The organism is Cryobacterium sp. N19, from assembly GCF_002929595.1.
In the GTDB taxonomy this organism is placed as follows: Bacteria; Actinomycetota; Actinomycetes; order Actinomycetales; family Microbacteriaceae; genus Cryobacterium; species Cryobacterium flavum.
Map to the genome: position 1 here is coordinate 1 of NZ_PJJR01000041.1, position 57671 is coordinate 57671.

Below are 57671 nucleotides of genomic sequence, written 5' to 3' on the forward strand. Positions count from 1 at the left end.
GCGCCGCAGCGGGTGCCGAACGGTGCGGGGCCGCCCGGTGCCCGCCGGCGGGTGCGACGCGGGGCGGCACCGGGCGGGGCGGCAGGCCGGGCCGGGCCGGGGCATCCGCTGTGACGTCGGGCAGCGTGTCGGCGGCGGGGGCGTCTCCCGGCGGAATGTCGGTCACATCGGTGACCGCCCGCGGGGAGGCCTGCGCGAGGGTGGCTGGATCGTCGACGTGGTCGCCGACGGGAGTTGCAGTGCTGCCGTCGTCAGACCCGCCGCTCTCGATCAGCTCCTGCAGATTGCCGGCAAACAATCCCATCATCTGCTCGGTGACGCTGCTGATGACGCCTTTACCCATGGCCGCAGCCTTGCCCGACAGGGACAAGTCAGCACTGACCGTGCCCTGGGTCACGCCGTCGGTTTCGACCAGCACGAGCGTGACCGTGGCCTGGGCCGTGCCCTGCCCGCGAGTTTCCTGAGCCTTGCCCGAGAAGACGGCGCGGTGCGTGTCAGCGTCGCGCTCGTCGACATTCATCTGGCCGCGGTACTGCATGGTCACTGGGCCGAGTTTGACCTTCATACCCACCTGGTAGTTGTCATCGGAGAGCTTGTTCAGAATCTGCGCTCCCGGCACACAGCCGGCGACACGCTCGAAGTCCATCAGGGTGTTCCACACCGTGTCGACGGGGGCGGCGACGGTGAAGGTGGTGTCGATTTGCATCAGGGTGTCCTCTGCTGAGTCATGACGATTGGGTGGGAAGTTGGTCGGCGAGCGGATGCCAGCGGGTTGTTCTCCGATAGGTCGCCGCGAATTGCGGCCGCCACCTCGGCAAGGGCGACGTAACTGTGCCCGCTGACGAAGGCGTCGCAGTAGGGCAGGGCGGCGGCCATGCCCCCGACCAGTGGCCGGTAGTCCACGGCGGCCTTGCGCGGATTCACCCAGACGATGCGGTGCGCGAGACGGCGGAGCCTCGCCATCTGAGCGTCGACGTCGCCCGGGTCGTCCTGCGCCCAGCCATCGGAGAACACCACGACCACCGCTCCCCGGGCCAGGCCGCGGCGTCCGAAGTCGTCGATGAACCGACGGATGCTGGTCGCCAGCCTGGTGCCGCCGGCCCAGTCGGTCGCGGTGGCGGCCGCCTGCGCGAGCGCCTGGTCCGTGTCGCGCAGCGCGAGCTGCCGGGTCAGGCGGGTGAGGTGGGTCGAGAACACGAAGGCTTCGGCGCGGGCGCCGGAGGCAGCGCCCTGCAACAGCGAGAGGAACACCCGGGTATACGGCTCCATCGAACCGGACACGTCGCAGAGCAGTACGAGCCGTCGCGGTTTCGGGCGGCGCCGAGTGAAGTGCAGGGCGATCGGGTCGCCGCCTGTGCGCTGCGCGGCCCGAACAGTGCGGGCCAGATCGAGCCGGTCACGGCTGTGTGGCGTCGGATGCGCGCGCCGACTGATCCGGGTCGGCGTCGACAACACGATGCGGGCCACGAGCTGGCGCAACCGGGCCAGCTCCTCGGGCGCGAGATCGGCGAAGGCCATCTCGTGCAGGTGCTCGTCACGGGACGCCATGGCGAGAATGGCATCGCGCTCGGGGCCGTCGCTGTCGTCGCTCGAGTCCGCGCCGGGCAGCGGCGCGGGTGGGCTGGCCTCGGATTGAGGCTCGGGAGCGCCGGCCGGTCGGTTGGTCGGCGGGGCGGCCTTCGTGCGGGTTTCGGAGCCGATCGCCGGGGGAGCGTTGGGGTCGCCGCGGCTTTCGGCCGGGTCGAGCCGGCCGTCGAACACGGCGCTGAACACCGCGTCGAAGCGGTTGAGGTGCTGCTGCCGGGAGACGAACACGATGCGGCAGGCCCAGTACAGGGCGGCCCGGTCGGTCGGGGGGATGAGTCGAAGCGCCTCGGCCAGCCGGGCGGCCCGGTCGGGCGAGACCGGAAGCCCCGCCCGGTGCAGGGCGGTGCTGAAGCCGGCGGCGAGAGCCGCCGCTTCGACCGGTGGGTGCCGCACGCGGTCAGGCACCGGCAGCCTCGGCGACCCACGCGGAGCCGCGGGACGCTACCAGGTCGAGATCGTCCCGGTTCTTCAGCACGGAACCCCAGGTCTGCTCGACCGCGCGGGCGCTGAGCTGTTCGATTCCGAGCACGCCGAGGGCGCTCACCCAGTCGATGGCCTCGGCGATTCCGGGCGGTTTGACCAGGTCGAGCGAGCGCAACCGGGTGATCGCGGCCGCGGCATCCGTCGCGATGGCCTGCGAGCTGCTGGGCACCCGACGCCGCACGATCTGCGCGATCCGCTCCGGACCGGGGTAGTCGATCCAGTGGTACAGGCAGCGCCGGGTGAGGGCATCGTGCAGGTCGCGGGTGCGGTTGCTGGTGAGAATCACGATCGGCGGGTGGGTGGCCTCGACGGTTCCGAGCTCGGGAATGGTCACGGCCGCCTCGGCAAGCAGCTCGAAGGTGAAGGCTTCGAACTCGGCGTCGGCGCGGTCGATTTCGTCGAGCAGCAGCACGGCCGGGCGCGGGCCGGCATGCTCGATCGCCCGCAATAGCGGGCGGCGAAGCAGGTAGTCCCGCCCGAACAATTCCGTTTCGGCCAGTTCAACGCCGCGCGCCTCCGCCAAACGGATACCGAGCAGCTGCCGCGGGTAGTTCCACTCGTAGAGGGCTTCTCCGGCGCTGATTCCCTCGTAGCACTGAAGCCGAAACAGTTCGGTGTCGAGCAGCCGGGCCAGCGCCTTGGCAATCTCGGTCTTGCCGACCCCGGGTTCGCCCTCGAGCAGCAGCGGCTGCCGCATGCGCACGGCCAGAAACACCGCCGTTGCGAGGCCCTCATCGGCCAGATAGTCCTCGGCGTCGAGGGCGTTCTGCAGCGCGGCGACGGAGGGGACCAGTTCGGCCACGGAATCCGCGCTCATTGCTCGCACCATTGGCGACAAGGCAGGGCTCTAGCGCGCGGTCGCATACCGCTCCGGATTCGCCAGAAACGCTGTGCGGCATCCCGCCGCACAGAAATACACGGTCTCGCCGCCATGCTCCACCTGCAATGACGAGGGCAGCGCGGCCACCGTCATGCCGCAGACCGGGTCGATCGCGTTGCCAGCCGGTTCAGCGGCGCTCGCCGCGTCAACTGCAGCAGCATGAGACGGATGCCCGCGCCCGGCCCGTTCCTGCACCAGCTGCGCGAAAATGGACACCGCGATCTCGCCGGGCGTGCGCGCCCCGAGGTCGAGCCCGGCCGGACTGAACACCCGCGCGCGCTGTTCGGGCGACACGTCGAGCGAGGCGAGTACCGCCGCGCCCCGCTTCGGACTGGCCACGAGCGCGATATAGGGCACCCCGGCAGCCAGGGCGGCGAGCAGCGGCGGCTCTTCGTCGCGGCCGTGGGACGCGACGATGAGGGCGGCGTCGCCGGCCTGCGGGGCGGCGGTCGCGCCATCCGCTTGCACGAGGTCGAAACCCACGAGCGGTGCCAGGGCGGCGAGTGCGTCGGCGTCGGGGGTCGACCCGACGACGACGAGGCTCGGCAGCGGAATGCGCGGTTCGAGAAAGATCTCGATCGCGCCGCCGCTCACGCAGGGGTTGGAGACCTCGACGGCGCCGTCTTCCACAATGCTCGACGGCGCACCCGCCACGACTTTGAGCAGCAGCGGCTGGCGGCTTTCGAGTACCTGCAGACTGTACAGGCGAACGGATGCCTCCACGCACGTTCCCCCGACGAACCCGTCAATCTCGCCGGTCGCGCGCACAAGCGCCGTGTCCCCGGCGTGCGCGCTCGTGGGGCGCTGGGCGCGCACGACCGTCGCGTGTACGAAGGCCTCACGGCGTGCAACGAGCTCCCGCTCCAGGGTTGCCTGGCCCACGGTTTACACCGGAGGTCTCGTGCGGCCTTGCATGGCCTCCCACACCCGGGCGGGCGTGCAGGGCATGTCCATGTGCACGACGCCAAACGGGGCGAGGGCGTCGACGACGGCGTTGACGACGGCCGGGGGAGAACCGACCGTGGCCGATTCGCCGACGCCCTTGGCGCCGATCGGGTGGTGCGGCGACGGAGTCACGGTGAAGCCGGTCTCCCAGTCGGGCACCTCCATGGCGGTGGGAATGAGGTAGTCCATGAACGAGCCGCCGAGGCAGTTGCCCTCGGCGTCGAATTCGATGAATTCCATCAGCGCCATTCCGACGCCGTCGGTGAGGCCGCCGTGAATCTGCCCCTCGATGATCATCGGGTTGATGCGGGTGCCGCAGTCGTCGACGGCGATGAACCGGCGTACCTTGACGTGACCGGTGCCCGGATCGACGTCGACGACGCAGATGTAGGCGCCGAACGGAAAGGTGAGGTTGGGTGGATCGTAGGTGACTTCGGCGTCGAGGTTGCCGTCGATGCCCTCTGGCAGTGCGACCGTGCCGTGGGCGCCCATCGCGATCTCGGCGATGGTTTTGCCCACGCTCGGGTCGCCCTTGACGAACCAGCGGCCCTTCTCCCATTCGAGGTCTTCCGGGCGGGTTTCGAGCATGGCCGCGGCGATGAACCGGGCCTTCTCCCGCACCTTGCGGGCCACGAGGGCCACGGCGGCGCCACTGACCGGGGTGGACCGGCTGCCGTAGGTGCCGAGGCCGAACGGGGTCTGGTCGGTGTCGCCGTGCACGACGTCGATGTCCTCCGGCGGAATGCCGATTTCCTCCGCCACGATCTGCGCGAACGTCGTTTCGTGGCCCTGACCCTGGCTCTGCACCGAGATGCGCACGACCGCCTTGCCGGTGGGGTGGATGCGCAGTTCGGCGCCGTCGGCCATGCCGAGGCCGAGAATGTCCATGTCCTTGCGGGGGCCGGCACCGACCGTTTCGGTGAAGAAGGAGATGCCGATGCCCATCAGTTCGCCGCGTTCGCGTTTTTCCTTCTGTTCGCGGCGCAGTTCGTCGTAGCCGGCCATCTTCATCGACAGCCGCATGGTGGGTTCGTAGTCGCCGGAGTCGTACTCCCAGCCGGTCTTGTTCGGGTAGGGAAATTGCTCGGGTTTGATGAAATTCTTCAGCCGCAACTCGGCGGGATCCATCTCGAGTTTGCGGGCCAGGATGTCGACCATCCGCTCGACCAGATAGACCGCTTCGGTGACCCGGAACGAACAGGCGTAGGCCACGCCGCCGGGTGCCTTGTTGGTGTACACGCCGGTGACGGTGCAGTGCGCAGCGGCAAGATCGTAGCTGCCGGTGAAGATGTGAAAGAAGCCGGCCGGATACTTGGTGGGCTGGGCGGTGGCGTTGAAGGCACCGTGGTCGGCGAGCACGTTGGTGCGCAGGCCTAAGATCTTGCCGTCCTTGGTCGCCGCGATCTCGCCCTGCATGATGTAGTCGCGGGCGAACGAGGTGCTCATCAGGTTTTCGGAGCGGTCCTCGACCCATTTCACCGGTTTGCCGGTGACGATCGAGCCGACCACGGCGAGAATATAACCCGGGTAGATGCCGACCTTGTTGCCGAATCCGCCGCCGATATCGGGGGAGACCACGCGAATCTTATGCTCCGGAATGCCGGAGACCATCGCGAACAGGGTGCGGTGGGCGTGCGGGGCCTGCGTGGTTTCGTACAGGGTGAGGCGGCCGTCGATGGGGTCGAAGTCGGCGACGGCGCCGCAGGTTTCCATCGGCGCCGGGTGCACGCGCGGGTAGACGATCTCCTGCGTGACCACGACGTCGGCGCTGGCGAAGACGGCATCCGTTTCGGCCTTGTTGCCGGCTTCCCAGTCGAAGATGTGGTTGTCGGTGCGGCCTTCGAGGTCGTCGCGAATGACCGGAGCGCCCGGATCCATGGCCTTGCGGGCGTCGACGACCGGCGGCAGTACGTCGTACTCGACCTGGATCAGTTCGAGGGCGTCGCGGGCCGCATAGCGATCTTCGGCGACGACGAACGCCACCTCCTGGCCCTGAAAGCGCACCTTGTCGGTGACGAGAACGGCCTGAACGTCCATCGACAAGGTCGGCGCCCAGGCCAGGCCGAGTGCCTGCAGGTCGCTGCCGGTGATCACGGCGAGCACCTTGGGGTGCGCGAGGGCCTCGGTCGTGTCGATCGAGACCAGCCGGGCGTGGGCGACGGGAGCGCGCAGAATGGCACCGTGCAGCATGCCGGGCAGCACGATGTCGTCGACGTAGTGGCCCTTGCCGCGCACGAAGCGCGGGTCTTCCTTGCGCTGCATGCGGCCGTGGCCGACGGGCCGATCGTGGTCGCCGGCGGCCGGGTTCGACGGGCGGTCCTCAAGGATGGTCATGCGTGCACCTCTTCATCAGTTGTTTCAGCGGTGGCCCCGACCGGATGCTCGGCCGCCCACTGAATGGACCGCACGATGGTGGCGTAGCCGGTGCAGCGGCAGATCTGGCCGGAGATGGCTTCGCGAATCTCCAGTGGTTCGGGATGCGGGTTGTGGTCGAGCAGCGCGCGGGCGGTGAGCATCATGCCGGGAGTGCAGAAACCGCACTGCAGTCCGTGCTCCTCCATGAAGCCCTGCTGCACCGGGTCGAGGGTGGCGCCGTTGGCGAGTCCCTCCACGGTCGTGATCGCATGCCCGTCGGCCATGGCCGCCAGTACCGTGCAGGATTTCACCGGCTGGCCGTCCATCAGCACCACGCAGGTGCCGCAGTTGGTGGTGTCGCAGCCCCAGTGCGTTCCGGTGAGTCGCAGGTCGTCGCGAATGAAGTGCACGAGCAACACCCGCGGTTCGATCTCGCGAGTGACGTCGGTTCCATTGATGGTCATGCTGATCTGCATTGGGCTCAACTCCTAAATCGTAATCTCGGAAACGGATGCCGCGGCGCGACGACAGGCCGCCCGCAAGACCCGACGGGTCAGTTCGTCGGCGAGGTGCCGCTTGTAGTCGATCGGGCCGCGCTGGTCGGCGAGGGGATCGCAGGCGAGGGATGCGAGGCGCCCGGCCTCGGTGAAGAGTTCCTCGGTGGGAGCCTGGCCGACCAGCACCGCTTCGACCTCGGTGACATTGCGGTCAAGTCCGACGGCGGTGAGTCCGACGGCCACCTGGCTGATCGCGCCGGCGGAGTCGAGGCTGACCGAAGCGCCAGCCGCGGCGACGGCCCAGTCGCCGACGCGGCGCTCGACCTTTTCGTAGGCACTGTTCGAGTCGGAGCGAATGGGTATGCGCACCTCGATCAGCAGTTCGTTCTGGGCAACGGCCGTCTCGTAGGGGCCGCGGTGGAAGTCGGCCATGGACAGCATCCGCTCACCGGCCGGACCGCGAACGACGGCCACCGCTTCGAGAACGTGACAGACCGTGGAGAGATCTTCGGCCGGGTCGGCCTGGCAGAGCGAACCGCCGATGGTGCCGCGGTTGCGCACGATCGGATCGGCGATGACCCGTTCGGCGTCGGTGATGATGGGAAACAGGCGCTTGACGTCGTCGGATTCCAGCAGGGTCGTGTGTCGGGTCATCGCGCCGATACGCAGCACGTCCTTATCGACGAGCAGGTAGTCGAGCTCGAACAGGTCGTTGATGTCGATCAGCCAGTCGGGGCGGGCGAGGCGCAGCTTCATCATGGGGAGCAGGCTGTGGCCGCCGGCGACGACCCGGGATTCGGCCCCGTGACGGTCGAGCAGGGCGAGAGCGTTGTCGACCGAACTGGCGCGAACATAGTCGAACGGAGCCGGAATCTGCACGGGCTTCTCCTCACTGAGAAGTTTCCATGGCACCGCGCATCGTTGCGCGACACCGTTGTGTGCCACAGCTTGCTCCCCGCTGCCGAGACTGTCAATATCGACCTAAGGGAAAGGTTATGAGCTGTGGCAATGACGCTGAATCAGCTGCGGGCCTTTGCCCTGGTGGCCCGACTCGGGTCGCTGCGTGCGGCCGCGGCCGCCCTGAACATCAGCGAACCGGCGGTGTCGTCGTCGCTCGCCGCGCTGCGCCTCGACCTCGGTGACGCCCTGTTTGTGCGTGCCGGCGCCGGCATCGCCCTGACCGCCGGCGGGCGGGCGCTCGCCGACCACGCCCAGGAGATCGTGGGCCTGGCCGACCAGGTTCGCTGGGAGGTGTCGCACGCCGAGGAATCCACCGCGAACCTTCGGGTCGTCGCCACGGCCGGGTTCGCCGAGCACGCGGCCGGTCGGCTGCTCGACGCGTTCACCCATCGGGTGCCCGGTCATTCTGGCGGCATCGATGTGGTGGTCGAGTCCGCCGATGACGTGGGGTCGCTGCTGCAGGACCACGCCTACGACGTGGCGCTCGGAGCGAGGCCGCCGCAGGGAAACCAGCTGGAAGTGGTGCCCTTTCTGCGCTACCAGCGGGTGCTGGTGGCCGCGCCGGAGCATCCGCTCACCCGGCTGCCGGCGTCGCTCACCGCACTCCTGAAAGAACTGTGGTTCAGCGGTCCGGCCGGGGTGGAGGAGTTCACCGCCGAGAGCCGCTGGCTGGCGGCATCGTTTCTCGCCTCAGCGCTCGGAGTGCCAGAGATCGTGCCGCTCAGCAGCGAAACGGATGCCCTCGCCGCGGTTCGCGACGGCGAGGGCATCATGCTCGCGTTCATGCACATCGTGCGGGCCGAGGTGGCGGCCGGATCGCTCGTGGTGCTGCCGATGCCGAACACGCCGATTGCCGGGTTGTGGTGTGCGAGCACCCTCGATCACGGTCGGGCACCGGCCGCAGCGCGCACCCTGCAGCGGTTCGTGACGACCGCCGAGGCCACCGCAGCGATGCTCGCTCCTGGCGGTTCCCGCGGCGTCGCGCGTCGCGGCAGCAAGGTGCACGTGGCCCTCTGGAGCTGAGTCTGAGTAGACTGGGGTGTATGGCAAACTCACAGCTTCGTGACAATTCAGCGTCCGCGTCCTCCCTCACCGGGTTCGTAGGCGGGGGACTGCTGCTCGCCTCGGTCGTCGTCACGGTGATCTCGCAGCCCGCACTGTTCGCCTATATCGGACTGATCGGCCCGGCTCTGTTCGCCGCGGCCCTACTGGTGTTCGCCTTCGGGGTGCGGGGCGTGGGCAGCGTCACAGCGCGCCGTCCGGTGGGCACGACAGCTCTGGTTCTGCTGGCGTTCTGGCTGTTTCTCGGGTCGGTGCAGAGCGTCGTCATCAGCGACTTCTTCTCGAACGATCCCGCTCCGACCCTGCTGATGGCCTTCTCCTACGCGGACTCGTACGTGCAATTCGCCCTCGCGCTGGTGGCCGTCATGCAGATCGCCCGGATCGGCGCCGTGCCGTCCCCGTTCAACTGGGTGCCGGCCTGGGCGGTAGGCGCGGCCACCGCAACCTGGCTGCTCTCCCAACTGCTGGGCGCGGGCCTGGCCACCTTGACCGGACCGAATCTGGTGGTCTGGGTTCTGATCGGACTGGACGGCCTGGTGCGGATCGGCGGCATGATCCTGCTCGGCGTCATCGCCATCGTTCTCGCCGATCGGGTCAATCGCAGCACCGTTGCCGCCCCGCCCCTGATCGGGGCCGACCAGGTCTGATCCAGCGCCTGACAGCGTCAGGGGCGCCGCGACCATGCTTTCCAGAAGCGGGCTTGGGCGCTTGAAGCCTGCTCCTGCTCCTTCGCGTGCAGCCGGCCATAGCTGAAGGTGTTCTCCCCGCGCAGGTAGGCTTCGACCCCGCCGCGCTTGAGCAGGCGATCACGGGCGATGACGCTGTCGTGCTGTTCGCCCAGGATGGTCTGCAGCTTCTGGGCGAAGCGGCTCACTCGGGCCGAGCGCTTGGGGCTGAGCGGATGCGCCGTCTCGGCCGCGTAGCGCAGCCGCTTGGCGCGCTTACGAGCGGTGTGCAGGGCGAGATCCCGTTCCGATCCAGGCACGGTCTTGGCGGCCAGGCGCACGGCTCGGCGCAATTTCTTCCACTCCTTGGTGACCAGGGCCGGTACGACGACCCGGGCGTCCTGGTCGGCCGCGGCGGTGAACGGCGGAGTGGCGACGAGGGAATCGAGGGCGTCGAGCAGTCGAAAGTAGCGGTGGCTGTCGAGGGCGGTGACGAGCGTGAGTTGCGCGGAGTGGGCATCCGTTTCGGAGCGGCTTTCGAGGCGTTCGCGAATCGGGCCGAGGAGCAGCGCGGGGGATTCGCGATCGAGCAGGCCGACCAGGTGCCGCTGCAGTACCTCTTCGTCGCGAGAGCCGCCGAGCACGGCGGCGAGCCAGCCGAGTTCGGTGCGGAGATGCTGCACGACCCCGGGATCAACGAGCGAACGATAGGTGGCCAGCACCGAGCGTAGCCGACGGGTGGCCACGCGCATCGCGTGCACAGAGCCGGCAGCGTGCTGGCGAACCTGCGGGTCGTGCCGGCGGATGACACCGATCTGCTCGGTCAGGCTGGCCAGCAGAACGTTGCCGGCCGGGCCGTTCGGGGTGGGACGGCGCTGCTTTGTGGTGCTCTCTGCCGGGAACCGGTCGCCGAGGGCGCGGGCGAGCTTGGAGGCGTGCTGTGACACGAGGATGCCGCCGCTCGCGAGCACAGACTGGCCAGCATCGAGCAGGTCCTCCGGTCCGTCGACGAGTTCGATCTCCCATTCACGCCAGGCGGCCGAGGCGGGTTCGTGAAGGAGCCGTTGGGCCTCGACCCGGTCGTCGCAGAGCACGGCGAGGGTTTCGCCGCCGGCGCCGATCAGGGCGTGCACGACGCGGGTGGTGCCGAGGTGCACCACGGGAACGAGCGGGGAGTCGCGGGTGTAGACCCGCACGAGCTGGGCGAGCGACCCGGGTACGGCATCCGCTTCGTCCTGCAGGTGTTTGCCGATGGGAGCGTGTACTTCGCGTCGGCGTCCGACGCCCTGCGGCAGTTTGAGGTGCCAGCCCGCGTCGTCGCCGCCGGTGCGGCGGCGCAGGGTGATGTGCGCACGCGCCAGCACGAGGTCGTTCGTGTCGAAGTAGACGGCCGCGAGGTCATGGGTTACCGGTTCGGCGACGGCCTGCACGCCGGGCAGATCGTTCAAGCGCGGCAGCAGGGCCAGCTCGTCGACGTCAAACTTAAGTTCTATCTCGATACCACCATTAGCGTCCACGGTTCAAACCTAGCGCGGTCGCGCCAGGCTTGAACCGTGCGGTGGGTCAGGCGTTGGCGAGCCACAGGTCGGGGCCGAAGATTTCATAGTGGATGCGATCGGCTGGCACGCCGGATTCCAGCGCCTGGGAGCGCAGGCTGCGCATGAACGGGAGCGGTCCGCACAGGTAGATCGAGGCATCCGCCGGGATGGTCACGTTCGCGAGGGACATGAAGCCCTCGTGGTGGCCAGCGCTCGGGATCTCCAGCCAGAGCTCGAGTTCGGCCGCCTCGAGCAGGGCGACGTCTTCGTTCATCTGGTCTCGCAGCGCCCAGCGCTCGAGGGTACTCTCGGCGTGCAGCACGAGCACCTCGCGCTTGGAGCCGGTGTCCACCAGGGAGCGCAGGATGGAAGCGCTGGGCGTGCAGCCGATTCCGGCCGAGGCCAGGATCAGCGGTCCGGTGCCGTGGTCGAGGGTGATGTCGCCGCACGGAACGGAGAGGATGAGGGTATCGCCGACCTGCACGTCGCGGTGCAGCACGGGGGAGACCTCACCGTCGGCATCGAGCTTGGTGGTGAAGACGCGGGTCGTGGCCGTGCCGGCCGAGAGGGAATACTGACGCACCTGACGGATGCCGTCGGGCATGACCGCGGTGACGCTGACGTACTGGCCTGGCAGGGCGGGCGTCACGGGGGTATCGTCGGCGGGTTCGAGGGTGAACGTTATGGCGTCGGTTCCGGCCGCTTCCTTCTTTACGACGATCCACGGGGCGAGCGGCTTATCGCTGGCGAGGCCGGAGTAGAGGCCCTTCTCCATCTTGATCAGGGCGTGGGCCATCAGCCAGTACACCTCGGTCCAGGCGGCGGCGATCTCGGCGGTGATGACGTCGCTGAGTTCGTCGGCGATGCCCTCGAAGAGGTACTTGTAGACGATGTCGTACTGCTCGGGCTGAATATCGAGCGAGACGTGCTTGTGGGCGATGCGGGAGAGCATGGCCTCTGGCGTGGTGTCGGGGTTCTGCAGCAGGTGGGTCGCGAAGACGGCGATGCTGCCGGCCAGCGCCTGCTGCTGCGAGCCATTCTTCTGGTTGGACCGGCTGAACAGCCCGTCGAACAGTTCGGGGTGGGCCGTGAGCATGCGGTGGTAGAAGTTTTTCGCGATCTCGGGCATCCGCTCACCGACCAGCGGCAGGGTCGCTTCGATGAGTGGTTGGGACTGGGGCGAAAGCATGAATACTCCTTCTGCGTGTCGGCACCCGTTTGTGGGGGCCTTCATTAAAAGTAGCATTTGATATACCAATTAAACGGGTGTTTTCTACAAGTCGTAGAAATTAGGGACTTTAGTCCTACCGCACCAAACCCAGTTCGACCAGCACTGGACCGTTCGCTTTTCCGTGCGGGAGGCTGGAGATAACGAGGTCATCCAGCTCGCGGTAGAAGGCTTCCCGCGCGCGGCGCAGGGCGCCGCGGAGGCCGCATCCGCTGATCAACGGGCAGGGACCGTTGGGGGTGTCGCAGGCGGCGAGGTCGGTGCGCGTGTCGAGGGTGCGCAGGAGCGCTCCAACCGTGACCTCACGGCCGAGCGCGCTGATACGCACGCCGCCGTTTCGGCCGCGCAGCGCCTCGACCAGACCGAGTTCGCGCAGGCGCAGCAGCGCCTTGCTCACGTGGTTGTAGGGCGTGCCGACCTCGGCGGCGACGACCCGCGAGGTGAACGTCACGCTCTCCGGTGCCGCTGTCAGCAGCATGACCACCCGCAGGCAGACGTCGGCAAAAGCGTTGATCCTCATGCCTCAACTGTAAGGGCGACGGTTCCACTGTCGATATGAGAGAGAATGGGGCAAGTGAACACTGAGTCGGAGACGCTGTTTGAGATAATCCGCTTTGTGGACCTGGCTGGCGTGCTGGCCAACGCCATTCTTGGCGGCGTCGCGGCCCGCACCGCACGCCTCGACATTGTCGGTTTCGTGGTGCTCGCGATTATGAGCGGGCTCGGTGGCGGAATGATTCGCGACACCCTGCTGCAGCAGGGCACCCCGGCCGCCCTGCTTGACCCGGCCTACCTGATCTGCGCGATTCTCGGCGGGGTCATCGCGTACTTCGTCACGTTCAACGGCCGCTGGACCCGACGCGTGCTGCTGCTGCTCGACGCGCTCGCCGTGGGCTGCTGGTCGGCGGTGGGTGCCCAGAAAGCGCTCGAGGCCGGTCTCGGCTGGCTGCCGGCCATTCTGCTCGGCATCATCACCGCGGTCGGCGGCGGCATGGTGCGCGACATTATGCTGCTCAAGGTGCCGACGATTTTCGGCGGCAACACGCTCTATGCCACGAGCGCCCTGCTGGCGAGTACCGAGATGGTCATTCTAAGCAAGCTCGGGTTCGTGGCGATCGGAACCGCCGTAGCCATTCTCAGCGGCTCGGGGCTGTCGCTGCTGGCCAAACGCTACGGCTGGATTCTGCCGACCGGCTACGCACTGCGCATACCGAAGCCCATTCTGCTGCTGAATCCCCGGGCCTGGCGCCAGCGCCGGCTCGACGCGCGCAACGCCCGCAACGGCATTTTCCCCGACGATCCGGGTGCGTCGGTCTAACTGGGCTGCGTGGGGTTCAGAACCGCGAGCGTCGCCGCGTGCAGCACGCCGTTGGTGGCCAGGGCGCTGCCGTGCCACGGGCCGGGCTGGCCGTCGACCGAGGTAAAGGTGCCCCCGGCCTCCTGCACGATCGGGGCCAGAGCCGCCATGTCGTAGGGCTGCAGGTCGAATTCGCCGGCCACGTCGAGGTGGCCTTCGGCCAGCAGCATGTACGACCACATATCGCCATAGGCGCGGGTACGCCAGACCTGGCGGGAGAGCGTCACGAGCTCGTCCAGGTGCCCGGCTTGGTCCCACTGCTGCAGGCTGCCATAGCTGATGGAGGCCTCGGCGAGGGTCTCGATGCCGGAGACGTGCAGGCGGGTGGGGGCGGCATCCGCTTCTCGTCTATCGCTTGACCAGGCGCCGCTGCCGGCCGCGGCCCACCAGCGTTTACCAAGGGCGGGGGCGCTGACCACGCCGAGAACGGGCACGCCGTCAATGGCGAGGGAGATGAGGGTGGCCCAGATCGGGATACCACGCAGGAACCCGGCGGTGCCGTCGATGGGGTCGATGATCCACTGGCGCGTGGTCGACCCGGCCGTGCCGAACTCTTCGCCGAGGATGCCGTCGTCGGGGCGGTGCTCGGCGAGCAGGGCGCGGATGGCGCGCTCGACGGCCTGGTCGGCATCCGTTACCGGGGTGCGGTCGGGTTTGGTCGTCACGACGAGGTCGAGCGCGGTGAAGCGGGCGCGGGAGATGGTGTCGGCGGCGTCGGCGAGGGCCAGGGCCAGCTGGAGGTCGTCGGAGAGGGCGTAAATTCGCGGTTCGGTCACCCTTCCAAGGATAGTAATTTCGTGAGCGGATGCCGGTCCTTCGTGCGTTCCCGCCTCGATTGGCGTCGGGCCCCCGTAGGGTGTTAGGGTTACACGTTGCCGCGGGTCATTCCCGGCTTTCATACGCACCTCTAGCTCAATTGGCAGAGCAACTGACTCTTAATCAGTGGGTTCCCGGTTCAAGTCCGGGGGGGTGCACCACCAGCCCCGCCGTCACTGCTTTTGCAGTGCGGCGGGGCTTTTTTGTACCGTTTCGCGGCTCTGCGCGCCCGATCTCGTGGCACGTGTTTGCGAAGGTGGCACTGGTTTGAACACGTGCCAACTTCTCAAACGCGGGCCATGAAGAATGTCGCGCCACCGCACCTCGTTAGACTGGGCCGCACCGCACCTCCGACCCGCAGCGACGCGGAAAGGTCCCTATGCCCCGCACGGATTCGATCACCACAACCTCCGATGACAGCACGAGGGCGGCGTCGGCGACCGGCGCCGGCGCATCCGCTGTCTCTGACAACGAGGTGCTGCTGCAGCGGGACGGCCCGCTGGCCCGCATCGTCCTGAACCGGCCGAAAGCCCTCAACGCTCTGACGCACGGCATGATCCGCACCATCGCCGCAGCCCTCACCGACTGGGCCGACGACCCCGCCGTGCAGACCGTGCTGCTCACCGGCAGCGGTGACCGCGCCCTCTGCGCCGGCGGCGACATCGTCTCGATCTACCGCGACGCCCGCACCGACCCCGACGAGAACGCCCGATTCTGGGCCGACGAATACACCCTGAACGCCCAGATCAAGCGGTACCCCAAACCGTTCGTCGCCCTGATGGATCGCATCGTGCTCGGCGGGGGAGTCGGCCTGTCTGGTCACGCTTCGCACCGCGTCGTCACCGAACGCACCAAACTGGGAATGCCGGAGACCACCATCGGCTTCGTACCCGACGTCGGCGGCACCTACCTGTACTCGCGGACCCCCGGCGAACTCGGCACCCACCTCGCCCTCACCGCCGCAACCATGACCGGCGCCGACGCCATCGCTCTCGGCCTCGCCGACAGCTTCGTCGAATCCACCCAACTCGAATCCCTCGCCGACGCCCTCAAGCGGATGCCCGCTGCCGCGGCCATCGCCGAGCACGCGTCGACCGTGCCGCCGGCCCCACTGCTGGCCGAGCGCGCCTGGATCGATGAGTGCTATGCCGGCAACGACGTGGCCACGATCATCGACCGGTTGCAGACATCATCCGTCACTGCGGCCGATGACGCGGCCGCCGCGATTCTGGCCAAGTCGCCCACCGCGCTGCGCGTCACCCTCGAATCCCTGCGTCGCGCCCGCGATCTCAGAACCCTCGAAGAGGTGCTCGAGCAGGAATACCGAGTGTCGCTGCGCATGGTGGCCGGCCACGATGTGATCGAGGGTATTCGCGCCCAGGTCATCGACAAGGACCGCAACCCGGCGTGGCAGCCGAGCACGCTGTCCGACGTCTCCGACGCCGACATGCAGGCGTACTTCGCACCGCTGGGAGAGCGCGAACTGCGCTTGCCGCGCAGTAAGACCCACGAAACCAGACAGACCACCGAACGAGAGGCCACCGCGTGAGCGACAGCACCCAGCCCGAGAGCATCGACACCTACAAGAACATTCTGCTTGAACGCCACGGCCGGGTCGGCGTCATCACCCTGAACCGTCCGAAGGCGCTGAACGCCCTCAACTTCGCCACCATGCAGGACGTCGTCGGTGCCGCGACCCGGCTCGACGCCGACCCCGAGATCGGCGCGATCGTCATCACCGGCTCTGAGCGGGCCTTCGCGGCCGGTGCCGACATCAAGGAGATGTCGACCATGAGCTACATGGATATGTATCTCAAGGACTGGTTCGCCGGCTGGGACCGCCTCGCAGCCGTGCGCACCCCGGTCATCGCCGCCGTCTCCGGCCACGCCCTCGGCGGTGGCTGCGAACTCGCCCTGATCTGCGACTTCATCATCGCTTCCGACACCGCCACCTTCGGCCAGCCCGAGATCAAGCTCGGGGTCATCCCGGGCATGGGCGGCTCCCAACGCCTCACCCGCGCCGTCGGCAAGGCCAAGGCCATGGAAATGATCCTCACCGGCCGCACCATCGACGCCGTCGAAGCCGAACGCGCCGGCCTCGTCGCCCGAATCGTGCCCGCCGCCGACCTGCTCGCCGACGCCCTCGCCACGGCCACCGAGATCGCCGCGAAATCGGCGCCGATCGCCATGCTCGCCAAGGAGGTCGTGAACGCGGCCTACGAGACGATGCTGGGGGCCGGCATCCACTTTGAACGTCGCCTGTTTCACTCCGTGTTCGCCACCGACGACCAGAGCGAGGGAATGGCCGCCTTCGTCGAGAAGCGCCCCGCGGTCTTCACGAACCGTTAGCGGTCTTCCAGCTGTACTCATTCTCGGGACGCCCCGGCGTACCGTAGCGGGGAGCGCGCAGCACGACGCCGGTGTCGGCCAGATACTCCAGATACCGCCTCGCCGTGACGCGTGACAACCCGAGCGGCTTCATGAGCTCACTCGCCGACACCGGCGCGACCTGTGCCTGAAGGTAGGCGACCACCGGGTTCAGGGTCGACTCGGCCAGCCCCTTGGGCCTCGGTATGTCGGTCGGAGCGCGCAGGCTCGCAAAGGCATGGTCGACCGCTGACTGCGTCACAACGGATGCCTGCCCATTCAGTTCCGCACGAAAATCACGGTAACTGGACAATTTCGTGGCGAAGGTGGAGTAGGTGAATGGCTTGATCAGGTACTGCACCACCCCGGCCGCGATCGCCCCGCGCACATTCTCCAGGTCCCGCACCGCGGTGATAGCGATGATGTCCGTGGCCAGACCGGCCGCCCGAATGCGCCGACTCACGTCGAGCCCGTGGCTGTCGGGCAGGTTCATGTCCATGAGCACGAGGTCGATCGGAGTGCCGGCCGAGGCGGCCGCCGCGACCCGGCGAAACGCGTCCTGGCCGGTACCGGCCGTGCCGACGAGCTCGAACCCGGCCAGCCGCCCGACATAGACGGCATGGGCCTCGGCAGCGAGCGGTTCGTCCTCGACGACGAGCACGCGAATGCGCGGCAGCGATGACTCAGGCATGGTCGACCTCGGCAGGATATGCACGAATGACAGCGGGAATGACGACCGTGAAGACGGCGCCCTCACGTCGCCCGATTGTCAGCGTGCCGCCGAGGCGGGTGACCGCCTGCCGAACCAGTGCGAGGCCGAGACCTCGACCACCCACTGAGCGACCGGGCGTCGTGACGCCGGTACCCGTGACGCCGGTACCCTTGGTACTGAACCCGAGCCGCAGCACATCGTCGATCACCTCTGGTGCCACACCGGCGCCGCTGTCGGCCACCTCGATCGTGACGGCCTGCTCGGTCGATGACACGGTGACCGACACTCGACGCGGGTCCGCGCCGGCGGCCGCCGCGTCGAGGGCGTTATCGACCAGGTTGCCGAGCACCGTGACCAAATCCTGAATGGACAGCCCCGACTCGGCGAGCGTGCCAGACGCCGTCACGGTAAGGGTGATCCCCAGCTCGTTGGCCTGCGCCGATTTGCCCCTGATCAGGGCACTGATCACCGGTTCGTCGACCGAACCGACCATCTCGTCGGCCAGCCGCTGACTCAACTCGAGATCCTCGGTGGCGAAGTCGAGAGCCTGATCGGTGCGACCGAGTTCCATGAGCGACACGATGGTGTGCAACCGGTTGGAATGCTCGTGGGTCTGCGCCCGCAACGCGTCGGAGAGGGTCTGCATAGACTGCAACTCGCTGCCCAGGGTTTGCAGATCAGTGTGGTCACGAATCGTCGCCACAAATCCCATCGGGGTCGCCCTGGAGCGACTGGCCGAAGCCACGGCCGGTTCCTGGCTGACCACCAGCACCCTCGTGCCGGTCACATGAATCTCATCGTGCGCCGAGCGACCGCTCCGCAGCAACTCACCGAGGCTCGGCGGCAGGCTCAACTCGGCCAGGGCGGGCGGGGGAGTGGCGCTGCCAGCAGCCGGCCGCGGCGGAATGCCGAGCAGCTGCGCCGCCTGGTCGTTGTAGAGCACGAGGTCGCCGTGCAGGTCGACGAGCACGAGTCCCTCGCGCACCGAGTGCAGCACCGAGTCGTAGTAGACGAACAGCTGCGCGAGACGTTCAGGACCCCACCCGAGCGTGACTCGCCGCAGGTAGCGGCCGAGCAGCCAGGTCACTACCGATCCCGAGGCGAGCAGCCCGAGCGCCAGCCCCAGTACCGACGGCAGCCGGGCGTTCAGGGCGATCGTGATGTTGCTCGTCGTGGTGCCCACCGCGACCAGCGCGCGAACGGTGCCGCCGGCATCCGTTACCGGTACGACGGCGCGAACGGATGGCCCGAGCGTTCCCGTGCTGATTTCTGTGAAGGCCGTTCCGGACAGAGCCGGTTCGATCGCACCGATGTAATCCTTGCCGATCTCAGTCTGCGTCGGATGGGTCCAGCGGGTGCGGTCGGGGGCCATGATCGTGATGAAGTCGAGGCCGGCATCCTGGGTGAGATCGAGGGCATAGGGCTGCAGCGTCGCGCTCGGGTCGGCCGACTCGCTGGCCGCGAGTACCAGCGGACTGTCGGCGATGGCGGTGGCGACCGCGAGCATCCGGTCACTGGTTTCGTCGTAGCCGCGATCGCGGGCATCCACGAAGAATGCTGTTCCGACGAAGACCGTGAGCACCACGATGAACAGCGCGTGCGCGAAAAAGAGCCGCTTGGCGATGCTCCATTCCCTACGCACTGCCGGCCCCTCTCTTCGTTTCGTGAACAATATGACCGTAACCGTGCGCGAACGAGCGGCAGCGACCAGTGTGGATCCATTGCAGCAGCCGGAGCCCGTGGTGGGCCAGGTTAAGCCTAGACATAGGAGTCTGACATGGCATCGACGCCATCAACCCGTACCAAACTCATCAAGTCCGGCAAGCCGAAGAAGAAGATCGACTCGTCGCACTACCTCTACATGGCCGTCATCGTCGCGGTCGTGCTCGGTATCGTCGTCGGCCTGGTCTGGGGCGGAGAGAAAGGCTTCGCGGTCTCGCTCAAGCCGCTTGGTGACCTGTTCATCGCGCTGATCCGAATGATGATCGCCCCGATCATCTTCTGCACGATCATTCTCGGCATCGGCTCGATCGCCAAAGCTGCTACCGTCGGCAAAATCGGCGGCCTGGCCCTCGGCTACTTTCTGATCATGTCCACCTTCGCACTCGGCATCGGCCTGGTCGTTGGCAACATGATTCACCCGGGCGAGGGCATCAACCTCGCCGACGCCACCTACAAGGCCACCGAATCCGCTGACACCCAGTCGTTCCTGCTCGGAATCGTGCCCACCACCCTGTTCTCGTCGCTGACCAGCGGCAACATTCTGCAGACTCTCATGGTGGCCCTCATCGCCGGCTTCGCCCTGCAGCGCATGGGACCGGCCGGTAAACCGATTCTCGAGGGAATCGCCCACGTGCAGGCTCTGGTCTTCCGCATTCTGATCATGGTCATGTGGCTTGCCCCGATCGGCGCCTTCGGCGCCATCGCCGCCGTCGTCGGCGCCACCGGAATCCAGGCCGTGATCAGCCTGTTCACACTCATGGTGGCCTTCTACATCACCTGCATCATCTTCATCGTGGTCATTCTCGGCGGCCTGCTCAAGATCGTCACCGGCGTGAACATCTTCAAGCTGATGCGCTACCTCGGCCGCGAATACCTGCTGATCGTGTCAACCTCCTCCTCCGAGGCCGCCCTGCCGCGCCTGATTGCCAAGATGGAACACCTCGGCATCTCCAAGCCCGTCGTCGGTGTCACCGTGCCCACCGGCTACTCCTTCAACCTCGACGGCACCGCGATCTACCTCACCATGGCGTCGCTGTTCATCGCCAACGCGCTCGGCCAGCCGCTCGCCCTCGGCGAACAGATTGGCCTGCTCGTCTTCATGATCATCGCCAGCAAGGGAGCCGCCGGAGTCTCCGGTGCCGGTCTCGCCACCCTGGCCGCCGGGCTGCAGGCGCACGCCCCGCAACTGGTCGGCGGTGTTGGTTTCATCGTGGGCATCGACCGGTTCATGTCCGAGGCGCGCGCGCTGACCAACTTCACCGGCAACGCCGTGGCGACCGTCATGATCGGCTCCTGGACTAAGGAGATGGACCGGGTGCAGGTGGATCGCGTGCTCGACAAGCTCGAACCGTTCGATGAGCGCACCATGCTGACCCACGGCCACGTGAGCGCCGCCGAGACCCAGCGCAGCACTGAGCAGGCCGCGCAGTCGCAGATCCTGGACCGCGTCTAGCAGAAATCGCTGGCTGAAAAATAGCCAGCACTAGACTCGCGCTAAGGGTGCCGTCCGGAGGAGTCCTCCCGGGCGGCACCCCCGTTTAAGCGGTGATTTCGGCATGCCTCAAAGTCAGTGTGTTAGGATTGTCTACGGTCTTACAACCCTTCACCAGGACGCGCACGCGTAGCCCCCATTTGAGATGGAACGGCCGCCTTCGTATGGTGTGGTACCGAAGGATGCGATCCCATGATCGCTCCAGCCCGCGGGCCGCTCGGCGCCAACCCGTCCGCCAAGAGAGCTCGCCCCATTGTCAGTCGTGAAATTGGCTACGTTTGGCGTGCACCGGAGAACGCGTGACCGAGAGTATTCCTCTTCAAGAAACCATTGCCGTCAAGGCAGATCACCTCTACAAAGCATTCGGACGCCGTCCGCACGAGATCGTCAAGAAGCTCAAGGCCGGCAAGAGCCGCGCTGAGATCTCGTCGCACGGAGTTGCCGCCGTCATCGACGCCTCCTTCGAGGTCAAGAAGGGCGAGATCTTCGTCGTGATGGGCCTGTCGGGATCGGGCAAGTCCACCCTCATTCGCATGCTCAACGGACTCTGGGACACTACCTCCGGCACAGTAAGCGTCGGCGGCACCGACATCACCGACGTGTCCGCCAAGGAACTGCGCGATGTACGCCGCAAGAGCATCTCCATGGTGTTCCAGCACTTCGCCCTGCTGCCGCACCGCACCGTGATCGACAATGTCGCCTACGGGCTCGAAATTCAGGGCATGGGCCGTACCGAACGCCTCGCCAAGGCGCGGACGATCATCGATCTGGTCGGCCTGGCCGGCTGGGCCGACAACCTGCCCTCCGAATTGTCCGGTGGCATGCAGCAGCGGGTCGGGCTCGGCCGTGCCCTCGCCGCCGACACCGACGTACTGCTCATGGACGAAGCCTTCTCGGCTCTCGACCCGCTCATTCGCCGCGAGATGCAGGAACAGCTGATCGAGCTGCAGGCCGCGCTCGGCAAAACCATCATCTTCATCACGCACGACCTCAACGAGGCCATGTTCCTCGGCGACCGTATCGCGGTCATGCGCGACGGCCGCATCGTTCAGATCGGCACACCGGAAGAGATCCTCACCGACCCGGCGAACGACTACGTCGCCCAGTTCGTGCAGGACGTCGACCGGGCCCGCGTGCTCACCGCCGCGAGCGTGATGGAACCCGTGCGAGCGGTCATCACCAAGACAGCCGGCCCCCGGGCCGCGCTGCGTACAATGCGCGACCTGCAGACATCCGTCACCTTCGTACTCAACCGCGATCGCAGCTTCGCCGGCATCGTGCGCGATCGCGACGTTCTCAAGCTCGTCAAGCGCGGCGAGACCGACCTGCGCGCCATCATCCGCGATGACGCCACCGCGGTCTTGCCCGAAACCGTCCTGGTCGACTTGGTCGAACCGTCGGTCGAGAGCGAACTGCCCATCGCCGTCGTCGATGAGAAGAACCGCCTGCTCGGCGTGATTCCGCGAGTCACCCTGCTCGCCGCGATCGGCAACGTCACGACCAATACCGGCCCGTTGCCCGTCGTGATGCCACCGGCCACCATCTCGGTCAGCCAGATCGCCGAGATTCTGGGCGACACCGCGCTGGAAGGAGTTGAAGCGTGAACGAGTTCCGAATCCCTGTGGGTTCCTGGGTCGAAGTCTTGTTTGATTTCGTAACCGAGCACTTCAGCTTCTTCTTCGACTTCGTTCGTCTTGCCTTTGCTGGCGCTTTTGAGACCGTCGACTATCTGCTGGTTTCCCCGCCGTTCTATGTGATCATCGGTCTGGCCGGTCTGCTGGCCGTGGCGTCTCGGGGGTGGAAGTTCTTGGCCGGGACAGTCGTCGGCCTCCTGCTGATCGTTGGCATGAATCAATGGGAAAATGCCATGGACACGCTTGCCCTCGTGCTCGTTGCGAGTGTGATCGCCATTGCGATGAGCATCCCACTCGGTATTCTGGCGGCCAAGTCGAAGGCAGCCTCGAGCGTCATTCGTCCGGTGCTCGACTTCCTGCAGACGATGCCTGCCTTCGTCTTTCTGATTCCGGCGCTCCTGTTCTTCCGCGTCGGTGAGGTGCCGGGAATCGTAGCGACTATCATCTTCGCGATGGCGCCGGGGGTGCGCCTGACGGAGCTGGGGATTCGCGGGGTCGACCCAGAGATCGTCGAAGCCGGGTCTGCCTTCGGTGCCTCACCGGGGCGCATCCTGCGCCAGATCCAGCTACCCCTCGCCCTGCCCACGATCATGGCTGGCATCAATCAGGTCATCATGCTGTCACTCTCGATGGTCGTCATTGCTGGAATGGTCGGCGCCGGCGCCCTCGGTGCGGAGATCATGACGAGTCTTAGCCGGATCGATATCGTGCTTGGTTCCGAGGCTGGTCTGGCCGTCGTAATTCTCGCCATATTCCTCGACCGAGTCACCGCCGCGCTCGGTACCGGCAAGACGCCCATCAGTCGCTTCATCGCGTTGCGCAAGAGCCGCGCGCCGGCATCCGCTTCGGTGGAAACCGCAGCTCCGGTCGAACCCGAATTGGTTCGTCTGTAACCCACACACTCACGGGCGAGCGAGCGCCCGTGTCCATCGGCGGTTGTCATAGCACTCAGATCGGCCGCCAGCACCAAGAGCCAACCCTGCCACCCTTCGCGGGTGTCGAGAATGGAAACACATGAAAATTCGTACCAAGTCATTCATTGCAGGAGGAGCCATTTCGCTCCTCGCCCTCAGCGGGTGCGCTTCCGCTGAAACTGCCACTGTCTCCAACGGCGACAACGCGGATATGAGCCTGGCTGTATTCAACGGCTGGGACGAGGGCATCGCCGTTTCCGAGCTGTGGAAAGCCATTCTCGATGAGAAGGGCTACAACGTCGAGCTGGAATACGCCGCGGAGGCCCCCGTCTACTCGGGCCTGGCCACCGGCGATTATGACCTCAGCATGGACATCTGGCTGCCTGACACCCACGCGTCCTACCTCGAAAAGTATGGCGATGACATCGTCGACCTCGGTGCATGGAATACCGAATCCAAGCTCACCGTCGCGGTGAATGCGGATGCCCCGATCGACTCCCTCGCGGAACTGGCCGAAAACGCCGACCTGTTCTCCAACCGGATCGTCGGCATCGAGCCCGGTTCAGGCCTCAATGAGGCCATGGAAGAGCGGGTCATCCCGACCTACGGCCTCGACGGTATGGATAACGTGACGTCGTCGACCGCGGGGATGCTCTCCGAACTCACCAACGCGACCGACAACGGCGAGAACATTGTCGTTACCCTCTGGGAGCCGCACTGGGCCTACGGAGCGTTCCCGATCAAGAACCTTGAGGACCCCGAGGGAACTCTCGAGAACATCGAGAGCATCCACTCCTACGGCAGCACCGAGTTTGAAGCTGACTTCCCGCAGGCCGCCGAGTGGATCAATAACTTCGAGATGGACCTCGATACGCTGTATTCCCTTGAAGAGGAAATGTTCGTCAACTACGACGGTCAGGACTACGCGCCGATCGTCGCCAAGTGGATCGAAGACAACCAGGAATACGTAGACGGCCTCACCAGCTAGTCACGGATTCTGCACGAAAAACGGCCCGCGTCCTTGGACGCGGGCCGTTCTATTTAATGTTTACGCGGCTTCGAGCTCGCGCACCTGCCGCAGCCAGCCGTTGAAGAGATCGCTGTCGAAATCATCCACGCCGCGCAGCTTGTACTCACTCATCTCTGCCGACCCACTGGCATTGAGCTTGCCCGAGTCATCGGTGATGGCCTGGCCGCGCCAGAACAACACCGTGACGAAGGTGGGGTAGGCCTTGAATCCGGCTACCGGCAGCTCGTCGTCGAGCCAGACCGGATGCCCGTGCCACAGTTCCGTAGACGTCTCCGGCAGGCCCAGGTCGAACGTGTCGCGGAGCAGGGAGACGACGCTCGCGAGCGGCTCGGCCGGAGCGGCGACGTATTCGTCGATCGTGGTCGGCTTGTGAGCGGATGCGACGGTGGCGGGAGCGGGCGTTGAGATGAGTGTGGAAGTCAGGTGAATAGCCTCTTTCGTGGTGGAGTTGGCGTACGGCGCTGGCCGAACGGATGCGTTTCTCCCTCCACACTCTCATGCCGTTCCCATTTGCGGCTGGGCAGACACTCAGGAACCGGAGCAAAAAACACCGCCCGCCGACCCGAAGGTCGACGGACGGTGCCAGGGAGACAATGCTACGCGGCGGGCGTCGCTGCCGTGCCGACGATGTCAACGACGAAGACGAGAGTGTCCGTGCCGCTGATGCCAGCCTGGGTGTTGCCCGCTTCGCCATAGCCCTCGCTCGGCGGCAGAACGGCGATGACCTGGGATCCGACGGTCTGGCCGACGAGTGCAGCACCGAAGCCCGGAACGACCTGGCTGGTGACGAACGTGGTCGGGCCAACGGTGGTCCAGGATGAGTCGAAGGTTTTGCCGGTACCCCAGATGACTCCGGTGTATTCGACCGAGACGGTGTCGCCGTCGGCGACGACGGCGCCGTCACCGAGCTTCGTCGTGGCGATCTGCAGATCGGTCGGCGGGTCGGTGTCGGGGATGGTGATGGTGGGAGCGCCATTATCGGCGAGCTCAACGGTAGGCAGGCCAGGCACGACCGGCTGGTCCACCCCGTCAGCGCGGTCGGCGAGGTTCGTGATCGAGATGACGTCGGTGACGAAAACGACCGAGTCCCCGGCGGCGATTCCGAGCTGGGTATTTCCGTCTGCGCCGAACGCGTCGTCCGCAGTGCTGACGGTGACGATGCGGTCGCCTTCAACGGAACAGTTGACGGCCCGTACCAGCCCCTTGAGGAACGTTTCGCCGACGGTGATGGTCTCGCTGGTACCGCTGGTCGGGTAGGTCGTTTCCTGCACCGTAGCGCCGGTCGTCCCGTTGTAAACCGAGAGTGACACCCCAACCAACGAGCCGGCACCAGCCTCGGTGGTGCCCGTTCCCTTGATCGCCACGGTGCGCTGGGTGGCCGCCGGCGTCAACGGCTCGGCGAACTTGAACGCGGGCACGGCGCCGAAGTCGCCGGTCACGGCGACACCATCGGACACAGCGCCGGGCGCGGTGCACTCGCTGAAGGCGGCATCCGCTGCAGGGGCGGAACTGGTTGCCTCGGGAGTACCGCTGCTTCCGCAGGCGGTCAGCGCGAGCGTGAGGCCCACAATGGTCAGGAGCGCGGGAATTTTCGACACGGGGCCTCTTTCGAGAACGTAGCTGTGGGCAAGCACTGATTGGTGAATGTCTTGGTGGCGCAGACGGCCAAGTGCCCACTCTGCCACGGTTCGCCTATGAACCGGCTGAGTGGATGCGACGGCGCGCCGCCCAGCGCACTTCAGTCGTCGAGACCGCGGGCGATCAGGGCCTCGCCCAGGGCATCCGCTGCGTAGAGCGAGCGCACGACCACCGGAACGGCGATCGACAAGAGCGAGCCCTGGGTACCGCGGGCCGTGCGGGCCTCGAGAACCTCGCGAACGATGTCGGAGACAAGAGGAATGCAACGGATGGTCAGGGCCACCAGCAGCCCCACCCGGTCGGCGTCGATGAACCGATTGAACGGACGCAGCAGGGTCTGGAAAGCTTCCAACACCGCGGTGACCGTGGTCGTCATCGTGAACAGGGCGGCCAGGGCCACCGCAACGACAAGGCGGCCGGTCATCAGTGCGGCGACAGTCCAGCCCGAGAGCAGACCCTGAATCGGTACGGCTACCAACAGAATCAGCAGAATCGGCGCGATCTGGGCGACGGCCGCGCGCAGGGGCACCTGGGCGATGAGGAACAACAGTACGACTCCTGCCGCAGCGCCGCTGACTACCCACGGGTCAGACGAGGTGCCGATCAGCAGCACGCAGAGCGAGAGCAGAAGCAACTTGAGCAGTGTCGGTGCCCGGTGAATCAGTGAGGTTCCGGGGCTGTAGAGACCGATCACGCGCGGCTTCTCACTGCAACAGGGCGCGGTAGGCAGCGAGGGAGTCGGCGGGCGCGCCATCGGCGACCACGGCACCCTCTTCGATCACGATCACGCGGTCGAACTCCTCGACCAGGTGCAGGTGGTGGGTGACCACGATGACCTGTTGGGGGAGCGTCTGCAGCAGTTCGGAGATGCGTCGGGCATTGCGGGCGTCGAGCAGGGTAGTCGGTTCGTCGGCCACGATTGTGGCCGGCTCCGCCACCAGTACGGCCGCGAGGGCGAGCAACTGCTTCTGACCGCCGGAAAGACGGTGCGCCGGATGGTCGGCGTGCTCGCTCAACCCGAACTGTTCGAGGGCCGCGGCCGTGCGCTCGGCGATCTCGGCGGCAGACAGGCCGCGACGGCGCAGGGTGAATGCCACGTCTTCCTGCACGGTGGGCATCACGATCTGATTGTCGGGGTTGGTGAAGATGAACCCGACCTTGCGGCGCACCTCGCGGGCGTGGCGGGCCACATTCTGCCCGTCGACCGTCACGACGCCGGTGGTTGGCGTGACGAGCCCGTTGATCATGCGCACGAGCGTGGACTTGCCCGAACCGTTCGCGCCGACAATGCCGATGCGATGCTCGGTCAGGCTGAGGTTCACATCGTGCAGCACGGTGCGGTCGCCGAAGGACTGCCCGACCTGCTCGAAGTGGATAATACTCACGCTCGGGCCTGACGACCCTTCGGCAGCGCGATCAACCCGGGGTAGGCCTTGTGTACCTGGCCGGCGACGAGCACGGTCAGCACGACCTTGATCAGGTCGCCGGGGATGAACGCGACGTTCAGGCCCAACGTGGTCCACAGCGGCAGGCCGAGGTTCAGGGCCATGACCGGAACTCCAACCAGATAGACGGCGACGATTCCGCCCAGAATCGTGGCACCGAGAGCCAGCCAGAACGGATACTTCGGCAGCAGCCGGGCGGTGAGGTAACCGGTGACGAAGGCGCCGAGCAGCCAGCCGTAGAGATAGCCGGCCGCCGGGCTCACCGTGAACACGCCGATGCCGCCGCGCGCGCCGGCCAGCAGGGGGAGTCCAACAGCCGTGAGCACGAGAAACAACAGCACGGCGAGGGTTCCCTTGCGCGGGCCGAGGATGGCCCCGGCGAACATCACTCCGAGTGACTGCAGGGTGATCGGTACCGGCCCGATGTTGAGCGGTCCGGCCAGGCCGAGCGCCGCGATGAGGGCGGCGAAAATGGCGATCTGGGCGAGATCGCGGGCGGGCAGAATACGTCGAGAACGGGTGCTCGAGAGAACGGTATCGGTCATGGTTTCAAATCTAGAATTCGGTGCCCGCCGGCCGCTGAAGAATACCTACAACAAAATGCCGGGAACTGTAGAGGTCGTGATTTGAGCGCCTCAGCAGCCGGGGCCGTGGGGGTTGGTGTTGCAGTCTTCGGCGACGAGCACGGTGGATTCCTTCGCTGCGACGACGGTGAAAGGGGCGGAGGGGACGGTGACGATGCCTTCGACGGGTCGCCAGCCCTGGTCGCCGAAGCTGTAGTCGGCGCGGTATTCGACGGTGAGGGTGACCGTGTAGGTGCCCTTCTTCGTGTATTTGTGGCTGGTGGGGGTGGTGGAGAATTCGGCGACGGCGAGGTCGGCCCAGCTGGCTCCACCGGTCGGGGTAGAGGCGGTGCTGCCGTCGCCGTAGTTCCAGCGGTACCCGATCGGGGTAAACATGACCTGTGCGGGTTGTCCGAGTAGTACCCCGTCGCCGATATGAGTGGATGCTGCTGCCCAGAAATTCGCGGCCAGTCCGACGATGGCCCAGCCGTTGGGTTCCATGCCGGTGGGGGCAATGGGCGCGGGGAAGTTCTGCAGGTCGGTGACCCGGATGATCGTGTCGGGTGAGCAGCCTGTGCAGGGTGTGGTCGGGGCTGCGAGGGTCACGGGCCACTCGGGATGCCGTGAGACAACGGGGAAGTCGCCGGAGCCACAAAGCGTCCACTCCTGCTCCGCGGTCAGTTGGCCGGCGGGGTGCGCGCAGATCTCAGCCAGCGATGGACCCGTGCCCGCGGCCTTGCCGCCAGACGACTTGCCCGTTCCGCCGCCCGATCGACCATTCACTTCTGCGGTCAGATCAACGCCATCACCAGTTGTGACACCACCAGAGACAAGCTCTGGGCATGTTCCGTTCTTGATATCACTGGTGCCGCAGGCAACTTCATCAGCGGAGGCCGGTGAATTTACCAAGGAGCCGAATGCAAGGAGTGAGAGGAATCCAGCAGTCAGCAGAAATTTGAACCGGACCATACCGTTGACTCCGAAATGAGAAGTTGTTGGGAGATTTCATCGGGGGTTTTGAAGGTCACAACCAATGGCCATCGCGCTAAGCGATTTGGATCGGAAACTACAATCCCCGACGCATCCACCTTTTGGCTTTGGCTTAGATCGAGACAGACGTAGGCTCGCACTTCCCACCTTCCATCGGGTCGAGGATTGAACGACTGGACGGTCATCGAGTCAAATGACGTGGTGCCGGAGAATCTCCAACCGTTTTGTTCAAGCTCCTTCTTTGTCTTGACTTCATCATCCCGTTCAAGGCCGGTCGTCAGCGCGAGGTATTTGATCCACGAGTCTGATCCCTCAGCGCCCGCAGTGTCGCCAGCGGTCAGGTACGCGCCATAGGCGGTGGCCGCGGCGGCCAAGGCTTCCTCGTTCGAGGCGAACACTGGGGGAGTCTCGGTCGGCGCTGCCGTCGCCTCGGCGGCGGGTTCCGACGAGCCGTGGGGAGACGGAGTGGGAGCGGCCGAGCATCCGCTCAGTGTGCCGGCGGCGAGAAACACCATTGAAGCGATATGCACGGCTTTGTGCATGGGGCGACGACGCGGTCGGGTTCGCATGCGGTCACCCTAGACCGGATTGCTCCAATTCCGTTTAAGTTATGCACAGGCGTGGTGCACGCGCCGGATTCAGGATACGAGTGCGGCAGACAGCGATGTGTTCGGTGTCGGTGCTCGTGTTTCAACGAGAACACGATAGGCCCGGACGTGACCGTGCCAGCCTTATGACGGTGGCTCCGGTGGCCCGTTGGAATCAGCTCGTTGAGTCTTCTTTGGCGGGGTCTACCTATTTAGTGCCTATATGCATGACATTTCCTCGTGTCGGTGGTCGGGTGTTGTCTTAGATCATGACCAGCATGGCGATGGAGCTCACCCGGGCAGCGGCCGCTGTCGCAGCGCTGGGCGGGTCCAGTGCTGACTTCGCCGGTCTCTCCGATGCGGAGGTGCTCGCGGCGCGCGCCCCGATTGCCGCGTTGCTGCGGCTGAGTAACACGGTCGCGGCATTGCTCGCGGGCACGATTGCGGAGCGGTCGCGGCCGCAGTTGGGCCAGTCCGGGTTGGCGGCACGCCACGGGTTTGGCAACCCGACGCTGATGGTGCAGCAAGCCACCGGCCTCAGCCGCATTGAGGCCGGTCGGCTGCTGGCGGTCGGGGTGCTGATGAGTGAGACCGAGACAGCGGAGCGCGAGGGGGCGGCCGCCCGGGAGGCGGCGCGGGTCGCGCAGGCCGCGCAGGCCGCCGCGGATGCTGCGGCCGACGCGCAACGGGCATCCGACTGGGCAGCGGCCCAGTGGGAGGCGCGGGAGGCCGATCGGGCCGCGGCATGGGCCGAGTTGTATCCGGGCCTGCCGCTGCCGGAGGGTCCACCCCGCCCCGTGCCGGTGGTCGCCGTGGCGCCGGTCGTCCCGCCCACACCGGTGCCGCCTCTGCCCCTGGTGCCGCCGGTGATCGTACCGTGGCAGGCGCCGATCGTGTACGCTGTCGCCGCCGGCACGTTCTCGCCCGGCGTCGGCGATGCCCTGCTGCGAGGCCTGGGCAGTCTGGATCAGGCGATCACCGCGGAGAAGCTTGGCGTCGCGCTGCGTGTGTTGCTGGTGGAGGCTCCGGGCCTGAACACGGAGCAGGCGTTCAAACGGGCCAGGCGGATGCGGGATGAATTGGATGCTGCGGGCATCCTCGCGCGGGAGAAGCAGGCCCGCGACGACACCCGGTGGTCGTTGTGGCGGCGGGCCGATGGCATGGTCACGCTGCATGCGTTGCTGCCGCCGGAGCAGGGCGAGCTGTGGATCGCCACCTACGACGCATTGACCAGCCCGCGGCGCGGTGGGGTGCGGTTCGTGGATCCGGAGCGGGCGGCGTGGGCGCGGAGCGTGAAGGATGACCCGCGTACCGTCGATCAGATCGCTGCGGATTCGTTCACCCAACTGCTCAAGCTCGGCGCTGAGGCCGACCCAAACACCCTGTTCGGCGGACGCCGCCCGGTCGTGCAGATCATTGTCACCGACCACGACCGCCCCACCACCATCCCCGACCCCCGCGCGGCGGTACCCAGCGCGACCGCACCCACGCGGCCGCCTACTACCCCAACGGATGCTCCGGTCACGGCCGCCACGGCCACCACCGCCACGCAGCCTGCCGAGACTGCCGACACTGCCGAGGTCGCCGGAACCGCCGATCGCAGCGCGGCCACGCGGGCCCAGTCCACCGGGACGGCCGGGACGGCCACGATGGCCATGCCGAGCACGCAGCCTTCCCCGGCCGCGCCAGGAACGGGGGTGTTCGGCTATATCGAGGGCAATCCGGCTCCGGTGTCAGCGGAGACTATTGCCCGACATCTGTGTGACACGGGCTATCTGGGTATTCTGTTCGATCAAGCCGGGCAACCCCTCAACGTTGGCCGGGATGCACGCCTGTTCAACCGCGAGCAACGCCGCGCCCTCGCCGCGCGCGACGGCGGATGCCGCTGGCCCGGGTATGACCAACCACCCTCGTGGAGTGAAGCTCACCACATTCAAAACTGGGTTGATCTGGGCTTTTCCAACATCGACCAGGCCATACTGCTCGGTGTTCTGCACCATTTGTTGCTGCACAACCGGCACTGGCGGGTCCTATTCCTCGACGAAACATACTGGCTGCAACCTCCGGTCGAGACTGATCCCGAGCGAACCCTGATTGCGCTGCCCAGCAAGAACCCGCTCATGCAGGAGCCGACGCTGCTCGAAGCGCCGCAGTAGCGTTACGCGGCGGCCAGCTCAGACCGGTCGCGTTGGACGATTGCGGTCGACAAGCTCAACCGACGAGATGGTTGGGCTCCGCACCTTGGGTCCCGACGGGGCGGGACGATCGAGGGGCTCTACCCGACGATCAGGCGGNGGGGCGGGACGATCGAGGGGCTCTACCCGACGATCAGGCGGTGCGACCTACGTGCCGCCTCGGTGCTCGCCGCCGAGTCGGCGAGCACCGAGGCGGCGCGGCTGGCCATGATCGCATCCGCTGCCCGCACCAGCGCCAGGTGTGAGAGCGCCTGCGGAGTGTTGCCCATCTGGTGTCCGTTGGTCACGTCGTATTCTTCCGAGAGCAGCCCCACATCGTTCACGAAGCCGAGCAGGGTGTCCATGAGCGCGGTGGCGTCGTCAAGGCGTCCCGAGGCGGCGTATTGCTCGNGGTGTCCGTTGGTCACGTCGTATTCTTCCGAGAGCAGCCCCACATCGTTCACGAAGCCGAGCAGGGTGTCCATGAGCGCGGTGGCGTCGTCAAGGCGTCCCGAGGCGGCGTATTGCTCGACCAACCAGAACGAGCAGGCCAGAAACGGATGCTCACCCGGCGGCAGGCCATCCACGGCGGCGCGCGTGCGATACCGCAGGAGCAGGCCATTGTGGCTGAGATCCGCCTCGATCGCGGCCACGGTGCCGAGCATGCGCGGATCAGTGGGCGCGCAGAAGCCGACCTGCGGGAGCACGAGGAGGGAGGCATCCACTTCGGTGCTGCCGTAGTACTGCACGTAGCTGTTTCGAATTACGTCAAAGCCGCGGCTCTCGATGTCGGCGCGCACCTCGTCACGCAGGGTCTTCCACCGGTCGAGCGGACCGTCGAGGCCGTACTTCTCGATGCCGCGCACCGCACGGTCGAAGGCGGCCCAGACCATCACCCGCGAGTGGGTGAACTCGCGGGCTTGACCGCGCACCTCCCAGATTCCCTGGTCGGCACGGCGCCAGTTTTTCTCGAGAAAGCCCATAAGGGCACGCTGCAGCGGCCAAGAGAACTCGTTCTCCTGCACCCCGGCCGCGCGGGCAGCGTGCAGGGCCACCATAACCTCGCCGATCACATCGGACTGAAACTGGTCGACTGCGCCGTTGCCGACCCGCACGGGGGAGGCGCCATCGTAGCCGGGCAGGCTGGTAAGTTCACGCTCGGGCAGATAGCGCTCGCCGGAGAGTCCGTACATGATCTGAACATCGCACGGATCGCCGGCAATGGCGCGCAGCAGCCAGGCCCGCCAGCCGTCGGCTTCCACCTCGTAGCCGTGACTGAGCAGTACTTCGAGCGTGAGTGAGGCGTCGCGGAGCCAGACGTAGCGGTAGTCCCAGTTACGAGTGCCGCCGGCCTGCTCGGGCAGCGACGTCGTCGCCGCCGCCACGATGCCGCCGGTCTGCTCGTGGGTCAGGGCGCGCAGCACGAGCAGCGAGCGCACGACCTCGGCGCGCAGCGGCCCCTCGTGACTGCAACTCGACGCCCAGTTCTGCCACCAGGCGCAGGTCGAGGCGTGGACAGCGTCAATGTCGATGGCCGGCGGAACCTCGCGATGCGAGGGATACCAGGTCATCTGCGCGTCGACCGTCTCGTCGGCGGTGACCTCGAAGTGCGACACGTGGCGATGATCCGAGGCGCGTAGCTTGGGGCCGCGCACCACGATGGCGTCGGGGCCGGCGATCGCCACGAGGCCGCGCACCTTCTCGCCCTTCAGCTGCCGCACCCAGGGCACGGTCGTGGCGTAGCCGAAGCGAAATCGCAGGTCCTGGACCATCTGCACCGTGCCGCTGATGCCGCGCACGCGCCGCACCAGGTCGGCCCGACCATCGCCGTGCGGCATGAAATCGAGCACCTCGACCTGGCCGGTAGCAGTGGTCCACACCGTCGAGAGCACGAAGGTGTCGCCCTGGTAGCTGCGCACGGCCGTGGCTGTCATATCGGCGGGGGCCAGTAGCCAGCGGCCGTGGTTCTCGTCACCGAGCAACGCGCCGAACAGCGAGGCGGAGTCGTAGCGCGGCAGGCAGAGCCAATCGATGCTCCCGTCGCGTCCGACGAGGCCCGCCGAGTGGCAGTCACTGATGAGCGCGTAGTCCTCGATATTGAGTGCCATCAGGCCATCCTGTCAGCAGCAGGGTGAGAATTCGCTCCGGATCGGCGCGGCGGGCAGCCGGATCAGGCGACCAAACGAGCCGAGGCGAGCGTTGCTGACGCCTTGTCGATCCAGGCAGCGGATGCCGCGGCCACCTCGGCATCGCTCGTCGGGGCCGGCACCGGCAACGCTGCGCCCGGTTCGCTCCAGTTGGTGATCGGCGCCGGAGTCCAGGACAGCGCGGTCGGCTCACCGCTGGTCTCACCGCGCAGTGCGGCTTGCTCGGTCGTAATGGCCTCGGTGAGCTCGGTCGCGATCTCCCTGGCTTTCAACCCGTGAAAGATGACCTCGGTGTCGTCCGAGCTGCGGGCTACCAGGGTCCAGGCGCCGTGCTCGCCGACCAGCGCACTGAGCTTGTCGTGCAGCAGCTCGAAGATTTGCTCGTCGCGCAATACCGGAGCCGGAGCGATACTCATCCCTGCGCTCGCGGCCAAACGTCGGCGTCGACGACCAAACATGACAAGCCCCTTCCAAACACACGATCACTCTGTTGCAGCCAGCAACAAACTTCTTCGTCCATTTTCGGTGACATAATGCCTGTGGGACGGTGGACACGCCGCAAAAGCGCGGAAGTCAGCTCGCAATCTTGCGTTTATTGGCATCTTCGATGACGGTGCCGACGGCGACAGCGGCGCTCAGAGCCCAGCCGAGCCACAGCATTACCAGGCGCCAATCCCGGGGGCCGTGCCGCGTGGCCTGCACGGTGTTCCAGCCGCCGGCAATCACGCCGATCATCGCACTATTGAATACGAACTTTCGCATGTGAACCTCCGGCATCAGGTTACCCGGGAATGGGCGCGGAACGGCTGGTAACCTTGGTAGGGCAACACAGGTGTGCACGTCGGGTGTGCCCGGAACGGATGATCCATTACTTCTTCAGCCGAATCCACACGGTCCCAGACTGACCTAGCAGCGCCCATCGTGCCCGTCGATACTCCGGCCGGCACCTACACGCTCGTCGTCGTCTCGAACCGCCTGCCGGTGGATTATGAGGAGGGTGCCGACGGCGCCGTCACCTGGCGTACGTCGCCCGGCGGGCTGGTCACCGCGCTCGAACCGCTGATGCGCTCTTCGCACGGAGCCTGGGTCGGCTGGCCGGGCGTCGCCGACCGCGACTTCGAACCGTTCGAGAACGACGGCATCTCCCTCGTACCGGTGCGGCTGAACGAAGCCGACATTGAGGACTACTACGAGGGCTTCTCCAACGACACCCTGTGGCCGCTGTACCACGACGTCATCGCGCCGCCGAGCTTTCACCGCGAGACCTGGGATGCCTACGTCGCGGTCAATCGCCGATTCGCGGCCGCCGCCGCAGCGGTGGCCGCCCCGGGTTCCACGGTCTGGGTGCACGACTACCAGCTGCAGCTCGTGCCGCGCATGCTGCGCGAAGCCCGCCCCGACCTGGTCATCGGATTCTTCAATCACATTCCATTTCCGCCATATGGCATATACGCGCAGCTGCCCTGGCGCAAACAGATCCTGCACGGCCTGCTCGGCGCCGACGTCATCGGCTTTCAACGGGGAGCGGATGCCGGCAACTTCTCCCAAGCGGTGCGTCGCCTCTACGGCTATCCCACCCGCGGCGTCGTCATCGACGTACCGACCGGCGAGAACGGCGACAGCCGACGCGTCATCGCCAAACACTTTCCGATCTCGATCGACGCGGCCGCCTACGAAGAACTCGCCCGGCGCCCCGAGATCCAGGCCCGCGCACGGCAGATTCGTGAAGACCTCGGCAACCCGAAAACCCTCATGCTCGGCGTCGACCGGCTCGACTACACCAAGGGCATCGGGCACCGCATCAAGGCCTTCGGAGAACTGCTCGCCGACGGACGCCTGAGCGTCGAAGATGTCACCCTGGTGCAGGTCGCCAGCCCGTCCCGCGAACGCGTCAGCACCTACATGGCCCTGCGCGACGAGATCGAACTCGCAGTCGGCCGCCTCAACGGTGATTTCTCCACCATCAGCCACACCGCCATCAGCTACCACCACCACAGTTACCCGCGCGAAGAAATGGTCGCGATGTACCTCGCCGCCGACGTGATGCTGGTCACAGCCCTGCGCGACGGCATGAACCTCGTCGCCAAGGAATACGTGGCCGTGCGCTTCGACGTGGACGGCGTTCTCGTTCTAAGCGAGTTCGCCGGCGCCGCTGACGAACTCAAACAGGCCATCCTGATCAACCCGCACGACATCGACGGCACCAAGGATGCGATCGTGCGCGCGGTCGAGATGCCCAAACGTGAGCGCACCAGACGTATGCGCGCGCTCCGCCGCAAGGTCGCCGAGAACGACGTCGCTGCCTGGTCGGCGTCGTTCCTGCGCGCGCTCACCGGGGGAGCGGCAGTACCGGCCGGAATCCCGGACGACCTCGATCAGGCGCTGCAGAGCATTGCCGGCGCCGAAAATCTGCTGATCGCCCTCGACTTCGACGGCACCCTCGCCCCCCACGTCGACCACCCCGAAGACGCCCGCGCCATCGCCGGCACCCGGGAAGCAGTGCAGGCCCTCCTCGACCTGCCGGGCGTGCGCGTCGCGTTCGTTTCCGGCCGGGCACTGGTCAGCCTGCAACACGTCGCCCAGCCGCAGAGCGCGGTGCTGCTCACCGGCTCGCACGGCATCGAGGTGCAGCTGGACACCCCCGAGATCGAGCTCAACCTGCTCTCCACCGAACTCGAGCAACTCGACACCCTCGCCCGGGTGCTCGAAACCATCTCCGGGTCCATTGCCGGCACCACGATTGAACGCAAGCCCGCCGGCCTGGCCTTGCACACCCGCCTGGCCACCGAGAAAGACGGCCAGACCGCGCAGGGTCAGGCGCGCGACCAACTCGGTGACCAGCTGCCAGGGCTGACCATTCGAGAAGGCAAGAACGTGCTGGAATTCTCGGTGCGCTCCAGCACCAAGGGTGATGCCCTCGCGAAACTGCGCGATTACACCGGCGCCGACCGAGTGTTCTACGCCGGCGACGACGTGACCGACGAGGATGCCTTCGCCGCCCTCGACGAGGATGACGTCGGTCTCAAAATCGGTCAGGGCGCAACCCTCGCCGGCTACCGGGTGCGCAGCCCGCAGGAGGTCACCCAGGTTCTGGTGCGCATCGCCGCATTGCGCTCTGGCCGTTCGCTCTGACCGGGCCCGCCAAGGTTCTAGACTCGGAAGCATGTCTGAGATCGATGTGAAACCCCGTAGCCGCGACGTCACCGATGGGATCGAGGCCACCACCTCCCGTGGCATGCTCCGTGCTGTCGGCATGGGCGACGCTGACTGGGACAAGCCCCAGATCGGTATTGCGAGCTCCTGGAACGAGATCACACCCTGCAATCTCTCGCTGGACCGCCTAGCCCAGGCCGCTAAAGAGGGCGTGCATTCCGGCGGCGGCTACCCGCTGCAGTTCGGCACCATCTCCGTCTCCGACGGCATCTCCATGGGGCACGAAGGAATGCACTTCTCCCTCGTCTCCCGTGAAGTCATCGCGGACTCCGTCGAGGTCGTCATGCAGGCCGAACGCCTCGACGGCAGCGTACTGCTGGCCGGCTGCGACAAGTCCCTGCCCGGCATGCTCATGGCCGCCGCCCGCCTCGACCTCGCGAGCGTGTTCCTCTACGCCGGATCGATCGCCCCGGGGTGGGTCAAGCTCAGCGACGGCACCGAAAAAGACATCACCATCATCGACTCGTTCGAAGCCGTCGGCGCAGTGAAGGCCGGGCGAATGAGTGAAGCGGATGCCAAACGCATCGAGTGCGCGTTCGCTCCGGGTGAGGGCGCCTGCGGCGGCATGTACACCGCCAACACCATGGCGAGCGTCGCTGAGGCCCTCGGAATGAGCCTGCCGGGGTCGGCGAGCCCGGCATCCGCTGATCGTCGCCGCGACTACTTCGCCCGCCGCTCCGGCGAAGCCGTCGTCAACATGCTGCGCCTCGGCATCACCGCCCGCGACATTCTTACCCGCAAGGCGTTCGAGAACGCCATCGCCGTGGCCATGGCCTTCGGCGGATCCACTAACGTCGTGCTGCACCTGCTCGCCATCGCCCGCGAGGCCGAGGTCGAGCTCACCCTCGACGACTTCAACCGCATCGGCGACAAGGTTCCGCACATCGGCGACCTCAAGCCCTTCGGCAAGTACGTCATGAACGACGTCGACCGTCAGGGCGGCGTTCCCGTCGTCATGCGCGCGCTCCTTGAAGCTGGCCTGATTCACGGCGACGCGCTCACCGTCACCGGCAAGACCGTGGCCGAGAACCTTGCCGAGATCGACCCGCCCGACCTCGACGGCGAGGTGCTGCGCACCCTTGACAACCCCATTCACAAGAGCGGTGGCATCACCATCCTCAAGGGCACGTTCGCCCCCGAGGGGGCTGTGGTGAAGACCGCCGGATTTGACGCGACCGTGTTCGAAGGACCGGCTCGGGTGTTCGAGCGGGAACGCGGCGCGATGGACGCGCTTACCGACGGCAAAATCTACAAGGGTGACGTGGTCATCATCCGCTATGAAGGACCCAAGGGTGGGCCGGGTATGCGCGAGATGCTGTCGATCACGGCCGCCATCAAGGGCGCGGGCCTCGGCTCCGATGTACTACTATTAACGGACGGTCGATTCTCAGGCGGCACAACCGGACTGTGTATCGGCCACATAGCACCCGAAGCGGTGGACGCAGGTCCAATCGCCTTCGTGCGCGATGGGGATCTGATACGGGTCGATATCGCAGCTCGCACGCTGGACCTACTGGTCGCACCTGCAGAGCTGGCAGCTCGCCGAGAAGGCTGGGAGCCTCTTCCCCCGCGCTACACCCGTGGCGTACTTGCAAAGTACGCCAAGCTCGTGCACTCCGCCGCTGAAGGCGCCATCACGGGGTAACAACTCGTACCGGCTAGCCCGGGTGCCCGGTGGGAACATTGTTAGATGTCGAAACGACCGATTTCGAAGTAGGGATTCAACGATCATGACCACGGAAACCAGTCCCGTGCCCTCGGCCCCCGCTTCTGCGGAGCCGGAAATGCTCACCGGCTCGGGCGCGATCATTCGCACCCTCGAACTGCTCGGCGTCACTGACGTCTTCGGTATCCCCGGCGGCGCCGTTATTCCGCTCTATGACGAGCTCATGACCCAGACCAAAATTCGCCACATTCTGGTGCGGCACGAACAGGGCGCCGGCCACGCAGCCGAGGGCTACGCCTCTGCCACCGGTCGCGTCGGCGTCGCCATCGCCACGAGCGGTCCGGGCGCCACCAACCTCGTCACCGCCATAGCGGATGCCTACATGGACTCGGTTCCGTTGCTCGCGATCACCGGCCAGGTCTTCTCCACCTCGATGGGAACGGACGCCTTCCAGGAGGCCGACATCATTGGCATCACCATGCCGATCACGAAGCACTCCTTCTTGGCCCGTACCGCGGAAGAGATTCCGGCCGCGATCGCTTCGGCCTATCACATCGCATCGACCGGCCGCCCCGGCCCGGTGCTCGTGGACATCACCAAGGACGCGCAGCAAAACCTCGCGCCGTTCATCTGGCCGCCCAAACTCGACCTGCCCGGATACCGGCCGATCGTGAAGGCCCACGGCAAGCAGGTGCAGGCGGCAGCCCAGCTGCTGCTCGCCGCGAAGAAGCCCGTGCTGTACGTGGGCGGCGGTGTCATTCGCGCCCACGCATCCGCTGAACTGCTCGCGCTGGCTGAGGCGACCGGTGCACCCGTCGTAACCACCCTCATGGCCCGTGGTGCCTTCCCCGACTCGCACCCGCAGCACCTCGGCATGCCGGGCATGCACGGCACGGTTCCGGCCGTGCTCTCGCTGCAGGAAAGTGACCTCATCATTTCGCTCGGAGCACGCTTCGACGACCGGGTGACCGGAAAAATCAGCGAATTCGCGCCCAACGCGAAGATCGTGCACGTTGACGTCGACCCGGCGGAGATCTCCAAGATCCGCCTGGCCGATGTACCCATCGTCGGTGATGCCAAGGACGTCATTGCTGACCTGACTTTGGCCTGGGCCGAGGCCGCCCAGGGGACTGCCCCCGACACGACCGAGTGGTGGACCTATCTGCACGGCCTGAAGGAGGAGTTCCCGCTCGGTTTCACCGAACCGACCGACGGACTGCTGGCCCCGCAGTATGTGATCCAGCGCATCGGTGAGCTCACCGGCCCCGAAGCCGTCTATGCGGCCGGCGTCGGCCAGCACCAGATGTGGGCGGCGCAGTACATCAAGTACGAGCGCCCCAACTCCTGGCTCAACTCCGGTGGCGCTGGCACCATGGGCTATTCCGTGCCCGCGGCTATGGGGGCCAAGGTCGCCGAACCCGACCGTGTGGTCTGGTCGATCGACGGTGACGGCTGCTTCCAGATGACTAACCAGGAACTCGCGACCTGCACCATCAACAAGATTCCGATCAAGGTCGCGATCATCAACAACTCCTCGCTCGGCATGGTGCGCCAGTGGCAGTCGCTGTTCTACGACGGACGTCACTCATTCACCGACCTCAACACCGGTCACGGCACCGCCATGGTGCCGGACTTCGTCAAAATGGCGGATGCCTATGGCGCGCTCGGCATTCGCGTCACCAGCAAGGACCAGGTTGATGACGCCATCAAACTGGCCCTCGCCACCAACGACCGCCCGGTCGTGATCGACTTCATCGTGAGCCCCGGCGCCATGGTCTGGCCGATGGTTCCGCAGGGAGTCAGCAACAGCTTCGTGCAGTACGCCAAAGATCACGCACCGACCTGGGGAGAAGAATAACCGTGACGAGCCACGTTCTGAGTCTGCTCGTCGAGGACAAGCCCGGCCTGCTCACGCGCGTCGCCGGCCTGTTCGCGCGCCGCGGCTTCAACATTGAAAGCCTCGCCGTGGGCCACAGCGAGATCCCCAGCCTGTCCCGCATCACGATTCTGGTCGACGTCGAAGACATACCGCTCGAGCAGGTGACCAAGCAGCTGAACAAGCTGATCAACGTCATCAAGATTGTCGAGCTCGACCCGGCCCAGTCGGTGCAGCGCGAACACCTCCTGATCAAGGTCAAGGTCGACAACACCACCCGTTCTCAGGTACTCGAAGCCGTGAATCTGTTCCGAGCCCGCGTCGTCGACGTTTCAACGGATGCCGTCGTGATCGAGGTCACCGGCGACAGCGGAAAGACGCAGGCGTTGCTGCGCGTGCTCGAGCCGTTCGGCATTCGCGAGCTCGCACAGTCGGGCCTGCTCGCCATCGGCCGCGGTAGCAAGTCGATCACCGAGCGCGTCTTCAAAAACTAACGTTTTCAGCTTTTTCTAACAATCAATTCACGAGGAGAGATACACATTGTCTGAGATTTTCTACGACAAAGACGCCGACCTGTCGATCATTCAGGGCAAGAAGGTGGCCGTCATCGGCTACGGCTCGCAGGGTCACGCCCATGCACAGAACCTGCGCGACTCCGGCGTTGAGGTCAAGATCGGCCTGAAGGACGGCTCCAAGAGCAAGGCCAAGGCCGAAGAAGCTGGCTTCACCGTGCTCTCCACGGCGGATGCCGCTGCCTGGGCCGACGTCATCGTCATCCTCGCCCCCGACCAGGTGCAGCGTCACCTCTACAAGGACGACGTCCTTCCGAACCTGACCGCCGGTAAGGCGCTCGTCTTCGGTCACGGCTTCAACATCCGTTTCGGCTACATCACGGCTCCCGACGGCGTCGACGTCGTCATGGTTGCCCCCAAGGGACCCGGCCACACTGTGCGCCGCGAATTCGAAGCCGGTCGCGGCGTTCCCGTGATCGTCGCCGTCGAGAAGGATGCCTCTGGTAACGCCTGGCCGCTCACCCTGAGCTACGCCAAGGCGATCGGTGGCCTGCGCGCCGCCGGTATCAAGACCACCTTCACCGAAGAAACCGAAACCGACCTGTTCGGCGAGCAGGCCGTGCTCTGCGGTGGTACCTCACAACTGATCCAGTACGGCTTCGAGGTTCTCACCGAAGCCGGCTACCAGCCGCAGGTCGCCTACTTCGAGGTGCTGCACGAGCTCAAGCTCATCGTCGACCTCATGTGGGAGGGCGGCATCGCCAAGCAGCGTTGGAGTGTCTCCGACACTGCCGAGTACGGCGACTACGTCTCCGGCCCGCGCGTCATCGACCCGAGCGTCAAGGAGAACATGAAGGCCGTTCTCGCCGACATTCAGAGCGGCGCGTTCGCCGAACGTTTCATTGCCGACCAGGACAACGGCGGCGTGGAATTCCTCGCCCTGCGCAAGAAGGGCGAAGAGCACCCGATCGAGGCCACCGGCCGCAGCCTGCGCAAGCTGTTCGCGTGGAACGCGTCGAACGACGACGACTACACCGACGGATCCGTGTCGCGCTAGCGGTTTCCGCTTAACTGCATCACGAAGGGGCCCTCGTTCGCGAGGGTCCCTTCGTGCGTTCACAACGAAAGACTGGTCGGTATGGCAATTCCCGGCACCAGCACCCGCCGGTTGCGTGTGGTGCGGCATAGCCTGGCGACCGTCGCCATGGTCGGTGTCGTGCTGTATGTGCTCATCGACGTGGTGCTGCAGTTTTTGCCGCCGCATTACAGCCCGATCAGCGACGCCGAGAGCAATCTCGCCGTCGGCCCGTACGGCTGGATCATGAACCTCAACTTTCTCGGCCGCGCCGTGTTCTGCGTTGCCGTCGTCGTCGCGATTGCCCTGACCGCGCGGGCCCTGTTGCCCCGGCGTCGGGACGTACTACTCGGTCTGGGCCTCGCGCTGCTGCTCATCGGGGGAGCCAGCTCGGCGGTACTCGCCGTCTTTCCGACCGACGTCAGCGCTTCCCACGAGAGCACCCTGCAGACCTCGACCACGGTCGGCGTCATTCATCTCGCCGTCGCATCCTTCGGCTTCGTCACGGCGCTCATCGCTATAGGGCTGCTGACGATCTGGCTGCGGGTTCGAGGCCTGCTGCCGAGGGTGCTGCCCTGGGCGATTGCGTTCTCGGCGATCACCCTGGCCGGGCTGTTGCTGGTCGTCGCGGCCAGTGTCTGGCTGCCCGGCATCGTCGGTCTCGCCGAACGTGTGGCCCTGGTCGGGATTCTGGGGTGGACCTTTTCGGTGAGCGCCGGCATCCGTCGCCGGCCAAACCGTCAGCATCGGCAGCAACCGGATACTCTGGAAAAATGAATGCCACACGCGACGACGATGCGCTGAACTGGGCCGGCGACGACGACCCGACCCTGGTGCCGACGGGAAGCGGTCGGGCCGCGCCCGAACCAACCGGCCTACCGGAGGGATGGACTATCCCAGAGCAGTCAGTGTCAGCCCAGCGAGCGGTCGAAACCGAGCCGGCCGATGCTGGCACTGAATCGGATGCCGAACCGGATGCCGAACCGCAGAGCGCAGCGGTCAGTTCGGTCGCCCTCGTCGGCATGGGCATTCTCGCCGGCATGTACCTGCTGTACACGATCGGCTGGTTCATTGGAGTCGCTCGCATCGAGAAGCCGATCAGCGACCCGGTCGCCGAATTTATGTTCTCCCTCGGCGCCTGGCTCGCCGTGGCAGCGCCGCTGGTTTGGTTCGGGGGCACCTTCTGGCTCACCACGAGCCGTCCGCGGGCCCGACTGGTCTGGCTTCTGATCGGCGTCGTCGTTCTCGCCCCGCTGCCCTTCATTATCGGATCAGGACCGGGCTCATGAGTGACACAGACGGGCGCACCGGCGACGCGACCACAGCCATCCGTCGTCGACCGCCGCGCTGGCTGCTGCTCGCGATCGCGATCTTCTTCGGGCTGTTCTATGCCTACGACGTGTGGGAAGCCATCGGCAACCTGGCCCTGCTCAACCTGCTGGCGCAGTCACTCGACACCCAGCTGAGCGCTTTCGGCTGGACCGTGCTGATTTTCGCGGTGATCCTGCCGATTCTGGTCTACGCGCTGGCCTACTGGCTCGGACGTAACCGGGCTTTCGGCGTGCAGGCCCTGACCCTGTTGGTCGGGCTCTGCGCGGTTGCCGCTGTATCGCTGGACCTCGGTGCCGTATTCAGCCTGGCCCGATTGATCGTCTAGTCAGAGCACCGCGAGAACGATCAGGATCATCAGCACCAGCTGGGCGATGAGCCGGGGGACGAACGGAATCGCCACCCGCCCAAAGCGCTTCGGATGGCGCGCAGCGTAGGCGTTGGCCGGAAACACCGCAGCCAGAAAGAGCACCAGCGCCCCGGCCGCGAGCACCCTGGTCCAGGGAACGAGCAGGCCAACGCCGCCGACAATCTCGCACACTCCGGTGAACAGTACGAGATTGACCGGGCTGGCCAAACCATCCCGGCGTAGGCGCGGCGGAATCATCGCCGCCATGGTGCGCTTGACCGCCGGTAGAAAATGGGTGACTCCGGCGCCGATAAGTACCACGGCGAGAATCACGCGCAGAACCAGTTGGAGTCCGTCTATTACGTCGCTGCTCATTGGTCTATTGTGCAGCCGGTAGGGTGGAAATCGAGTAGCGCCCTTTGTCGCGCCGCCGACACTTGCAATCTAAGGATCCGATTTTATTGTCGAAGCCCGTCGTCCTGATCGCCGAAGAACTTTCCCCCGCCACCGTTGATGCCCTCGGGCCCGACTTTGACATTCACCACGTCGACGGTACGGATCGCTCCGCGCTGTTCGCCGAGCTTGCCACCGCGCAGGCAGTTTTGGTGCGCTCAGCCACCAAAATGGATGCCGAAGCCATCAAAGCGTCGCCCTTTCTGAAGGTCATCGCCCGCGCCGGCGTCGGCCTGGACAACGTTGACATCAAGGCCGCCACCGCAGCCGGTGTCATGGTCGTCAACGCACCAACCTCCAACATCATCTCGGCCGCCGAGCTGACCGTGGGTCACATCCTGAGCTTGGCCCGGCACATTCCGGCCGCGTCAGGCGCCCTCGCCGACGGAGCCTGGAAGCGCTCCAAGTACACCGGCGTCGAGCTCTACGAAAAGACCATCGGCATCATCGGCCTCGGCCGTATCGGTGCGCTCATCACCGCCCGAATGCAGGCGTTCGGTACCAACGTCATCGCCTACGACCCCTACATCACCTCGGCCCGCGCCCAGCAGCTCGGCGTGACCCCGGTCACCCTCGACGAACTGCTCGCCCAGTCCGACTTCGTCACGATCCACATGCCGAAGACCCCCGAGACCACCGGCATGATCGGTGCCGCCCAGCTGGGGCTGATGAAGCCCACCGCGTTCGTCGTCAACGTCGCCCGCGGCGGACTCATCGACGAAGACGCACTGCACGAAGCCCTCGTCGCCGGCACCATCGCCGGCGCCGGCCTCGACGTGTTTGTCAACGAACCGCCGACCGGTTCGCCGCTGCTCGGACTCGACAACATCATTACCACCCCGCACCTCGGCGCTTCGACCGACGAAGCGCAGGAAAAGGCCGGCGTCTCCGTCGCCAAGTCCGTGCGCCTCGCGCTCTCCGGCGAACTCGTTCCCGACGCGGTCAACGTGGCCGGCGGCGTCATCGACCCCTACGTGCGCCCCGGCATCCCGCTGGTCGAGAAGCTCGGCCAGGTGTTCTCCGGCCTCGCCGCGCACAGCCCGCTCACGAGCGTCGACATCGAGGTGCGCGGCGAACTCGTCGAGTACGACGTCAGCGTGCTCAAGCTCGCTGCGCTCAAGGGCATCTTCACGAACGTGGTCAGCGAAACCGTCTCGTACGTCAACGCACCGCTGCTGGCCGAGCAGCGCGGTGTCACGGTGCGCATGCTCACCGACGCCGAATCGCCCGAGTACCGCAACGTGATCACGCTGCGTGGTGCCCTCGCCGATGGTTCGCAGGTCTCCGTCTCGGGTACCCTCACGGGCACCAAGCAGATCGAGAAGATCGTCGAGATCAACGGCTACGACGTGGAGGTTCCCTTCGCCAAGAACCTCATCGTCATGCTCTACGCCGACCGCCCGGGAATCGTCGCCGTGTACGGTCGCGAATTCGGCGAGGCTAACATCAACATCGCCGGCATGCAGATCGCCCGTCACGTGGCCGGCGGCAAGGCGCTCAGCGTGCTGACCGTCGACTCCGAGGTTCCGGCCGGACTGCTCACCGCGGTGCGCGCCGCGATCGACGCCGAGATCATGGTGGCGATCGACCTCACCGAATAGGCCTGTTTAGAACGGATGCGAGTGGGCGCCTGCCCTGTAGGCGCCCACTCGTGTATCTCTAGGAGCCGGGCAGAAGCCGGCCGATCAGGGCAATCAGCCGCGCCATCGCCGCATCCGTGGGATCCTGCGGTGCCAGCTCGTTCTCGGCCAGTGAACTGTTGACGTAGAGACCGTCGCTGATCAGCATGATCGCCTGGGCGGTATCCGGGTCGTGCACGGCCTCTTCGATCACCGACAGCCAGCGCCGACGAATATCGGCGAGCACCTGCATGGCACGGGGATCCCGGCCCTGGGCCAAACGCGACCCGGCAATATAGGCGCGGTCGAGGGGACTGCCGGTGTGCACCGAGGTGCGAATGAGATAGTCGACCGGGCCGGCCGGGGCGGTGCGAATATTTTCGGCGTCCTGCAGGGCGAGCGCGTCCAACCGTGCCAGAACACCGTCGACCAGGGCGTCCTTCGACGCGAAGTGGTACAGCAGACCGCCCTTGGAGACTGCAGCGGCCGCCGCGACGGCATCGAGCGTCGCCGACCGCTCGCCGCCCTCGACCAGCAGGTCTTCGAAGGCGTCGAGCAGACGATCCCGGGTGGGAACGGATGATGCGGCAGCATTTTTCGGCATATGGGCCATGGTAACGAACACGCAAACTCTCGGTCGGGCACGGGCGAACTAGACAACTATACCGTCTAGCCGGTACAGTTACATTTGTTGCTCCGCCCGTGGCGGTCGAGAAAGAACCCAGAAAGTGAATGAGATCGTGTCTGCCCCCGCTGTTCCCACCAATTCCATTACCCTGCCCGGTATCGCCTCGAACCACGCCGACCAAAGCCGTGCGGCAGAGAGTCGAAGCAGCGAGACGCGGGCAGCCGGATCGGCCAGCACCGCGGCATCCGCTTTGCCAGTACGGCACGACCGCAGGCGCTGGTGGGCCCTCGCGGTGCTCATGCTACCGGTACTGCTCGTGTCGATCGACAACACCGTGCTCAACTTCGCCCTGCCGGCGATCTCCACGGCCACCCTGCCGAGCGGTGTGCAGCTGCTCTGGATGGTTGACATCTACCCTCTCGTGCTGGCCGGACTGCTCGTGGCAATGGGCAGCCTGGGCGACCGCATCGGACGTCGCCGCCTGCTGATGATCGGTTCGGCCGGCTTCGGTGTGGTCTCGGTGTTCGCGGCCTTCGCCCCGAGCATCGAGGGGCTCATCATCGCCCGCGCCGCCCTCGGATTCTTCGGCGCCATGCTCATGCCGTCGACTCTGTCGCTGCTGCGTTCCACCTTCGTCGACCGCGACCAGCGTCGCCTCGCTATCGCGATTTGGGCCACCGGCTTTGCGGCTGGCAGCGCCCTTGGCCCGGTGGTCGGCGGCATTCTGCTCGAGCACTTCGCCTGGGGCTCGGTCTTTCTGATCGCCGTTCCCGTTCTGCTGCCGCTGCTCGTGCTGGCGCCAATTCTGGTGACCGAATCGCGGGATCCGCACCCGGGGCGCATCGACCTGCTCAGTATTGCCCTCTCACTCGGCACCATGCTGCCGATCGTCTACGGCATCAAGAGCATCGCCGAGCACGGCGTGACCTGGATCACGGTCGCCCCGATCGCGCTCGGACTGGGGCTCGGCGTCTGGTTCGTGCGTCGACAGCTGCATGTGCCGAACCCCATGCTCGACATGGGGCTGTTTCGACGCGGCGCTTTCAGCGGCGCGGTCGGCGTCAACCTGCTCAGTGTCACGGCGCTGGTCGGCTGCCTGTTCTTTATCTCGCAGCACCTGCAACTCGTGCTCGGGCTGTCGCCGTTGAACGCCGGGCTGGTGCTCGTTCCCGGCCTGGCCGCGATGATCGTGGCCGGACTGCTGATCGTGCCGATTGCACGCCGGGTACGGCCGTCGCGGGTGGTGCCCGTGGCGCTGCTGGTGTCGGTGGCTGGATTCGCGTCGATCGCGCTGCGCGGCGGTGCAATCGATGCGTTCTGGATCGGCGTCGCCTTCGTGCTGCTCGGTATCGGAATCGGCGCGGCCGAAACCGTCTCGAACGAGCTCATCGTGGCGACCGCGCCGGCCGACAAGGCAGGGGCGGCATCCGCTGTGTCTGAAACAGCCTACGAACTGGGAGCGGTGCTCGGAACGGCCGTACTCGGCACCATCCTCACCGTGTCCTACCGGGCGGCAGTACTGTTGCCGGACGGCCTGAGCGCGGCCGACCGGCTGGCGGCGGGGGAGACTCTCGGCGGAGCGGTGTCCGTGGCCGGCCATCTTTCGCCCGTGGCCGGGGAGCAGCTGCTCGAGTCGGCCCGACACGCCTTCGACAGCGGTGTGGGCCTGACCGCCTGGATCGGCGTCGCGCTGGTGCTCGGAGCGGCCGTCGTGGCGCTGCTGTCGCTACGCCGGGCCCGCTAAAGCCCGCGAAAGCGGGTGACGCGTTGTTTCGCGAGTGCTCAAGCAACACTTCACCCGCTTTCGCGAGCTGTGGGTTAGAGGTCGTCGATCGAGTTCTCGCGACGCGTGACCTGCTCGCCGTTCGCCGGGTCGGCGATCGTGCGGGTGGTGCTCACGCTATTGCGGCGGCGGGTCATCAGTACGATGCCGAGGATCGTCACGAGCGCTCCGGCCGCGAGCAGAATATAGCCGACGAGCGTCAGATCAATGCCGGTGACGGTCACGTCGAGGGCCCACACCAGAATGGCGCCGACGACGAGCAGAAAGATTCCTAGTCCGATACTCATGATTTCCTGCTTTCCGTTGGTGGTGCGCTAGGGACAAGCCTAGGCACTTCGGTGAGAAAGGTAAGGTTTGACTATACGCAATTCAGGTGATCATTGACTGTTTCGGAGCCACATGTCTCGTACTATCAAACTCGCTGTCATTCCCGGAGACGGGATTGGACCGGAAGTTGTCGCCGAGGCCGTGAAGGTACTCGGCGCCGTCACTGCCCGCGATGACGTCACGATTGAGACGAGCACCTTTCAGCTGGGCGCCGCGCGGTTCCTCGAAACCGGTGATGTACTCACGGATGCCGACCTTGCGTCGATCCGGCAGCATGACGCGATTCTGCTCGGTGCTGTCGGCGGCGTTCCCGGCGACCCACGCCTGAAAGACGCCAACATCGAGCGTGGGCTGCTGCTCGGCCTGCGCTTCGCACTCGACCACTACGTGAACCTGCGGCCCTGCACGATCTACCCCGGCGTCACGAGCCCGCTCGCCGCGCCCGGCGTGGTCGACTTCGTCGTTGTGCGCGAAGGTACAGAGGGCCCCTACGTGGGCAACGGCGGCGCCATCCGTCGCGGCACGCCGCAGGAAGTCGCCAACGAGGTGTCGGTGAACACCGCCTACGGGGTGGAACGCGTTGTGCGGTACGCCTTCGAGGTGGCCCAGGGTCGCGAGCGCAAACGCCTCACCCTCGTGCACAAGACCAACGTGCTCGTCTTCGCCGGCGGCCTGTGGCAGCGCATCGTGAACGAGGTGGCCGCCGAGTACCCCCAGGTTGCGGTTGATTACCTGCATGTCGACGCGGCGACCATTTTCTTCGTCACGAATCCGAGTAGATTCGATGTACTCGTCACCGATAACCTTTTTGGCGATATTCTCACCGACCTGGCAGCGGCAATCAGCGGCGGCATCGGCTTGGCGGCCTCCGGCAATATCAACCCGACGGGTCGCTTTCCCAGCATGTTCGAGCCGGTGCACGGCTCGGCCCCCGATATCGCAGGCCAGCAAATCGCCGACCCGACCGCGGCCATCCTCTCGGTGGCACTGTTGCTCGATTATCTCGGGCTGACGGATGCCGCGGCTCGCGTCAACGAGGCGGTCGCCGACGACCTTGCTCGCCGCTCCGCTCTCGTGCGACGCAGCACCGCTGAGGTGGGAGACGCCATCGTGACCCTTCTGACAGACAAGGTACTGAAATGACCGTGACTTTCCCCCTGACTTTTGCCCTCACTCCGTCGACCGACGCGCGCGCCGAGACCGAACGGGAAGAGATTCTGGCCGACCCGGGCTTCGGCAAGCACTTCACCGACCACATGGTCACGATCGACTGGTCGGTCGAAGCCGGCTGGCACGACGCGCGGGTCACCCCGTACGGCCCCCTGCTGCTCGACCCCGCCTCCTCGGTGCTGCACTACGGCCAGGAGATTTTCGAGGGCCTCAAGGCCTACCGGCACGCCGACAAGTCGATCTGGACCTTCCGGCCCGAAAAAAATGCGCAGCGTCTCCAGCGTTCCGCCCACCGCCTCGCGCTGCCCGAACTGTCGGTGGTAGACTTCATCGAGTCGGTCAAGCAGATGATTGCCATCGACGGCGATTGGGTGCCCTCCGCGCCCGAGACCAGCCTGTACCTGCGTCCGTTCATGATCGCCAATGAGAGCTTTCTCGGGGTGCGTGCCGCCCACAAGGTGAGTTTCTACGTGATCGCGAGCCCCGCCGGCGCCTACTTCGCCGACGGCGTCGCCCCGGTGAAGATCTGGCTCTCGACCGAGTACTCCCGCGCCGGCCGCGGCGGGACCGGCGCCGCCAAATGCGGCGGAAACTACGCCGCCTCGCTGCTGCCGCAGATGGAAGCCTATGAGAACGGCTGCGCCCAGGTGCTCTTTCTCGACGGGGAGACCGGCAGCCACATCGACGAATTGGGCGGCATGAACGTGTTCTTCGTGCACGGCACCGACACGCTCGTCACGCCGCGCCTGACCGGATCTATCCTCGAGGGCGTCACCCGCGACAGCATCATGCAGCTCGCGCGCGACCGCGGAATGACCGTGGAGGAGCGCGAGGTGACCCTGGGGGAGTGGCGTGAGGGTGTCGCATCCGGCGCCATCACCGAGGTCTTCGCCTGCGGAACCGCCGCCGTGGTCACGCCGATCGGTCAGGTCAAGGCGAAGGACTTCACCATCGGCGACCCGGATGCCCCCGCCGGTCGGATCACCCTGTCGCTTCGGCAAGAACTCACCGACATTCAGTATGGACGCGTGCCCGATCGTCACGGCTGGCTCACTCGACTAAACTGAAGCTTTTGGCCCTGTCTCGGGGCCGCGGAAGGCGCACAACGTGAAGATCGCACGCTATAGCTACCAGGGCGCCATTGCGTTCGGCATTGTTGACGAGCACGAACTGGTCGTTCTCGCGAGTGACCCGATGTTCGCCGGCTTCGACACCACCGGCGACCGCGTGGCTTTGGCTGACGTGAAACTGCTCGCCCCGGTGATTCCGCGCTCCAAGATCGTCGCGGTGCAGCAGGCGGGCGCCGAGCCGGTGTTTGTACTGAAGCCCAACACTGCCGTCGTCGGGCCAGGCGACGCCATCGTGCTGCCGGCCGCCTCCGAACGTGTCGAGGTCGACGGCCAACTCGCCATTATTATCGGCAAGATTGCCAAGAATGTCTCGGTAGCGGATGCCACCGGCCGCGTCTTCGGCTACACCGTCGCCACGGTCGTCACCGCGACCGACCTCGCCGAGCGGGATACGACCCGGGCCGGCGCCTTCGACACCTTCCTCCCGTTCGGACCCGTCATTGAGACCGACTTCGACGACGCGGCCACACCGCTGCGCGGCCTGATCAACGATGAGGAATTTCAGGCGGTGGAGCTCGGCGACGACGATTCGACCCCGACGGAGGAGACCGTCGCGGCCCTCGTCGCGTACGCCTCCAGCGTGTTCACCCTGCTGCCGGGCGACGTGATTCTGGCCGGGCCGATGGACACCGCCGCCGCCGTCGAGGACGGCGACACGGTCTCGATGTCCATCGCAGGCATCGGAACCCTGGTGAACCCGGTCGTTCGCCCGGCCTGAGTTCGTGCGCCCCGTCGCTCCGGGCGCAGGTTCGGTAGCTGGGCGCACCGTATAACCTGCGCCTGGCTACACAAGGTGCGCCCGGACAAATAACTTGATCTTGTGGCTCAGATCACAGGGTCCGGGAACCAGTCCCTGATCTGGTTCGACGCCGTGGACAGCAGGGCGATCGCCTCGTCGCGGTTGACCCGGGCCATCAGCATCGCGCTGATCGACAAGGAAGTCAGGGTGCGCACGCGCTCGTCGACGGATTCCGCCGCTGACGGCGACGGGGCTGCGGCGTTTTCGAGCGCGTGTCTTAACGCCTCGGCCAGTTCGATGCGATACCCCTCCACGACTGCGCGGGTCGGCTCGTCGTGCGCGGCGAGGCCGACCGCGCAATTGACCAGAAGGCATCCGGTCTGCGCTGAGTCGGGGGCCTGCGTGACCGTTGCGCGGGCGAGGCCGGCGAAGTACTCGAGCAGGGCTGAGGAATCGCGGGGGCCCGCTCGCAATCCGGCCAGCCGTGGCCGGATCACCGTCTCCAGATAGTCGGTGACCGCGGCGTCGAAGAGCCCGCGTTTGCTCCCGAACGCGTGGTACAGGCTGGACCGCCCGACGCCCGTGGCCGCCTCCAGTTCGGCCAGGGATGCGCCGTCAAACCCCTTGTCCCAGAACAGGTTTCGCGCAGCCTGCACGACCACTCCGCTGTCAAAGGTCTGCATCCGCCCCATGTTCGCTCCTTGAATCCTGTCCGACGATCGGACAATTTTGTGTACCGATGAGTCTACTTTATAGTAAAACGATCGTTCTAGAACTAGCAGAGGAGCCGACCATGGCGTCAAATACCGTCAGTACCCAGATTCAGCTCGTAAATCGTCCCGTCGGTTGGCCGACGGATGCGGACTTCCGCACCGTGACTGTCGACCTGCCGGAGCTTGCAGTCGGCCAGATTCGAGTCGCGAATGAATTCATCTCCGTCGACCCGTACATGCGTGGCCGGATGAACGATGTGAGGAGCTACATACCGCCGTTCGTGCTCGGTGAGACCATGACCGGCGCGGCTGTCGGCCGCGTCATCGCCTCCGCAAACGAGGCGTTCGCCATCGGCGACGTCGTCACCCATCAGTACGGCTGGCGTGACCTGGTGCAGGAGGACGCCGCCGGCTTCAGGGTTGTTCCCGAGCTCCCCGGCGTTCCGGCCTCCGCTTACCTCGGCGTGCTCGGCATGACTGCACTGACTGCCTATGTCGGCCTGCTCGAGATCGCACAGCTCAAAGAAGGCGACACCGTGTTCGTCTCCGGCGCAGCGGGCGCGGTCGGCAGTATGGTCGGCCAGATCGCCCGGCTCAAGGGGGCCAAGCGCGTCATCGGCTCGGCCGGATCGCCCGAGAAGGTGGCCCTGCTCACCAGCAAGTACGGCTTTGACGCCGCGTTCAACTACAAGGACGGATCCATCACAGACCAGCTGGCCGTCGCAGCGCCAGACGGCATCGACGTTTATTACGACAATGTCGGAGGTGAACACCTCGAGGCAGCCCTCGCGTCGTTCAACGACGGCGGGCGTGCTGCCCTGTGCGGCGCGATCTCGCTCTACAACAGCACGGATGCCCCGGCCGGCCCCAACAATATGTCCAACATCGTCACCCGCGGCCTCACCCTCACGGGCTTCACGATCGGCAACTACTGGTCGCACCTCCCGGCGTTCTCCGCCGAGATGGCGAACTGGTTGGCTTCCGGCGAGATCGTCTTCGACGAGACCATCGTCGACGGCGTCGAGAACACCGTCGCGGCGTTCCTCGGCCTCATGCGCGGCGAGAACACCGGAAAGATGGTCGTGCGCACGGGCGAAACTGTTCCGGCGCTCTGAGCCGAATTAACACGCACGATTCCACGAAAGATTTCACAGTAAATGGAGACACTATGACTCACGTACTTTTCGTAGTCAGCGCCGCTGACCACTGGACCCTCACTGACGGCAGCCAGCACCCCACCGGATACTGGGCAGAGGAGCTCGCTGAGCCGCACCGCCTGTTCACTGCGGCCGGCTGGCAGATCAGCATCGCCACACCGGGCGGCGTGGCTCCGACAATCGATGCGGTCAGCCTCCGTGCGGACGCGGCCGGCGGAGAGGAGCGTGTGGCGCAGCTCATCGACTACATCGGAACCATTTCCGCTCAGCTCGACGAACCGCTCAGCCTCAACGACATCAACGTTGGCGATTACGACGTGGTCTTCTACCCGGGCGGTCACGGCCCGATGGAAGACCTCGCCGTCGACGCCGTGTCGGGGAGCATTCTCACCGAAGCGCTCGACACCGGTCGCATCCTCGGCGTACTCTGCCACGCTCCAGCCGCGCTGCTCGCCGCCAAGCGCGCCGACGACAGCTGGCCGTTCACCGGCTACCGGATGACCGGTTTCACCGACGCCGAAGAGGTTCTCGGCGGACTGGCTCCGAAGGCTCCGTGGCTCGTGCAGAGCCGTCTGGTCGAACTGGGAGCCGATTTCATCGCCGGTGAATCGTTCGCGCCGCACATGGAGATCGACCGCAACCTGTATACCGGCCAGAACCCTGCTTCGTCGGGTGCCCTCGCCGAGGCGATCATCGCGGCCGTCGCCGATAAGGCATAACGACGGGCGACGTCGGGCCCAGGGGCCCGACGTCGCTGACAGCGAATGTTCGCCCGGCGTTGTCTAGCCGCGGCGCAGCGCGTCCAGCACGGCGTCCACGTCGTCCCGATCGTTCCAGAGGTGGAACGCCACGCGGGCTCGACCGGCGCGGCCTGATGCGGTGATTCCGGCGGCGGTGAGGCGAGCGAGGTCGCGGCCACCGGCATCCGGCCAGCTGATGATGGCCTGGCCGAGTCGGGGCAGGTCGAGTCCATCACACAGGGCGTCGCCGAGGGCCACGTTGTGGGTGGCCACCTCGGCCAGGTCGAGGCGGCGGAACAGGTCGATGGCCGGCTCGGCGCCGACCCAGGCGGGCCAGGCCGGCGACACGTCGAACCGGCGGGCATCGGAAGCAAGCGCCATCGCCGGACCGTAGCAGGAGGCCCACAGGTCGTCTCCCGCGTACCATCCGGCGTTGATCGGGTGCAGTTGTGCGGCGAAAGTCTCCGCGACCGTGAAGAACCCAACGCCGCGCGGGGCGCCGAGCCACTTGTAGCTGTGGCAGATGGTGGCGTCGAACAGCGAGGCGTCGACCGGCATCCACCCGGTAGCTTGGGTGGTGTCGCAGAGGGTGAAGGTGCCCGTTGCACGGGCGGCGGCCCGGATGGCGTCGCTGTCGGCGAGGGTTCCGGTGGCGGACTGCACGAGCGAAAACGCGACCAGCCACGTGTTCGCGGTGAGGCTCGTGGCCAGGTCGGCCAGATCCACCTGCCGCACGGTCACTCCGCGGTGCGCCTGGGCGAGGAACGGGAACACCATCGAGCTGAAGTCGCCACGCGGCAGCACGACTTCGGCGCCATCGGGGATGCTGGCGGCGACCAATCCGGCCATGACCGAGGTCTGCGAGCCGATCGCCACGCTGTGGGGTGTGACGTTCACCAGATCGGCGTACCCGATGCGTACCCGCTCGACGACCTCACCGTAACGGGAGGCGCAGGCTTGGCCGCCGGCCCAGGCCTCGGTATCGGCGCGCATCGCAGCGATCGTTTCGATCGTGGGCAGTCCGAGGGTGCAGGCCGCGAGGTAGCCGCGGCCCGAAGTGTAGCGGGTGCGGGCTTCGGCGAGGGTCACGGTGCTCGTGCTCGTGTAAGCGATCATGCCGGTGCCCGGGTGGGTGGCCGTATTGGCGGTGGGGCTGCTCGTGCTCGTTGCTGCAGGGCTCATATTTCTAGTGTGACCACCCAGCACTCATGCGACAACGGTCAGTATTCGATGCAATGCATAACCAGCAATTATGATTGAGCGCATGATCCATCTGCCCGGCGAGAGCCCCGACCTCGACGCCAACGCCCTGCGGGTCGTGCGGGCGGTGCACGAAACCGGATCCATCACCGCAGCGGCCGTCGCCCTCGGTTACAGCCAGCCGGCCGTGAGTCAGCAGCTCAAGCGGCTTGAGCAGCGGCTCGGACTCTCCGTGGTTGAGCGGGTCGGGCGTGGCGTTCGCCTCACCGAAGCCGGCCTCGTGCTGGCGCGGCACGCCGTGACCGTGGCCACCGCGCTCGATGCGGCGGCCGGGGAGATCGCCGAGCTGCAGGGGCTGCGCGCCGGGCTCGTGCGTCTCGTGGCGTTTCCGTCGGCATCCGCTACCCTGGTGCCGAGCCTGCTGGCCCGCATGAAGGCGCGGCATTCCCAGATCAGCGTCACCTATCTGGAGGCGGAGCCGCCGGAGGCCGTCGCCGCCGTGCGTGAGAACCGTGCCGATCTGGCCATCACGTTCAGTTACCCGGGGGACCGGGTGGATCCGCACCGGGATAGCGCTCAGGGGTTGCGGGTGGCGACCCTGCGGCGAGATGAGATGATGCTCGTGCTGCCGGTCGGGCATTCGCTTGACAGCGTTACCCCGATCGACCTGGGCGAGCTCGCCGACGAGAACTGGGTGGCCGGCTGCCCGCGCTGCCGTGGACACCTGCTCGACCTGTGCGATCGGCGCGGATTCGCGCCGCGCATCAGCTACGAGACTGACAACGTTGCCGCCGTCTTCGGCCTCGTCGAAGCGGGCATCGGTGTTGCGCTGCTGCCGGCCCTCGCGATCGAGTCCGTCGGCCGGCGCGCGGGTGTCTCGATTCGCGCCACGACCGGACGTGATCATCGCACCCTGCACGCCGTGACGGCGGCCCGGGCCGAGCGCGTGCCCGCCCTGGCTGCGGCATTGCGCGTGCTTGATGCGATCTCGCTGGTTGGACGTTAGTTCGGATCCCGGGCCCATCTTATGAAAGCGGGCCCACGATTGATCATGGGCCCGCTTTCTGGGTCGGGCCCGGAAAGAAGTAGGTCAGGAATCGCGCAACTAGAATCATGAGTAATGTCTGACACCACTGCACACCCGTTCTCAACCGCCACCGGAACCGACGTTCGCGTGCGGTTCTGCCCCTCGCCGACCGGAACGCCCCACGTGGGCCTCATCCGCACCGCCATGTTCAACTGGGCCTATGCCCGGCACACCGGCGGCAAGATGATCTTCCGCATCGAGGACACCGACGCCGCCCGTGACAGCGAAGACAGCTTTCTGCAACTCGTCGACGCCATGCGCTGGCTGCAGCTCGACTGGGACGAAGGCGTCGACGTCGGCGGCCCCCAGGCGCCGTACCGCCAGAGCGAGCGCTACGACATTTATCTCGGCGTCATCGAGAAGCTCAAGGACAGCGGCCACATTTACGAGAGCTTCGTCACCGGCGAAGAGATCGAAAAGCGCAACCGCGACCTCGGGCGCGACCCCAAGATGGGCTACGACAACTTCGAGCGCGACCTAACCGAAGACCAGAAGGCCGCCTACCGGGCCGAGGGCCGCTCCCCGGCGCTCCGCCTGCGCGTGCCCGACACCGAGCTCTCCTTCGACGACCTCGTGCGCGGTGAAATCACCTTCCCGGCCGACTCGTTCAGCGACTTTGTGGTGGTGCGCCCGAACGGGCACCCGCTCTACCCCTTCGTCAACCCCGTCGACGACGCCCTCATGGGCGTCACCCACGTGCTGCGCGGCGAAGACCTGCTCTCGTCGACGCCGCGCCAGATCGCGTTGTACCACGCGCTCATCGACATCGGCGTGACCACGTTCGTGCCGCGTTTTGGCCACCTCCCCTACGTCATGGGCGACAAGAACAAGAAGCTCAGTAAGCGTGACGCCGAGGCGAACCTGTTTCTGCACCGCGACCGTGGATTCATCCCCGAGGGCCTGCTCAACTACCTCGCCCTGCTGGGCTGGTCGCTCTCGCACGACCGCGACGTTTTCTCGATCAATGAGTTCACGGCCGCCTTCGACGTCGTGAATGTCAACCCGAACCCGGCCCGCTTCGACCTCAAGAAGGCCGAGTCGATCAACGGCGACCACATTCGCCAGCTCGATGCTGCCGACTTCGCCGCCCGGCTGGTGCCCTACCTGGTGACCGCCG

At 66.1% G+C, this 57671-nt stretch carries 55 protein-coding genes and 1 tRNA gene (1 of these 56 running past the window's edge); 28 read left to right on the forward strand and 28 right to left on the reverse strand.

Annotated features, from left to right (window positions below; genetic code table 11):
* From CXY78_RS02055 to CXY78_RS02085, 7 genes are all read right to left on the reverse strand, one after another.
* Nucleotides 1–706 (reverse strand): SRPBCC family protein (locus CXY78_RS02055; RefSeq protein WP_104087824.1); only part of this gene is annotated, 706 nt, incomplete at its 3' end.
* Complete coding sequence (locus CXY78_RS02060; RefSeq protein ID WP_233206054.1) at nt 706–1992, reverse strand: VWA domain-containing protein; 1287 nt, start codon at nt 1990–1992, stop codon at nt 706–708. The genes CXY78_RS02060 and CXY78_RS02055, both read right to left, overlap by 1 nt.
* A complete protein-coding gene (locus tag CXY78_RS02065; RefSeq protein ID WP_104087827.1) occupies nt 1985–2887 on the reverse strand; it encodes a MoxR family ATPase in 903 nt (300 codons plus the stop codon). The genes CXY78_RS02060 and CXY78_RS02065 overlap by 8 nt, the downstream gene beginning before the upstream one ends.
* 30 nt (nt 2888–2917) lie before the next feature.
* Nucleotides 2918–3832, reverse strand: a complete 915-nt coding sequence (locus CXY78_RS02070) for an XdhC family protein (protein WP_104087828.1) — start codon at nt 3830–3832, stop codon at nt 2918–2920.
* 3 nt (nt 3833–3835) lie between these two features.
* Nucleotides 3836–6229: an aerobic carbon-monoxide dehydrogenase large subunit gene (locus CXY78_RS02075; RefSeq protein WP_104087830.1), complete on the reverse strand. Its 2394-nt coding sequence runs from the start codon at nt 6227–6229 to the stop codon at nt 3836–3838.
* Nucleotides 6226–6726, reverse strand: a complete 501-nt coding sequence (locus tag CXY78_RS02080) for a (2Fe-2S)-binding protein (protein ID WP_092341382.1) — start codon at nt 6724–6726, stop codon at nt 6226–6228. The genes CXY78_RS02075 and CXY78_RS02080 overlap by 4 nt, the downstream gene beginning before the upstream one ends.
* A 12-nt stretch (nt 6727–6738) precedes the next feature.
* Nucleotides 6739–7626, reverse strand: coding sequence for a xanthine dehydrogenase family protein subunit M (locus tag CXY78_RS02085; RefSeq protein WP_104087831.1), 888 nt, complete (start codon nt 7624–7626; stop codon nt 6739–6741).
* Between the two features lie 129 nt (nt 7627–7755).
* On the opposite strand from CXY78_RS02085, the gene CXY78_RS02090 reads away from it, so the two are divergent.
* Nucleotides 7756–8730 (forward strand): LysR family transcriptional regulator, encoded by a 975-nt coding sequence (locus tag CXY78_RS02090; protein WP_104087833.1) that lies wholly within the window; start codon nt 7756–7758, stop codon nt 8728–8730.
* 20 nt (nt 8731–8750) lie between these two features.
* Nucleotides 8751–9416, forward strand: a complete 666-nt coding sequence (locus CXY78_RS02095; RefSeq protein ID WP_092341385.1) for a hypothetical protein — start codon at nt 8751–8753, stop codon at nt 9414–9416.
* A gap of 17 nt (nt 9417–9433) precedes the next feature.
* On the opposite strand, the gene CXY78_RS02100 is transcribed toward CXY78_RS02095, so the two are convergent.
* The 3 genes from CXY78_RS02100 to CXY78_RS02110 form a co-directional block, all read right to left on the reverse strand.
* A complete protein-coding gene (locus tag CXY78_RS02100; protein ID WP_104087834.1) occupies nt 9434–10951 on the reverse strand; it encodes a CYTH and CHAD domain-containing protein in 1518 nt (505 codons plus the stop codon).
* Nucleotides 10952–10997: 46 nt separating this feature from the next.
* Nucleotides 10998–12161 carry a globin domain-containing protein gene (locus tag CXY78_RS02105; RefSeq protein ID WP_092341387.1) on the reverse strand — a complete coding sequence of 388 codons (1164 nt, stop codon included), beginning with the start codon at nt 12159–12161 and terminating at the stop codon, nt 10998–11000.
* 115 nt (nt 12162–12276) lie between these two features.
* On the reverse strand, nt 12277–12720 hold the full coding sequence (locus CXY78_RS02110) for an Rrf2 family transcriptional regulator (RefSeq protein WP_092341388.1): 444 nt from the start codon (nt 12718–12720) through the stop codon (nt 12277–12279).
* A gap of 54 nt (nt 12721–12774) precedes the next feature.
* Here CXY78_RS02110 and CXY78_RS02115 point away from each other — a divergent pair, with 54 nt between their 5' ends.
* A complete protein-coding gene (locus CXY78_RS02115; protein WP_092341389.1) occupies nt 12775–13518 on the forward strand; it encodes a trimeric intracellular cation channel family protein in 744 nt (247 codons plus the stop codon).
* On the opposite strand, the gene CXY78_RS02120 is transcribed toward CXY78_RS02115, so the two are convergent.
* Nucleotides 13515–14333, reverse strand: a complete 819-nt coding sequence (locus tag CXY78_RS02120; RefSeq protein ID WP_233206055.1) for an inositol monophosphatase family protein — start codon at nt 14331–14333, stop codon at nt 13515–13517. The genes CXY78_RS02115 and CXY78_RS02120 overlap by 4 nt on opposite strands.
* Nucleotides 14334–14458: 125 nt before the next feature.
* Between CXY78_RS02120 and CXY78_RS02125 the strand changes: the two genes are divergently transcribed.
* The 3 genes from CXY78_RS02125 to CXY78_RS02135 all read left to right on the forward strand — a co-directional run bounded on the left by CXY78_RS02125 (nt 14459) and on the right by CXY78_RS02135 (nt 16722).
* A tRNA-Lys gene (locus CXY78_RS02125) sits at nt 14459–14534 on the forward strand.
* A 218-nt stretch (nt 14535–14752) separates the two neighbouring features.
* Nucleotides 14753–15922 carry an enoyl-CoA hydratase/isomerase family protein gene (locus CXY78_RS02130; RefSeq protein ID WP_104087837.1) on the forward strand — a complete coding sequence of 390 codons (1170 nt, stop codon included), beginning with the start codon at nt 14753–14755 and terminating at the stop codon, nt 15920–15922.
* A gap of 23 nt (nt 15923–15945) precedes the next feature.
* A complete protein-coding gene (locus CXY78_RS02135; protein WP_092341453.1) occupies nt 15946–16722 on the forward strand; it encodes an enoyl-CoA hydratase in 777 nt (258 codons plus the stop codon).
* Here the strand turns inward: CXY78_RS02135 and CXY78_RS02140 are convergent.
* Nucleotides 16709–17416, reverse strand: a complete 708-nt coding sequence (locus CXY78_RS02140) for a response regulator (protein WP_104087862.1) — start codon at nt 17414–17416, stop codon at nt 16709–16711. The two genes, CXY78_RS02135 and CXY78_RS02140, sit on opposite strands and share 14 nt — an antisense overlap.
* A gap of 7 nt (nt 17417–17423) precedes the next feature.
* A complete protein-coding gene (locus tag CXY78_RS02145) occupies nt 17424–19094 on the reverse strand; it encodes a sensor histidine kinase (RefSeq protein ID WP_104087838.1) in 1671 nt (556 codons plus the stop codon).
* A 135-nt stretch (nt 19095–19229) separates the two neighbouring features.
* Here CXY78_RS02145 and CXY78_RS02150 point away from each other — a divergent pair, with 135 nt between their 5' ends.
* The 4 genes from CXY78_RS02150 to CXY78_RS02165 all read left to right on the forward strand — a co-directional run bounded on the left by CXY78_RS02150 (nt 19230) and on the right by CXY78_RS02165 (nt 24202).
* Complete coding sequence (locus CXY78_RS02150; protein ID WP_092341393.1) at nt 19230–20627, forward strand: cation:dicarboxylate symporter family transporter; 1398 nt, start codon at nt 19230–19232, stop codon at nt 20625–20627.
* A gap of 338 nt (nt 20628–20965) precedes the next feature.
* Nucleotides 20966–22270: a glycine betaine/L-proline ABC transporter ATP-binding protein gene (locus tag CXY78_RS02155; protein ID WP_194087801.1), complete on the forward strand. Its 1305-nt coding sequence runs from the start codon at nt 20966–20968 to the stop codon at nt 22268–22270.
* Nucleotides 22267–23193 carry a proline/glycine betaine ABC transporter permease gene (locus tag CXY78_RS02160; RefSeq protein ID WP_104087840.1) on the forward strand — a complete coding sequence of 309 codons (927 nt, stop codon included), beginning with the start codon at nt 22267–22269 and terminating at the stop codon, nt 23191–23193. The genes CXY78_RS02155 and CXY78_RS02160 overlap by 4 nt, the downstream gene beginning before the upstream one ends.
* A gap of 121 nt (nt 23194–23314) precedes the next feature.
* Entirely contained in the window at nt 23315–24202 is an 888-nt protein-coding gene (locus tag CXY78_RS02165) for a glycine betaine ABC transporter substrate-binding protein (RefSeq protein ID WP_092341395.1), read from the forward strand.
* Nucleotides 24203–24262: 60 nt separating this feature from the next.
* Here the strand turns inward: CXY78_RS02165 and CXY78_RS21425 are convergent, their stop codons facing one another.
* From CXY78_RS21425 to CXY78_RS20610, 7 genes are all read right to left on the reverse strand, one after another.
* Nucleotides 24263–24673: a DUF1801 domain-containing protein gene (locus CXY78_RS21425; RefSeq protein WP_134505269.1), complete on the reverse strand. Its 411-nt coding sequence runs from the start codon at nt 24671–24673 to the stop codon at nt 24263–24265.
* A 167-nt stretch (nt 24674–24840) separates the two neighbouring features.
* The gene (locus tag CXY78_RS02170) at nt 24841–25842 is read right to left on the reverse strand and encodes an FKBP-type peptidyl-prolyl cis-trans isomerase (protein WP_104087841.1); all 1002 of its coding nucleotides are present in this window, start codon (nt 25840–25842) and stop codon (nt 24841–24843) included.
* 140 nt (nt 25843–25982) lie between these two features.
* The gene (locus CXY78_RS02175) at nt 25983–26576 is read right to left on the reverse strand and encodes an energy-coupling factor transporter transmembrane protein EcfT (RefSeq protein ID WP_092341397.1); all 594 of its coding nucleotides are present in this window, start codon (nt 26574–26576) and stop codon (nt 25983–25985) included.
* 10 nt (nt 26577–26586) lie between these two features.
* Nucleotides 26587–27267, reverse strand: coding sequence for an energy-coupling factor ABC transporter ATP-binding protein (locus CXY78_RS02180; RefSeq protein WP_092341398.1), 681 nt, complete (start codon nt 27265–27267; stop codon nt 26587–26589).
* Nucleotides 27264–27872, reverse strand: a complete 609-nt coding sequence (locus tag CXY78_RS02185) for a biotin transporter BioY (protein ID WP_092341399.1) — start codon at nt 27870–27872, stop codon at nt 27264–27266. Before CXY78_RS02185 ends, CXY78_RS02180 begins: the two co-directional genes overlap by 4 nt.
* Before the next feature lie 90 nt (nt 27873–27962).
* Complete coding sequence (locus tag CXY78_RS20605) at nt 27963–28859, reverse strand: PKD domain-containing protein (protein ID WP_092341400.1); 897 nt, start codon at nt 28857–28859, stop codon at nt 27963–27965.
* Nucleotides 28835–29422 (reverse strand): hypothetical protein, encoded by a 588-nt coding sequence (locus tag CXY78_RS20610; RefSeq protein WP_158253246.1) that lies wholly within the window; start codon nt 29420–29422, stop codon nt 28835–28837. Before CXY78_RS20610 ends, CXY78_RS20605 begins: the two co-directional genes overlap by 25 nt.
* A gap of 314 nt (nt 29423–29736) precedes the next feature.
* Between CXY78_RS20610 and CXY78_RS02195 the strand changes: the two genes are divergently transcribed.
* On the forward strand, nt 29737–31623 hold the full coding sequence (locus CXY78_RS02195) for a DUF222 domain-containing protein (RefSeq protein ID WP_104087843.1): 1887 nt from the start codon (nt 29737–29739) through the stop codon (nt 31621–31623).
* Between the two features lie 161 nt (nt 31624–31784).
* Here the strand turns inward: CXY78_RS02195 and CXY78_RS02200 are convergent, their stop codons facing one another.
* The 3 genes from CXY78_RS02200 to CXY78_RS02210 form a co-directional block, all read right to left on the reverse strand.
* Nucleotides 31785–33749, reverse strand: coding sequence for a glycoside hydrolase family 15 protein (locus tag CXY78_RS02200; protein ID WP_104087844.1), 1965 nt, complete (start codon nt 33747–33749; stop codon nt 31785–31787).
* A gap of 62 nt (nt 33750–33811) precedes the next feature.
* A complete protein-coding gene (locus CXY78_RS02205) occupies nt 33812–34246 on the reverse strand; it encodes a hypothetical protein (protein WP_140425633.1) in 435 nt (144 codons plus the stop codon).
* A gap of 115 nt (nt 34247–34361) precedes the next feature.
* Complete coding sequence (locus CXY78_RS02210) at nt 34362–34550, reverse strand: hypothetical protein (protein WP_092341404.1); 189 nt, start codon at nt 34548–34550, stop codon at nt 34362–34364.
* A 159-nt stretch (nt 34551–34709) separates the two neighbouring features.
* Here CXY78_RS02210 and CXY78_RS02215 point away from each other — a divergent pair, with 159 nt between their 5' ends.
* The 8 genes from CXY78_RS02215 (at nt 34710) to CXY78_RS02250 (ending at nt 43787) form a co-directional block, all read left to right on the forward strand.
* Nucleotides 34710–36920 carry a bifunctional alpha,alpha-trehalose-phosphate synthase (UDP-forming)/trehalose-phosphatase gene (locus tag CXY78_RS02215; protein WP_233197416.1) on the forward strand — a complete coding sequence of 737 codons (2211 nt, stop codon included), beginning with the start codon at nt 34710–34712 and terminating at the stop codon, nt 36918–36920.
* A 31-nt stretch (nt 36921–36951) separates the two neighbouring features.
* Complete coding sequence (ilvD, locus tag CXY78_RS02220; RefSeq protein ID WP_092341406.1) at nt 36952–38646, forward strand: dihydroxy-acid dehydratase; 1695 nt, start codon at nt 36952–36954, stop codon at nt 38644–38646.
* Nucleotides 38647–38731: 85 nt separating this feature from the next.
* A complete protein-coding gene (locus CXY78_RS02225) occupies nt 38732–40525 on the forward strand; it encodes an acetolactate synthase large subunit (protein ID WP_104087847.1) in 1794 nt (597 codons plus the stop codon).
* A gap of 2 nt (nt 40526–40527) precedes the next feature.
* The gene (gene ilvN, locus CXY78_RS02230) at nt 40528–41037 is read left to right on the forward strand and encodes an acetolactate synthase small subunit (RefSeq protein ID WP_166792332.1); all 510 of its coding nucleotides are present in this window, start codon (nt 40528–40530) and stop codon (nt 41035–41037) included.
* 46 nt (nt 41038–41083) lie between these two features.
* Nucleotides 41084–42112, forward strand: a complete 1029-nt coding sequence (gene ilvC / locus CXY78_RS02235; RefSeq protein WP_092341409.1) for a ketol-acid reductoisomerase — start codon at nt 41084–41086, stop codon at nt 42110–42112.
* Between the two features lie 81 nt (nt 42113–42193).
* Complete coding sequence (locus CXY78_RS02240) at nt 42194–42907, forward strand: DUF998 domain-containing protein (RefSeq protein ID WP_104087849.1); 714 nt, start codon at nt 42194–42196, stop codon at nt 42905–42907.
* A complete protein-coding gene (locus tag CXY78_RS02245) occupies nt 42904–43419 on the forward strand; it encodes a hypothetical protein (RefSeq protein WP_092341411.1) in 516 nt (171 codons plus the stop codon). Before CXY78_RS02240 ends, CXY78_RS02245 begins: the two co-directional genes overlap by 4 nt.
* Nucleotides 43416–43787 (forward strand): bacitracin resistance protein, encoded by a 372-nt coding sequence (locus tag CXY78_RS02250; RefSeq protein ID WP_104087850.1) that lies wholly within the window; start codon nt 43416–43418, stop codon nt 43785–43787. Before CXY78_RS02245 ends, CXY78_RS02250 begins: the two co-directional genes overlap by 4 nt.
* On the opposite strand, the gene CXY78_RS02255 is transcribed toward CXY78_RS02250, so the two are convergent.
* Nucleotides 43788–44183, reverse strand: coding sequence for a DoxX family membrane protein (locus CXY78_RS02255; RefSeq protein ID WP_104087852.1), 396 nt, complete (start codon nt 44181–44183; stop codon nt 43788–43790). It abuts the gene before it with no gap.
* A gap of 86 nt (nt 44184–44269) precedes the next feature.
* Between CXY78_RS02255 and serA the strand changes: the two genes are divergently transcribed.
* Nucleotides 44270–45862 (forward strand): phosphoglycerate dehydrogenase, encoded by a 1593-nt coding sequence (gene serA, locus CXY78_RS02260; protein WP_092341414.1) that lies wholly within the window; start codon nt 44270–44272, stop codon nt 45860–45862.
* 58 nt (nt 45863–45920) lie between these two features.
* Here the strand turns inward: serA and CXY78_RS21825 are convergent, their stop codons facing one another.
* Entirely contained in the window at nt 45921–46484 is a 564-nt protein-coding gene (locus CXY78_RS21825; protein ID WP_140425634.1) for a TetR/AcrR family transcriptional regulator, read from the reverse strand.
* Nucleotides 46485–46758: 274 nt separating this feature from the next.
* On the opposite strand from CXY78_RS21825, the gene CXY78_RS02270 reads away from it, so the two are divergent.
* A complete protein-coding gene (locus CXY78_RS02270; protein ID WP_233206059.1) occupies nt 46759–48252 on the forward strand; it encodes an MFS transporter in 1494 nt (497 codons plus the stop codon).
* 74 nt (nt 48253–48326) lie between these two features.
* Here the strand turns inward: CXY78_RS02270 and CXY78_RS02275 are convergent, their stop codons facing one another.
* A complete protein-coding gene (locus CXY78_RS02275; protein WP_092341415.1) occupies nt 48327–48578 on the reverse strand; it encodes a DUF6458 family protein in 252 nt (83 codons plus the stop codon).
* Nucleotides 48579–48690: 112 nt separating this feature from the next.
* On the opposite strand from CXY78_RS02275, the gene CXY78_RS02280 reads away from it, so the two are divergent.
* From CXY78_RS02280 to CXY78_RS02290, 3 genes are read left to right on the forward strand one after another with little or no spacing between them, the layout of a single operon-like run.
* A complete protein-coding gene (locus CXY78_RS02280) occupies nt 48691–49761 on the forward strand; it encodes a 3-isopropylmalate dehydrogenase (RefSeq protein WP_104087853.1) in 1071 nt (356 codons plus the stop codon).
* Nucleotides 49758–50855: a branched-chain amino acid aminotransferase gene (locus tag CXY78_RS02285; RefSeq protein WP_104087855.1), complete on the forward strand. Its 1098-nt coding sequence runs from the start codon at nt 49758–49760 to the stop codon at nt 50853–50855. The genes CXY78_RS02280 and CXY78_RS02285 overlap by 4 nt, the downstream gene beginning before the upstream one ends.
* A gap of 40 nt (nt 50856–50895) precedes the next feature.
* Nucleotides 50896–51636 carry a fumarylacetoacetate hydrolase family protein gene (locus CXY78_RS02290; protein ID WP_092341418.1) on the forward strand — a complete coding sequence of 247 codons (741 nt, stop codon included), beginning with the start codon at nt 50896–50898 and terminating at the stop codon, nt 51634–51636.
* A gap of 107 nt (nt 51637–51743) precedes the next feature.
* On the opposite strand, the gene CXY78_RS02295 is transcribed toward CXY78_RS02290, so the two are convergent.
* A complete protein-coding gene (locus tag CXY78_RS02295; RefSeq protein ID WP_233206056.1) occupies nt 51744–52340 on the reverse strand; it encodes a TetR/AcrR family transcriptional regulator in 597 nt (198 codons plus the stop codon).
* A gap of 110 nt (nt 52341–52450) precedes the next feature.
* Between CXY78_RS02295 and CXY78_RS02300 the strand changes: the two genes are divergently transcribed.
* Nucleotides 52451–53485, forward strand: a complete 1035-nt coding sequence (locus tag CXY78_RS02300) for an NADP-dependent oxidoreductase (RefSeq protein WP_092341420.1) — start codon at nt 52451–52453, stop codon at nt 53483–53485.
* Nucleotides 53486–53538: 53 nt separating this feature from the next.
* Complete coding sequence (locus CXY78_RS02305) at nt 53539–54246, forward strand: type 1 glutamine amidotransferase domain-containing protein (protein WP_104087856.1); 708 nt, start codon at nt 53539–53541, stop codon at nt 54244–54246.
* Between the two features lie 63 nt (nt 54247–54309).
* Here CXY78_RS02305 and CXY78_RS02310 read toward each other — a convergent pair whose 3' ends face one another.
* Nucleotides 54310–55383, reverse strand: coding sequence for an aminotransferase class V-fold PLP-dependent enzyme (locus CXY78_RS02310; protein ID WP_104087863.1), 1074 nt, complete (start codon nt 55381–55383; stop codon nt 54310–54312).
* A gap of 148 nt (nt 55384–55531) precedes the next feature.
* Here CXY78_RS02310 and CXY78_RS02315 point away from each other — a divergent pair, with 148 nt between their 5' ends.
* On the forward strand, nt 55532–56473 hold the full coding sequence (locus CXY78_RS02315; RefSeq protein ID WP_199182566.1) for a LysR family transcriptional regulator: 942 nt from the start codon (nt 55532–55534) through the stop codon (nt 56471–56473).
* A gap of 114 nt (nt 56474–56587) precedes the next feature.
* Nucleotides 56588–57671 carry the 5' portion of a glutamate--tRNA ligase gene (gene gltX / locus CXY78_RS02320; RefSeq protein WP_104087859.1) on the forward strand. The gene runs 440 nt beyond the window's last position, so only the first 1084 of its 1524 coding nucleotides appear in the window; it begins with the start codon at nt 56588–56590; its stop codon lies off the right edge, out of view.

Excerpts from the sequence above, each read along its gene's own strand:
- CXY78_RS02065 (WP_104087827.1), bottom strand. The coding sequence starts at position 2,887 with ATGAGCGCGGATTCCGTGGCCGAACTGGTCCCCTCCGTCGCCGCGCTG.
- CXY78_RS02075 (WP_104087830.1), bottom strand. The coding sequence starts at position 6,229 with ATGACCATCCTTGAGGACCGCCCGTCGAACCCGGCCGCCGGCGACCAC.
- CXY78_RS02080 (WP_092341382.1), bottom strand. The coding sequence starts at position 6,726 with ATGCAGATCAGCATGACCATCAATGGAACCGACGTCACTCGCGAGATC.
- CXY78_RS02090 (WP_104087833.1), top strand. The coding sequence starts at position 7,756 with ATGACGCTGAATCAGCTGCGGGCCTTTGCCCTGGTGGCCCGACTCGGG.
- CXY78_RS02095 (WP_092341385.1), top strand. The coding sequence starts at position 8,751 with ATGGCAAACTCACAGCTTCGTGACAATTCAGCGTCCGCGTCCTCCCTC.
- CXY78_RS02105 (WP_092341387.1), bottom strand. The coding sequence starts at position 12,161 with ATGCTTTCGCCCCAGTCCCAACCACTCATCGAAGCGACCCTGCCGCTG.
- CXY78_RS02110 (WP_092341388.1), bottom strand. The coding sequence starts at position 12,720 with ATGAGGATCAACGCTTTTGCCGACGTCTGCCTGCGGGTGGTCATGCTG.
- CXY78_RS02130 (WP_104087837.1), top strand. The coding sequence starts at position 14,753 with ATGCCCCGCACGGATTCGATCACCACAACCTCCGATGACAGCACGAGG.
- CXY78_RS02150 (WP_092341393.1), top strand. The coding sequence starts at position 19,230 with ATGGCATCGACGCCATCAACCCGTACCAAACTCATCAAGTCCGGCAAG.
- CXY78_RS02165 (WP_092341395.1), top strand. The coding sequence starts at position 23,315 with ATGAAAATTCGTACCAAGTCATTCATTGCAGGAGGAGCCATTTCGCTC.
- CXY78_RS02185 (WP_092341399.1), bottom strand. The coding sequence starts at position 27,872 with ATGACCGATACCGTTCTCTCGAGCACCCGTTCTCGACGTATTCTGCCC.
- CXY78_RS20605 (WP_092341400.1), bottom strand. The coding sequence starts at position 28,859 with ATGGTCCGGTTCAAATTTCTGCTGACTGCTGGATTCCTCTCACTCCTT.
- CXY78_RS20610 (WP_158253246.1), bottom strand. The coding sequence starts at position 29,422 with ATGCACAAAGCCGTGCATATCGCTTCAATGGTGTTTCTCGCCGCCGGC.
- CXY78_RS02195 (WP_104087843.1), top strand. The coding sequence starts at position 29,737 with ATGACCAGCATGGCGATGGAGCTCACCCGGGCAGCGGCCGCTGTCGCA.
- CXY78_RS02205 (WP_140425633.1), bottom strand. The coding sequence starts at position 34,246 with ATGTTTGGTCGTCGACGCCGACGTTTGGCCGCGAGCGCAGGGATGAGT.
- CXY78_RS02210 (WP_092341404.1), bottom strand. The coding sequence starts at position 34,550 with ATGCGAAAGTTCGTATTCAATAGTGCGATGATCGGCGTGATTGCCGGC.
- ilvD (WP_092341406.1), top strand. The coding sequence starts at position 36,952 with ATGTCTGAGATCGATGTGAAACCCCGTAGCCGCGACGTCACCGATGGG.
- CXY78_RS02225 (WP_104087847.1), top strand. The coding sequence starts at position 38,732 with ATGACCACGGAAACCAGTCCCGTGCCCTCGGCCCCCGCTTCTGCGGAG.
- CXY78_RS02240 (WP_104087849.1), top strand. The coding sequence starts at position 42,194 with ATGGCAATTCCCGGCACCAGCACCCGCCGGTTGCGTGTGGTGCGGCAT.
- CXY78_RS02245 (WP_092341411.1), top strand. The coding sequence starts at position 42,904 with ATGAATGCCACACGCGACGACGATGCGCTGAACTGGGCCGGCGACGAC.
- CXY78_RS02250 (WP_104087850.1), top strand. The coding sequence starts at position 43,416 with ATGAGTGACACAGACGGGCGCACCGGCGACGCGACCACAGCCATCCGT.
- CXY78_RS02255 (WP_104087852.1), bottom strand. The coding sequence starts at position 44,183 with ATGAGCAGCGACGTAATAGACGGACTCCAACTGGTTCTGCGCGTGATT.
- CXY78_RS21825 (WP_140425634.1), bottom strand. The coding sequence starts at position 46,484 with ATGCCGAAAAATGCTGCCGCATCATCCGTTCCCACCCGGGATCGTCTG.
- CXY78_RS02275 (WP_092341415.1), bottom strand. The coding sequence starts at position 48,578 with ATGAGTATCGGACTAGGAATCTTTCTGCTCGTCGTCGGCGCCATTCTG.
- CXY78_RS02280 (WP_104087853.1), top strand. The coding sequence starts at position 48,691 with ATGTCTCGTACTATCAAACTCGCTGTCATTCCCGGAGACGGGATTGGA.
- CXY78_RS02285 (WP_104087855.1), top strand. The coding sequence starts at position 49,758 with ATGACCGTGACTTTCCCCCTGACTTTTGCCCTCACTCCGTCGACCGAC.
- CXY78_RS02295 (WP_233206056.1), bottom strand. The coding sequence starts at position 52,340 with ATGCAGACCTTTGACAGCGGAGTGGTCGTGCAGGCTGCGCGAAACCTG.
- CXY78_RS02300 (WP_092341420.1), top strand. The coding sequence starts at position 52,451 with ATGGCGTCAAATACCGTCAGTACCCAGATTCAGCTCGTAAATCGTCCC.
- CXY78_RS02305 (WP_104087856.1), top strand. The coding sequence starts at position 53,539 with ATGACTCACGTACTTTTCGTAGTCAGCGCCGCTGACCACTGGACCCTC.
- CXY78_RS02310 (WP_104087863.1), bottom strand. The coding sequence starts at position 55,383 with ATGATCGCTTACACGAGCACGAGCACCGTGACCCTCGCCGAAGCCCGC.
- CXY78_RS02315 (WP_199182566.1), top strand. The coding sequence starts at position 55,532 with ATGATCCATCTGCCCGGCGAGAGCCCCGACCTCGACGCCAACGCCCTG.